The 57,509-nt window shown below is 73.0% G+C and carries 49 protein-coding genes (1 of these 49 running past the window's edge); 33 read left to right on the forward strand and 16 right to left on the reverse strand.

Features of this window, described 5'->3' with window-relative positions; all coding sequences use genetic code 11:
• The first annotated feature begins 393 nt into the window (after nucleotides 1-393).
• Entirely contained in the window at nucleotides 394-1,416 is a 1,023-nt protein-coding gene (locus tag AB0435_RS06600) for a DMT family transporter (protein ID WP_366006493.1), read from the forward strand.
• A gap of 11 nt (nucleotides 1,417-1,427) precedes the next feature.
• Here the strand turns inward: AB0435_RS06600 and AB0435_RS06605 are convergent, their stop codons facing one another.
• Nucleotides 1,428-2,132: an endonuclease V gene (locus AB0435_RS06605; RefSeq protein WP_366006492.1), complete on the reverse strand. Its 705-nt coding sequence runs from the start codon at nucleotides 2,130-2,132 to the stop codon at nucleotides 1,428-1,430.
• Between the two features lie 68 nt (nucleotides 2,133-2,200).
• Between AB0435_RS06605 and AB0435_RS06610 the strand changes: the two genes are divergently transcribed.
• The 3 genes from AB0435_RS06610 (at nucleotide 2,201) to AB0435_RS06620 (ending at nucleotide 4,321) form a co-directional block, all read left to right on the forward strand.
• Nucleotides 2,201-2,500 (forward strand): YciI family protein, encoded by a 300-nt coding sequence (locus AB0435_RS06610; RefSeq protein WP_366006491.1) that lies wholly within the window; start codon nucleotides 2,201-2,203, stop codon nucleotides 2,498-2,500.
• An 85-nt stretch (nucleotides 2,501-2,585) separates the two neighbouring features.
• Nucleotides 2,586-3,767 (forward strand): histidine kinase, encoded by a 1,182-nt coding sequence (locus tag AB0435_RS06615; protein WP_366426362.1) that lies wholly within the window; start codon nucleotides 2,586-2,588, stop codon nucleotides 3,765-3,767.
• Nucleotides 3,768-3,907: 140 nt separating this feature from the next.
• On the forward strand, nucleotides 3,908-4,321 hold the full coding sequence (locus AB0435_RS06620) for an SsgA family sporulation/cell division regulator (RefSeq protein ID WP_366006489.1): 414 nt from the start codon (nucleotides 3,908-3,910) through the stop codon (nucleotides 4,319-4,321).
• A 28-nt stretch (nucleotides 4,322-4,349) separates the two neighbouring features.
• On the opposite strand, the gene AB0435_RS06625 is transcribed toward AB0435_RS06620, so the two are convergent.
• Nucleotides 4,350-5,870, reverse strand: a complete 1,521-nt coding sequence (locus AB0435_RS06625; protein WP_366426363.1) for a hypothetical protein — start codon at nucleotides 5,868-5,870, stop codon at nucleotides 4,350-4,352.
• A gap of 17 nt (nucleotides 5,871-5,887) precedes the next feature.
• Nucleotides 5,888-6,394: an inorganic diphosphatase gene (locus tag AB0435_RS06630; RefSeq protein ID WP_366426364.1), complete on the reverse strand. Its 507-nt coding sequence runs from the start codon at nucleotides 6,392-6,394 to the stop codon at nucleotides 5,888-5,890.
• A gap of 162 nt (nucleotides 6,395-6,556) precedes the next feature.
• Between AB0435_RS06630 and AB0435_RS06635 the strand changes: the two genes are divergently transcribed.
• Nucleotides 6,557-7,492, forward strand: coding sequence for a dihydrodipicolinate synthase family protein (locus AB0435_RS06635; RefSeq protein WP_366006486.1), 936 nt, complete (start codon nucleotides 6,557-6,559; stop codon nucleotides 7,490-7,492).
• Between the two features lie 318 nt (nucleotides 7,493-7,810).
• Complete coding sequence (locus AB0435_RS06640; RefSeq protein ID WP_366426365.1) at nucleotides 7,811-8,191, forward strand: MmcQ/YjbR family DNA-binding protein; 381 nt, start codon at nucleotides 7,811-7,813, stop codon at nucleotides 8,189-8,191.
• Nucleotides 8,192-8,222: 31 nt separating this feature from the next.
• Here AB0435_RS06640 and AB0435_RS06645 read toward each other — a convergent pair whose 3' ends face one another.
• From AB0435_RS06645 to AB0435_RS06655, 3 genes are all read right to left on the reverse strand, one after another.
• Nucleotides 8,223-9,035 (reverse strand): TIGR03619 family F420-dependent LLM class oxidoreductase, encoded by an 813-nt coding sequence (locus AB0435_RS06645; RefSeq protein ID WP_366006484.1) that lies wholly within the window; start codon nucleotides 9,033-9,035, stop codon nucleotides 8,223-8,225.
• Between the two features lie 492 nt (nucleotides 9,036-9,527).
• Nucleotides 9,528-10,082, reverse strand: coding sequence for a thioesterase family protein (locus AB0435_RS06650; RefSeq protein ID WP_366006479.1), 555 nt, complete (start codon nucleotides 10,080-10,082; stop codon nucleotides 9,528-9,530).
• A gap of 11 nt (nucleotides 10,083-10,093) precedes the next feature.
• Nucleotides 10,094-11,191: an aminotransferase class III-fold pyridoxal phosphate-dependent enzyme gene (locus tag AB0435_RS06655; RefSeq protein ID WP_366426366.1), complete on the reverse strand. Its 1,098-nt coding sequence runs from the start codon at nucleotides 11,189-11,191 to the stop codon at nucleotides 10,094-10,096.
• On the opposite strand from AB0435_RS06655, the gene AB0435_RS06660 reads away from it, so the two are divergent.
• The 8 genes from AB0435_RS06660 (at nucleotide 11,117) to AB0435_RS06695 (ending at nucleotide 21,242) form a co-directional block, all read left to right on the forward strand.
• A complete protein-coding gene (locus AB0435_RS06660; protein WP_366426367.1) occupies nucleotides 11,117-11,629 on the forward strand; it encodes a creatininase family protein in 513 nt (170 codons plus the stop codon). The genes AB0435_RS06655 and AB0435_RS06660 overlap by 75 nt on opposite strands.
• The gene (locus tag AB0435_RS06665) at nucleotides 11,626-12,921 is read left to right on the forward strand and encodes an ATP-grasp domain-containing protein (protein WP_366426368.1); all 1,296 of its coding nucleotides are present in this window, start codon (nucleotides 11,626-11,628) and stop codon (nucleotides 12,919-12,921) included. Before AB0435_RS06660 ends, AB0435_RS06665 begins: the two co-directional genes overlap by 4 nt.
• Nucleotides 12,918-14,339: an MFS transporter gene (locus tag AB0435_RS06670; protein ID WP_366426369.1), complete on the forward strand. Its 1,422-nt coding sequence runs from the start codon at nucleotides 12,918-12,920 to the stop codon at nucleotides 14,337-14,339. Before AB0435_RS06665 ends, AB0435_RS06670 begins: the two co-directional genes overlap by 4 nt.
• Before the next feature lie 197 nt (nucleotides 14,340-14,536).
• Complete coding sequence (locus AB0435_RS06675; RefSeq protein ID WP_366426370.1) at nucleotides 14,537-15,259, forward strand: alpha/beta hydrolase; 723 nt, start codon at nucleotides 14,537-14,539, stop codon at nucleotides 15,257-15,259.
• Nucleotides 15,260-15,485: 226 nt separating this feature from the next.
• Nucleotides 15,486-16,625, forward strand: coding sequence for a CaiB/BaiF CoA-transferase family protein (locus AB0435_RS06680; protein ID WP_366426371.1), 1,140 nt, complete (start codon nucleotides 15,486-15,488; stop codon nucleotides 16,623-16,625).
• Complete coding sequence (locus AB0435_RS06685) at nucleotides 16,622-17,764, forward strand: acyl-CoA dehydrogenase family protein (protein WP_366006470.1); 1,143 nt, start codon at nucleotides 16,622-16,624, stop codon at nucleotides 17,762-17,764. The genes AB0435_RS06680 and AB0435_RS06685 overlap by 4 nt, the downstream gene beginning before the upstream one ends.
• A 32-nt stretch (nucleotides 17,765-17,796) precedes the next feature.
• The gene (locus tag AB0435_RS06690) at nucleotides 17,797-19,011 is read left to right on the forward strand and encodes an acetyl-CoA C-acetyltransferase (protein WP_366006469.1); all 1,215 of its coding nucleotides are present in this window, start codon (nucleotides 17,797-17,799) and stop codon (nucleotides 19,009-19,011) included.
• A gap of 65 nt (nucleotides 19,012-19,076) precedes the next feature.
• Nucleotides 19,077-21,242 carry a 3-hydroxyacyl-CoA dehydrogenase NAD-binding domain-containing protein gene (locus tag AB0435_RS06695; RefSeq protein ID WP_366006468.1) on the forward strand — a complete coding sequence of 722 codons (2,166 nt, stop codon included), beginning with the start codon at nucleotides 19,077-19,079 and terminating at the stop codon, nucleotides 21,240-21,242.
• A 208-nt stretch (nucleotides 21,243-21,450) separates the two neighbouring features.
• On the opposite strand, the gene AB0435_RS06700 is transcribed toward AB0435_RS06695, so the two are convergent.
• Nucleotides 21,451-22,164, reverse strand: coding sequence for a MerR family transcriptional regulator (locus tag AB0435_RS06700; protein WP_366426372.1), 714 nt, complete (start codon nucleotides 22,162-22,164; stop codon nucleotides 21,451-21,453).
• Nucleotides 22,165-22,235: 71 nt separating this feature from the next.
• On the reverse strand, nucleotides 22,236-23,201 hold the full coding sequence (locus tag AB0435_RS06705) for an Lrp/AsnC family transcriptional regulator (RefSeq protein ID WP_366426373.1): 966 nt from the start codon (nucleotides 23,199-23,201) through the stop codon (nucleotides 22,236-22,238).
• A gap of 113 nt (nucleotides 23,202-23,314) precedes the next feature.
• Here AB0435_RS06705 and AB0435_RS06710 point away from each other — a divergent pair, with 113 nt between their 5' ends.
• Nucleotides 23,315-24,751: an FAD-dependent monooxygenase gene (locus tag AB0435_RS06710; RefSeq protein WP_366426374.1), complete on the forward strand. Its 1,437-nt coding sequence runs from the start codon at nucleotides 23,315-23,317 to the stop codon at nucleotides 24,749-24,751.
• An 84-nt stretch (nucleotides 24,752-24,835) separates the two neighbouring features.
• On the opposite strand, the gene AB0435_RS06715 is transcribed toward AB0435_RS06710, so the two are convergent.
• Entirely contained in the window at nucleotides 24,836-26,341 is a 1,506-nt protein-coding gene (locus AB0435_RS06715; RefSeq protein WP_366003878.1) for a M1 family metallopeptidase, read from the reverse strand.
• Between the two features lie 186 nt (nucleotides 26,342-26,527).
• On the opposite strand from AB0435_RS06715, the gene AB0435_RS06720 reads away from it, so the two are divergent.
• From AB0435_RS06720 to AB0435_RS06735, 4 genes are all read left to right on the forward strand, one after another.
• A complete protein-coding gene (locus AB0435_RS06720) occupies nucleotides 26,528-28,507 on the forward strand; it encodes a Xaa-Pro dipeptidyl-peptidase (protein WP_366426375.1) in 1,980 nt (659 codons plus the stop codon).
• Nucleotides 28,508-28,616: 109 nt separating this feature from the next.
• A complete protein-coding gene (locus AB0435_RS06725) occupies nucleotides 28,617-30,254 on the forward strand; it encodes an ABC-F family ATP-binding cassette domain-containing protein (protein WP_366426376.1) in 1,638 nt (545 codons plus the stop codon).
• Between the two features lie 398 nt (nucleotides 30,255-30,652).
• Nucleotides 30,653-34,825 (forward strand): Pls/PosA family non-ribosomal peptide synthetase, encoded by a 4,173-nt coding sequence (locus AB0435_RS06730; RefSeq protein ID WP_366426377.1) that lies wholly within the window; start codon nucleotides 30,653-30,655, stop codon nucleotides 34,823-34,825.
• Nucleotides 34,826-34,841: 16 nt separating this feature from the next.
• Nucleotides 34,842-36,290 (forward strand): M1 family metallopeptidase, encoded by a 1,449-nt coding sequence (locus tag AB0435_RS06735; RefSeq protein WP_366003873.1) that lies wholly within the window; start codon nucleotides 34,842-34,844, stop codon nucleotides 36,288-36,290.
• A gap of 25 nt (nucleotides 36,291-36,315) precedes the next feature.
• Here AB0435_RS06735 and AB0435_RS06740 read toward each other — a convergent pair whose 3' ends face one another.
• The 3 genes from AB0435_RS06740 to AB0435_RS06750 form a co-directional block, all read right to left on the reverse strand.
• Nucleotides 36,316-37,137, reverse strand: a complete 822-nt coding sequence (locus AB0435_RS06740; RefSeq protein ID WP_366426378.1) for a pentapeptide repeat-containing protein — start codon at nucleotides 37,135-37,137, stop codon at nucleotides 36,316-36,318.
• A gap of 301 nt (nucleotides 37,138-37,438) precedes the next feature.
• A complete protein-coding gene (locus AB0435_RS06745; RefSeq protein WP_366426379.1) occupies nucleotides 37,439-39,814 on the reverse strand; it encodes a Tex family protein in 2,376 nt (791 codons plus the stop codon).
• An 89-nt stretch (nucleotides 39,815-39,903) separates the two neighbouring features.
• Nucleotides 39,904-40,776: a hypothetical protein gene (locus AB0435_RS06750; RefSeq protein WP_366003870.1), complete on the reverse strand. Its 873-nt coding sequence runs from the start codon at nucleotides 40,774-40,776 to the stop codon at nucleotides 39,904-39,906.
• Nucleotides 40,777-40,896: 120 nt separating this feature from the next.
• On the opposite strand from AB0435_RS06750, the gene AB0435_RS06755 reads away from it, so the two are divergent.
• Complete coding sequence (locus AB0435_RS06755; protein ID WP_366003869.1) at nucleotides 40,897-41,865, forward strand: GlxA family transcriptional regulator; 969 nt, start codon at nucleotides 40,897-40,899, stop codon at nucleotides 41,863-41,865.
• 30 nt (nucleotides 41,866-41,895) lie between these two features.
• Nucleotides 41,896-42,519 (forward strand): DJ-1/PfpI family protein, encoded by a 624-nt coding sequence (locus tag AB0435_RS06760; RefSeq protein WP_366003868.1) that lies wholly within the window; start codon nucleotides 41,896-41,898, stop codon nucleotides 42,517-42,519.
• Between the two features lie 271 nt (nucleotides 42,520-42,790).
• Here AB0435_RS06760 and AB0435_RS06765 read toward each other — a convergent pair whose 3' ends face one another.
• Nucleotides 42,791-43,549, reverse strand: coding sequence for an enoyl-CoA hydratase/isomerase family protein (locus tag AB0435_RS06765; protein WP_366426380.1), 759 nt, complete (start codon nucleotides 43,547-43,549; stop codon nucleotides 42,791-42,793).
• Nucleotides 43,550-43,626: 77 nt separating this feature from the next.
• On the opposite strand from AB0435_RS06765, the gene AB0435_RS06770 reads away from it, so the two are divergent.
• Together AB0435_RS06770 and AB0435_RS06775 are read left to right on the forward strand one after the other, a co-directional pair.
• A complete protein-coding gene (locus tag AB0435_RS06770; protein ID WP_366003866.1) occupies nucleotides 43,627-44,271 on the forward strand; it encodes a DUF308 domain-containing protein in 645 nt (214 codons plus the stop codon).
• Between the two features lie 126 nt (nucleotides 44,272-44,397).
• Complete coding sequence (locus tag AB0435_RS06775) at nucleotides 44,398-44,901, forward strand: ATP-binding protein (RefSeq protein WP_366003865.1); 504 nt, start codon at nucleotides 44,398-44,400, stop codon at nucleotides 44,899-44,901.
• Here the strand turns inward: AB0435_RS06775 and idi are convergent.
• The 3 genes from idi to galE form a co-directional block, all read right to left on the reverse strand.
• Nucleotides 44,876-45,487, reverse strand: coding sequence for an isopentenyl-diphosphate Delta-isomerase (gene idi / locus AB0435_RS06780; protein ID WP_366003864.1), 612 nt, complete (start codon nucleotides 45,485-45,487; stop codon nucleotides 44,876-44,878). The genes AB0435_RS06775 and idi overlap by 26 nt on opposite strands.
• A 56-nt stretch (nucleotides 45,488-45,543) precedes the next feature.
• Nucleotides 45,544-46,488: a cation diffusion facilitator family transporter gene (locus AB0435_RS06785; protein WP_366003863.1), complete on the reverse strand. Its 945-nt coding sequence runs from the start codon at nucleotides 46,486-46,488 to the stop codon at nucleotides 45,544-45,546.
• Nucleotides 46,489-46,659: 171 nt separating this feature from the next.
• Complete coding sequence (gene galE, locus AB0435_RS06790; protein ID WP_366003861.1) at nucleotides 46,660-47,643, reverse strand: UDP-glucose 4-epimerase GalE; 984 nt, start codon at nucleotides 47,641-47,643, stop codon at nucleotides 46,660-46,662.
• A gap of 290 nt (nucleotides 47,644-47,933) precedes the next feature.
• Between galE and AB0435_RS06795 the strand changes: the two genes are divergently transcribed.
• From AB0435_RS06795 to hpnE, 10 genes are all read left to right on the forward strand, one after another.
• Complete coding sequence (locus tag AB0435_RS06795; protein WP_366003886.1) at nucleotides 47,934-49,742, forward strand: DUF5941 domain-containing protein; 1,809 nt, start codon at nucleotides 47,934-47,936, stop codon at nucleotides 49,740-49,742.
• The gene (locus AB0435_RS06800; protein ID WP_366426381.1) at nucleotides 49,739-50,476 is read left to right on the forward strand and encodes a phosphocholine cytidylyltransferase family protein; all 738 of its coding nucleotides are present in this window, start codon (nucleotides 49,739-49,741) and stop codon (nucleotides 50,474-50,476) included. Before AB0435_RS06795 ends, AB0435_RS06800 begins: the two co-directional genes overlap by 4 nt.
• A complete protein-coding gene (locus AB0435_RS06805; protein WP_366003859.1) occupies nucleotides 50,464-51,525 on the forward strand; it encodes an iron-containing alcohol dehydrogenase family protein in 1,062 nt (353 codons plus the stop codon). Before AB0435_RS06800 ends, AB0435_RS06805 begins: the two co-directional genes overlap by 13 nt.
• Nucleotides 51,503-52,288, forward strand: a complete 786-nt coding sequence (locus AB0435_RS06810; protein WP_366003858.1) for a CDP-alcohol phosphatidyltransferase family protein — start codon at nucleotides 51,503-51,505, stop codon at nucleotides 52,286-52,288. The genes AB0435_RS06805 and AB0435_RS06810 overlap by 23 nt, the downstream gene beginning before the upstream one ends.
• Entirely contained in the window at nucleotides 52,285-53,181 is an 897-nt protein-coding gene (locus tag AB0435_RS06815) for a glycosyltransferase (RefSeq protein WP_366003857.1), read from the forward strand. Before AB0435_RS06810 ends, AB0435_RS06815 begins: the two co-directional genes overlap by 4 nt.
• A gap of 78 nt (nucleotides 53,182-53,259) precedes the next feature.
• Entirely contained in the window at nucleotides 53,260-54,204 is a 945-nt protein-coding gene (locus tag AB0435_RS06820; protein WP_366003856.1) for an ABC transporter permease, read from the forward strand.
• A gap of 25 nt (nucleotides 54,205-54,229) precedes the next feature.
• Complete coding sequence (locus AB0435_RS06825; RefSeq protein ID WP_301894260.1) at nucleotides 54,230-54,997, forward strand: ABC transporter ATP-binding protein; 768 nt, start codon at nucleotides 54,230-54,232, stop codon at nucleotides 54,995-54,997.
• 445 nt (nucleotides 54,998-55,442) lie between these two features.
• Nucleotides 55,443-56,309: a squalene synthase HpnC gene (gene hpnC / locus AB0435_RS06830; RefSeq protein WP_366003885.1), complete on the forward strand. Its 867-nt coding sequence runs from the start codon at nucleotides 55,443-55,445 to the stop codon at nucleotides 56,307-56,309.
• Nucleotides 56,306-57,256: a presqualene diphosphate synthase HpnD gene (gene hpnD / locus AB0435_RS06835; protein WP_366003854.1), complete on the forward strand. Its 951-nt coding sequence runs from the start codon at nucleotides 56,306-56,308 to the stop codon at nucleotides 57,254-57,256. Before hpnC ends, hpnD begins: the two co-directional genes overlap by 4 nt.
• An 82-nt stretch (nucleotides 57,257-57,338) precedes the next feature.
• On the forward strand, nucleotides 57,339-57,509 hold the beginning of the coding sequence (hpnE, locus tag AB0435_RS06840; protein ID WP_366003853.1) for a hydroxysqualene dehydroxylase HpnE. Its footprint extends 1,290 nt past the window's final position; the window shows 171 of its 1,461 coding nt (coding positions 1-171); its start codon is at nucleotides 57,339-57,341; the stop codon falls past the right edge of the window.

Raw genomic sequence — 57,509 nt, forward strand, 5'->3', positions numbered from 1 at the left:
CCTCCACCTCACCGCCCTCAACAGCTGAGTGCGAGCACGCCTACAAGCAGCACCGAAGTCAACCCCCGAAGGATTTACGACGCAGACCACTAAGCAGGCAGGCGGCATGCAGCCACGCTCCCGGCCGCATAGGGAATCCATTGCTCCGTAATCGCGGATTCCCGCCGCCCGCGCCGGAATTCCATGGATTCCGGCGCCCATTCCGCGCGGAAAGAAAAAGGAAAGGGCATTCAGGGGTGTCGGGGGCGCCTCGGGGTGGCCCCTACGTGTGCCTGTGGACCCGTACTCCATCTGTAGTACCCGGCAGTCCGTTCTCAGGTACGACGACGTGCACGGCCCGCCGAGGCATGGTGGAGGTATGAAGGGCTTCGGGACGGACCGGCGAGGGGTGACGTGAGCTCGCTGGTGATGTCGGTGCTGCTGTGTCTGGTGTCCGCTCTCTGCTACGCGGGCGCCGCCATCGTGCAGGAGCGTGTCGCCACCACCAGCGCGGGTGGGGCCTGCGGTCCGCTGCGCCACCCGAGCTGGTGGGGTGCCGTGGGGCTGACCGGAGTGGGTGCCGGGCTGCACGTGCTGGCCCTGGCCTACGGCCCGCTCAGCCTCGTGCAGCCGCTGGGCGCGCTCACGATCGTCTTCGCCCTGCCGATGGCCGCGGTGTTCGCCCGCAGGCCTGTCGGCGCCGTCGGCTGGCGCGGCGCGCTGCTTGCCACCGGAGGGCTGGTCGCGCTGCTGACGCTGACCGGGCCCCCGCGCACCGAGTTCCTCGACGACGGGGCGAGACCCGTGCTCGCCGCCGCGGGGCTCGGCGCCGTCGTCGTCCTCATGGTCGCCGCGCGCTGGGTGCACCGCCCGGCCGCGCGGGGCGTGGTGCTGGCCTCCGCGGCCGGTGTCGCGTTCGGCCTGGGCTCCGTCTTCACCAAGGCCGCCGCCGAGGACTGGACCTCGCACGAGACCGGCTCCCTGCCGCTGGTGCTGGTCGGCGTCGTGGTCTTCGCCTCGGCCGGACTGCTGCTCTCCCAGACCTCCTACCGCGGCGCCGGCCTCGCCGCCCCGCTCGCCACGCTCACCGTCGTCAACCCCGCGGTCGCCGCCGCGATAGGGATAGCGGTGCTCGGCGAGGGCTTCCGCTACGGACCGGCCGGCGGGGTGCTGGCCGCGGTGGCCGGCGCGGTGGCCGCGAGTGGTGTGATCACGCTGACGGCGCGAGACGCGGAGCGCGCGCCCTCCGGCCCGGCCTCCCTGCCCGCGGCGCGCGGTCCCGTCCCGGAAGGGCCGGGACGCGCGGGCCACGGGCCTTCGGGTGCGACCCCGTCGCGGCTGTGGCGGGCCGCCCCGGGCTCCGGCCGGGCCGGCTTCGCCGCGTGCGGCCGCGACCGGCGGCCCGCGGCGCATTCGAGCTCGTCCGCGGGGGACTGAGCCCCGCCGGTCTACAGATCCGCGGACGCCGTGCGCAGAGCCGTACGGCACAGCGCGTCCGCCGCCCGCGTCGTCTCCGGCAGCCGGAAGTCACGTGCCAGCCGCAGGGTGAACCCGCAGGCGTGGTCGAGGCTCACCCGGTGGCCGACCGACACGAAGACCGGCTTCACACCGGCCCGGGTGCGCACGGCGCGGCCCACCTCCTCGTCGCCGTCCAGCAGCGGCGAGGTGTCACCGCGCAGCGGCCCCGGTTCGGCGTGGCGGAAGGTGAAGGGGTTCTTGGCGACGCCGATCGTCGGCAGGTCCGTCAGGACGCCGAGGTGGCTCGCCAGGCCGAAGCGGCGCGGGTGCGCGAGCCCGTAGCCGTCGCAGACCACCAGCCCGGGGGTGACCGGCAGCCGGTCCAGCACGGCCAGGACGGTGGGGATCTCACGGAAGGCGAGCAGCCCGGGGACGTACGGGAAGGCGACGCGGCCGACCGCCGTGGCCTCGGCCACGACCTCCAGGGTGCCGCTGTCGAGCGCGACGGCCGCCGCGGCGACGAGGTCCCGCTCGTCGTCGTAGGCGACGTCCACGCCGACGGCGATCAGAGGCGAGTCGGGGGAGGGGCCCGGCTCGTCCCGCACCACCCGGCCCCGCAACTCGTCCTGGACGGCGGCCGCTTCCGCCTCGGTCGTGGGCCAGCCCGCGGGCGGCTCGTCAGGTGTGTCGCTCATGGTGGGCCTCACGCTACCGGCCGGGTGTGCCGAGGCGTCGGCGGGGCCGCGAGCGTAGCCTGTGGATCATGTTCGTACTTGAGCTGACCTACATCGCGCCGATCGAGCGTATCGACGCCGCCCTCGCCGAGCACGTCGCCTGGCTCGACGCGCACTACGCCTCGGGCGTCTTCATCGCCTCCGGGCGCAAGGTCCCGCGCGACGGCGGGGTCATCATCGCCCTCGGCGACGACCGGGCGAAGATCGAGGAGATCACGCAGAGCGACCCGTTCACCGTCGCGGGGGTGTGCGAATACTCGATCACGGAGTTCATCGCGACGAAGACGGCGCCGCCGCTGGAGACCTACCGCCAGGAGCTGCCGTCCTGAACAGTCAAAGATTCATCCTTTTGGCCCATGGCGGGTGGCTGTAAGGGCGATCCCCCGGCCCGGGGGCCGCTCATAACGTGAATGCATGACCCCCATAACCCTGCCTTCGCCCCCCGACCGCCCTCCCGCCCTCCGGCGGGGCCGCCGCCACGGGTGGCTGCTGGCCGGGCTCTGCGGGCTGTGGATGGCCGAGGGGCGGCTGCTGAGCCGGGGTGCCTCGTACTCCGGCCCGGCAGGGGGGCACCACGCGCATCTGGTGGTCTGGTGCGCCGGTCTGCTGGTCGCCGCGTGCGTCCTGCCCTGGGCCCCGCTCGCCGTCCGCGCGGTGGCGGCCGCCACCGTCTCCTGGTCGGCGACCGGCTATCTGCTGACCGTCGGGGCGCACATGCCCGTGTGGGGGCTGACCGAGGGCGCGGCGCTGCTCGTCCTGCTGGCGCTGGTCGCCTGGCGGACGCCCGTGCGGGCCGGCGTGCCGCTGGGGATCGCCCTGTCCGCCGGCGTGCTCGCGGCGCCCGTACGGGACGCCGACGCGCTGAGCACCACCGTGGTCGCCTACTCCCTCGTCGTGGCCGGGGTCGCCGCGCTGGGGCTGTGCCTGCGCTACCGCGACGTCGAGCGCGCCAGGGCCGTGGCCGCCGCCCGGGAGGCCGAACGGCTGGAGCTGGCGGGAGAGTTGCACGACTTCGTCTCGCACCACGTCGCCGCGATGACCCTGCTGGCGAAGGCCACCGGCTCGCTGGCCAGGGACGAACGGGTCGCGGCCTCGCTGCGGGACATCGAGGAGGCGGGCGGCGAGGCGATGACCACCGCCAGGCGGCTGCTGCGCGTGCTCCACCAGGACGAGGCCCACCGGGAGCCGCTGCCCGGCCTGGACCGGATCGCGGAGCTGGTCGACGACTTCTCCCGCGCGAGCGGCGCCCCGCGCGCCTCCCTGCACGTCGACCCCTGTTTCGACGCCGGGCTGGCACCCGAACTGGCCGCCTCCGTCCACCGCATCGTCACCGAGGCCCTGGCCAACGTCACCAAGCACAGCCCCGGCGCCTCGTCCGTGGAGGTGGAGCTCCGGGACGCGGGCCCACGCCTGTTCGTCTCCGTGCGCGACGACGGCCGCGGCCCGCAGCACACCCGCCGCACGCCCGAGGACAGCGGCGGGCTGGGGCTGGTGAGCCTCACCGAGCGGGCCGACGCGATCGGCGGCTCGCTGACCGCGGGGCCGGTGCCGGGCGGGGGCTGGGAAGTGCTCGCCGTGCTGCCGGTCCAGCACTGACCACAAGGGGGCCGCAAGAGGGGGTGACGCAGGTCACATCGGATTCGTGCGGCTGACGTATTCGATCCGCCGTCTCTCCAGAAGAAGCAGAGAGAGGCACGGACCCGCACCACCCCATACCGACCGCAAGGGAGCACGCGTTGTCCACCGTCATCGACCAGGCTGTCCAGGCACGGCTGATCGCATCGGCCCCGAAGGACCGCGCCGTTCCCGCGCAGCTCCGTTACGTGCCCTCCGACCCCTTCGCGGTGCATATCGCGTTTCCTCCCGTGGCGTCCCTCGACGGGGCGGACGTGGCATGGGCCTTCGCGCGCGAACTCCTGGCGTGCGGGCTCATCTCCCCGGCGGGCGGAGGCGACGTGCACATCTGGCCGTGCGGCCCGGACCGCACCGTGCTGGAGTTCCACGCCCCCGAGGGGATCGCGATGGTCCAGATCGCCACGGCCGAACTCCGCCGCTTCCTGGCCCGCTCCTACGCCCTCGTCCCTGCCGGCGCGGAAGCCGCGCGCCTCGATCTGGACGCGGACCTGACGGCACTCCTGCGGGAGGCGTAGCCCGCCCGCCCGCGCGGTCCGGGCCCGGCTACGGCGCTACGTAGGCCACCCAGTCCGTGCCGCGCAGCGGGTGGGGCCGCCAGCCGCGCGCGTACGGCGGCAGATAGCCGTCGCCCGGGTCGTAGAGCACGGCCATCGGCTCCCGCGCGGCGGCGCGCTCCAGCGCCGCCGTCGTGGTCGACCGGTTGTTGCCCATCGTCTGCGCGGACGCGCACCCCGCCTCGTACGCGATCGGCTGCGCCCGTGGCCCGCTGACCAGGCACGGCGCCCGCAGGCCCAGTCGCTCCAGGCCGTCCGCGGCGCGGCGGTAGCGCACGGTGGTGTCCCGCGCGTCCGCCGTGTTCGCCCGCAACTCCCCGAGCTGGACGGCGAGGTGCGCCGCCAGCACCGCGCACAGCAGCGCGGCCGCGCCGGTACGGGCCCGGCCGCCGCGCACGGACCGGAGCGCCTGGGCCGCGAGACCGGCCACCGGCAGCGCGGCCAGCGCGTACGTGGGCAGCAGGAAGCGCGGTGCGGAGTAGTCCAGCAGGAGCAGATAGGGCACGGCGAGCGACAGCGCGCAGGCGACGGGCAGCAGGGTCACGGCCCTGTGGTGGCGGGCCCGCAGCGCCAGTGCGCAGGCCGCGGCGAGGAGGACGGGGAGCAGCAGCCACCACAGCGAGTGGGTGAGCGGCGGCGCGGCGATGCGGCAGGGGCGGCAGAGCAGCGGCCCGCCGAGCCCGCGGTACGCCGCGGACAGCCCGCCGCCGAGGTGGGCGCCCATGCCGCCCTCGGTGTCGCTGGAGATGTCGAGCCGCCGGGTGATCCCGCCGAAGCGGACGTACGCCTCGACCGCCCACTGCGCCCCGCCCAGCGCGAGCCCGCCGAGGACGGCCGCCACGGTGCCGGGGCGCCGCCGGGCGGGCACGGCGGCGCAGACCGCGAGCAGCGGCAGGGCGAGCCAGACACCGTCCGGCGCGCGGAAGAGGGTGGCCGCGGCCAGCGAGAGGGCGAGGCCGGTGAGGGCCCGGCGGCGGCCGCCGTCACGGGCGCGCAGGAACCAGCCGACGGCCGCGACGGCCGTCAGCGCGACCCAGAGGTTCGGCATGACCTGCGGGCCGCTGAGCACGGTGATCCACAGGCTGCCGAAGAGCGCGGCCGCGAGCGCGGGCCGCAGCCGCCCGAGCAGCGGCTCCCACACCTTGAACGCCCCGTACAGCGCCGCCGACGACAGCAGCACGAGCACCACGCGCAGGGCGAGCGGGGAGGACGTCGCGGCGACGAAGGGGGCGACGAGGAAGGTGATGCCCCGGGAGCGGGGGGCGCTGAAGAACGCGGCGGGGTGTCGGGGGTCGACCTGGGAGAGATAGACGGTCTCGTCCCAGCCGAGGTTCATGTGCGCGACGGCGAAGCAGAGTTGGGCGAGGCCGTAGAGAAGCGCGACGGCGGCGAGCGGCGGGATCCGCGCGGGCGCCCGGCCCTCGGGTGCCGGCCGGGCCGGAAGGAGGGGGCCGGGCAGCCGAGGGGGCGCCGTCGGCGCGCGGTCGGAGTGCCGTTCCGTGGGGGCCATGCCCCCTTCTACCGTATCTACGGCCGCTGTTGCCCCGCCTTCGCGGCGGCCGCCCGCCCGGCCGACGCGGCGATCTCCGCCTCCGCCGCCGCGCGGTCGGCCCAGCGCGCTCCACTGTCGACGGATTTGCCGGGTTCGAGCTCTTTGTAGACCTCGAAGAAGTGCTGGATCTCCAGCCGGTCGTACTCGGGCAAGTGCCGCAGATCTCTCATGTGTTCATGGCGTGGATCGTTCGCGGGCACGCACAGCACCTTGTCGTCCTCGCCCTGCTCGTCCCTCATCCGGTACATCCCGATCGCGCGGCACCGGATGACCACCCCGGGGAAGGTCGGCTCACCGGCGAGCACCAGGGCGTCGAGGGGCTCGCCGTCCGCGCCGAGGGTCTCCTCGATGAAGCCGTAGTCCGCGGGGTAGCGGGTGGAGGTGAACAGCAGCCGGTCCAGCCGGATCCGGCCGCGCTCGTGGTCCATCTCGTATTTGTTGCGGCTGCCTTGCGGGATCTCCACGACGACGTCGAAGTCCACGGGTGCCCTTCCCTTTGGCGGTCGGCTGCCTTCCATGGTGGCGCGGTACGGGTGCGCCGGGAAGGTGTCCGCCTTGCCGGGGGACGGGCAGGACGGGCTTGATCCGGCCGACGGCGGGTACAGATCCCCCGCCTGCCGTGAAGACGGTGAAAGGGGATCCGCATGCCGCTGCCCGTGCCCCTTCGCGGGGTCGTGCCTCCGCTCTGCACGCCGCTCACACCCGGCGGCGACGTGGACGTCCGCTCGCTCGGCGCGCTCGTGGAGCACGTGCTGGGGGCCGGCGTCGACGCCGTGTTCGCGCTGGGTTCCAGCGGGGAGGCCGCCTTCCTCGCCGACGACCGGCGCGGCACGGCGCTGCGGGCCGTCGTCGAGGCGGTCGGCGGACGGGTGCCCGTGCTCGCGGGGGCCATCGACATGACGACGGCCCGCGTCCAGGCGCACGCCCGCGTCGCGGCGGCCCTCGGCGCGGACGCGCTCGTCGTCACCGCCCCCTTCTACGCGGGCGCCCACCCCGCCGAGACCGCCGACCACTTCCGCCGGGTCCGGGCCGCCACGGACCTGCCGCTGATCGCGTACGACATCCCGCCCGCCGTCCACAACAAGCTCACCCCCGCCGTGCTCCTCCCGCTCGTGGAGGACGGCACGATCGCCGGGCTGAAGGACAGCAGCGGCGACCTCGTCGCCCTGCGCGGGCTGCTCGTCGCCCTGCGCGGGCGCGGCCTCGACCGGAGCTTCGGCGTGCTGACCGGATCCGAACTCGCCGCCGATGCCGCCCTGCTGGCGGGGGCCCACGGCGTCGTGCCGGGGCTGGGCAACGTGGACCCCGCGGGGTACGTACGGCTGTACGCGCACGCGCGAGCGGGCCGCTGGCGCGAGGCGGCGGCCGAGCAGGACCGGCTGGCGGCGCTGTTCGCGCTCGCGGAGACGGGCGATCCGGCGGCGATGAGCGGCGGCTCGTCCGCGCTCGCCGGCTTCAAGACGGCGCTCCACCTGCTCGGCGTCGTCGCCTGCCCGGCGACGGCCGCGCACCCGGACCCCCTGCCGGAGCCGTCCGTGCGGACAGTGCGCCGACTCCTCGAAGAGGCCGGCCTGCTGTGACCGGTCCGCGGGTTAGGCCGTGTCCGGCGGATCTTGGTCAGTCTGCGGGCCGTCTGCCGCCTGCGGCGGGAACGCCCTTGGGGGTCCCCCCGGACGGAGTCTGGGGGAGTGTCCTCAAACTCCCCCGGCTAACGCTGGGAGGTGCCCCCACGGGCTGAATTGCTCACCCGCATCAGCCACATCCAGCCTGTCCGGCGCTTGAGGACACCGCCGCGCAGCGGTGGTGCACAGACGACGCCACCCGCAGCACCGACCACAAGATCCGCCGGACAGGCCCTAGCGTGGGGCACACCCGACCCACCCTTCCCGGAGGCACCCATGGCCACGACTCCAGCACCCCTCAAGGCGCGGGCGAAGGTCCGTGCGTTCGCGCTCGGGCTCCCGGGGACCGTGGAGGAGTTCCCCTGGGAGGAGGATGCCGTGATCAAGGTCAACAAGAAGATCTTCGTCTTCCTGGGATCCGAGGGGAACACCGAGACGCCCGGCATCGGCGTCAAGCTCAAGGACGAGGAGGCGCACGGCCACGCCCTCGCCGTGCCCGGCGCCGCGCCCATGGGCTACGGACTGGGGCGGTCGGGCTGGGTGTCGGTCCCGCTGACCGGCGGGGACGTACCGGTCGATCTGCTCTGCGACTGGGTCGAGGAGAGCTACCGGACGATCGCCCCCAAGAAGCTCGTCGCCCAGCTCGACGCGGGCTGAGCCGAGGCCCTCGGCGGACTCCCTGCGGGACTCACCCGGTCAGTGCCGCGTGCAGGGGGGCCAGCAGGGAGACGTCGTCGGTCGTGACGGTGAGGTGGGTGGCACCGGCGGACCGCCAGGCGTCGGCGAGGGAGCGCCAGGTCGCCGTCCGGCCGGGGTCGGGGCGGAGGCGGGCCTCGATGCCGAAGGCGGTTGCATCGCGGCCCGCTTCGGTGACCGCCGTACGCAGCTCGGTGATGAGACCGGCGGCGCGGTTGACCCGGTTGGCGAGCAGGGCGGACATGGTGAAGCCGTCGGCGAGGGCGGCGATCCGGCGCAGCGAACGGGGTCTGCCGCCGGTGCGCAGGGTGCCGCCGCCCATCCAGAGGGGAACGGGGCGCGGCCGCGGGGTGAGGGTGACTCCGGAGAACGCGACGTGTTCGCCGGCGTAGTGCGCTTCCGGTTCCGTCCACAGCAGGCGCAGCGCGCGGACCTGTTCCTCGAAGAGGGCTCCGCGGGTCTCCCGGGCGACGCCGAGGGCGGCGGACTCCGCGGGGTCGGACCCGATGGCGACGCCCAGCCGTAGCCGGTCCCCGCTGAGGAAGGCCAGTTGCGCGGCCTGCTTGGCGGCGAGCACCACCGGGCGGTGCGGCAGGATCGTCATCGCGGTGGCCAGCTCGATCCGGGTCGTCACCGCTGCCAGGAACGCCACCAGCGTCAGGCTCTCGTAGGCGGGTTCGGTGGACACCAGGTGTTCCGGGACGGACAGGTGGTCGTACCCCAGCCCTTCCGCGGTCACCGCGAACTCGCGGAGAGCGGCGGGGGAGAGGGACGTCGGGACGGTGCAGCCGAGGCGCAGGGTCATTTACGGAAGGTCCCGGGGTCGGCGGCGGAGATGAAGACCGCGCGCGGGCGTTCGGCGGGCAGGAGCCGGGAGTTGAGGATGTGCCGCACGGCCTTCTCCCCGCCGGGCACGGGGTCGGTGACCGACAGGTGCACGTCGAGCACCTGCGTACCGCCTTCGTCCACCACCTTGGGCACGCAGTGCACCACCCCCGGGATGGCGTGCGCGGCCTGCCTGACCGTGTTCAGCGAGACCTTCTCACCGCGCAGCACCACGAAGTCCGACAGCCGCCCGTGGAAGGTCAGATAGCCGTCGTCGATCGAGAAGGCGTCCCCCGTGGCGACGGTCCGCGGTCCCACCAGGACCCGCCTGCTGCGCTGCCCGACCCGCCGCAGCAGCACGGTGTCCGACTCGACGAGCAGTTCGCCCACCCCGTCGCGCGCCTCGCGCAGCGACGGGGTGGGCGAACTGCTCGCCGAGACGGCGAACATGCTGCGCAGGAACACGCCGGGCTCATGGTCGAGCACCCGGTCGATGAACAGCCGGGGGTGGCGTCCGCGCACCAGGGCGGCGATCGCCGAGGTGCCCAGCGGACGGGGTGCGCGGTCCGCCGCGGGTGCGGGAGCGGAGGGTGCTGCTTTCGTCTGCTGCATCGGGGACGATTCCTCTCAAGGCGTGTCGCAGCGGTGTCGGCAGCGGCACCGGGCGACGGGTGTCGGGGTCGACGGCGGCGTAGACGAGGTGGCCGGACACCAGCGGGGTACGGGCGCCGTCCCCCTCCTCGCGCAGCAGGCTCACCGCGAGCGTGAACCAGGCCGCGCCGACGTGCTCGACCCGGGTGTCTCCCACGACCACGTCGCGGTGCACGGCGCTGTTGAGGTAGGTCACCTGGAGTTCGGCGGCGACCAGGTCGACGCCCGCCGCGGTGAAGGCGGTCAGGCCGGCGCCGTACGCCTCCAGATGCTCCGTGCCCGCGGTCTCGATCAGCGAGGTGTAGCGGGAGAAGTGCACGATCCCGGTCGCGTCGGTGTCGACGTGCTCGACCCGGGTACGGAACGCCGTGCTCACCGCCGGGGAGTTCACCGCAGGGCCCGGGCGCCCGCCGCCACCCGCTCCACGACCTCGTCGGCCAGCGCCTGTTCGGTGTTGAGCGGCAGCACGATCCGCAGGGTGGGGTGGACGTAGCGCCGTCCGCCGGACCGCTTTCCCGCGCCCGCCATGAACTCCGCGTACACCTCGGCCTCGATCAGCGCCGTGCGCAGCGCGCCGATCCGGGCCGCCGCGGCGGCGGTCAGCTCCACGCCGAGCATGAACCCGGTCCCGCGGACCTCCGTGAACACGTCCGGGAGGCCGCCCACCAGGATGGTGTCGAGCTGCTTGGCCAGGTGCGCGCCGACCTCGGCCGACCGGCGCAGCAGCCCTTCGGCCTCGATGTGCTCGATCCCGTCACGGATCACCGCGCAGGCCGAAGGCCGCAGGTCGGAGGTGGAGACGGCACCGGACGCGCGGACGGTCAGCGCCCGCCGGGCGATCACCATCGACGTGGACACCGCGCCCATGCCCAGGTACTTGCCGATGACGGTGATGTCGGTGGGCACCGGCCCGTCCGCGTCCCGCATGGCGAAGTACCTGCCGGTCTTGGCGAAGGTCAGCACCTCGTCGGCGACGAGCAGGACGCCGTCGGCCGCGCACCTCTGAGACAGCCCGCGCAGATAGCCGGGCGGGGGCTCGATGATGCCCGCGTCGCCCTGGACCGGCTCGACCACCACGGCCAGGAGCCGGGCACCGAGCGCGGTGAAGGCCTCCTCCAGGGCGGCGGGGTCACCGAACGGGATGTGCTCGACCCGGACGCCGTACGGGCCGGTGGTCTCCGGCGCCGGCAGCCCGGCCTGGTAGTGCCTGCGGTTGAGCAGCTGCACCAGTCCGCCGGTCCAGCCGTGCCAGGCGCCCTGGAAGGCCAGGACGGTGTCGCGCCGCTCCTTGCCCGGGCGGTGCTTCAGCCGCCGGGCGTCGAACCGGGACTCCAGCACGAGCCGCAGCGCCAGCTCGTTGCCCTCCGAGCCCGAGTTGCGCCCGCTGACGTGGTACTGCCCGTCGGGGAAATGGTCGGTCCACAGTCCGCCGGGGCCGAAGAGCCGGTCGAGCCCTGGAACCGGCTGCTGGTCGTCAACGGGCACTTCGAGAACGAGCCCTTCCTCTTCGAGGCCCTCGACGAGGTGAGCGGGCGGCCGGCGGCCGCGGGCAAGGAGTTCATCGCGCTGAGCTGGTGGAGCCTGGTCGACATGGACTGGCTGGCCGCGCGGGTGCCGTACTTCCCGGGGTGGCACGCCGAGCACGCGGGGCTCACCGAGACCAGCCTGATGCTCTACCTCCGTCCGGACCTGGTCTCGCCCGAGCGGCCCGACCACACCGAACCGCCGCGCCCGGGGATCTACCTGCACCCCGTCGACGTGGACGTCACGACCAACCAGGGTGTCCTGTCCAGCACTTCGGGGGCCACCGCCGCCCTGGGCGAGGAACTGTTCTGGCACGTGGTCGCGGCCGCGGTCGAGCTGGTGTCCAAGGGCAACGGACTGCTGCGGGAAGACCGAGGGGACCGAGGAGAGGGGCCATGACCGTACCCACCGTCTGCGTGAGCAACGCCGTCGACACCCTGCGGGACTTCGCCGTCCGCGCCGACGGCGTCGACGAGTTGCTGTCGGAGTGCTGGGCCCAGCAGGACCAGGCGCTGTTCTGGGGACCGCTGCCCAAGATGATCATCACCTACGAGCCGATCGCCGACCTGGCATGGCAACGGGAGTTCCTGGAGCTCGACGGCGTGGTGAACCTCAGCCCGGCCGGGAGGACCGGCTCGCTGTTCGCCGACGCGCTCGCCGACCCGGAGCTGATGGCCGCCGTGGTCGCCTACGCGGGGCCGGAGCGCAGGATCCGGCTGGTCCCGCACACCACCACCGCCGGCCTGTGGCGGTTCGCCGAGGCACTGCGGACCGGACACGGCATCGAGGTCGAGCTGCCGGAGAGCACACCGCGACAGGACCTGCGCGACCGGTTCGACACCAAGACCGGCCTGCGCGACCTGGCCACCGACCTCGGCATGACCGACGGGCCCTGCCGCGTCCCGGGCGGCGTGCACTGCGCCGGGAGCGAAGAGATCCCGGCGGCGGTGCGGAAGATGCTCGCGACGGGAAAGCCCTGCATCGTCAAGGCGGACCGGGGCGAGGCGAGCATCGGCCTGCTCATCTTCCGGCCCGGCGACGACGACATCGACGAGCGCCTGGCCGCCAGCCCGTTCTACGGCGAGGACCCGGTGGTGGTCGAGGAGTTCATCGAGGGGGACATCGCGTTCCCGTCGGTGGAGTACATGGTGCCCGAGCACGGCGCGCCCCACCTGTGCTACACGACCGACATGCTCTTCGAGGGGGAGACCCACCTGCGCGGCAACGTCACCGCGCGGGAGCTGCGGGGCGAGTGGTGGTACGAGCCGCTGACCGAGGGCGGGCGGCGGCTGGCCGAGGAGATGCAACGGCGCGGCTACCGCGGGCACTTCGGCATCGACGCGATCGCCCGCGACGGCATCGTCCACATGCACGACCTCAACGCCCGCCGCACCGGGTCGACCCACGTGCACGAGTTCGGCGACCAGCTCATCGGTCCCGGTTACCTCGCCACGCACGCGGTCGGCAACTACGACTTCTACGGGCTCCCGGCCGGACTGGAGCTGGGGGAAGTGCTGCGGCTGCTCGGGCAGCTCGTGGCCTCGCCGCGGCACGCCGACCGGGGGGTGGTCCCGACCGAACTGACCGATCTGCACACTGGAAGACTGAGTTGCATGTTCTTCGCACCGAGCCTGGCAGAGCTCCATGATCTGATCGTCAAGGCCAGAGCGGCTCTGGGCCCCGGCCTGTGACCAGCACGCTGTCCGGTGTCGCGACGGCCCGGCGCTGGGTGGTGCTGGCCGTGGTGCTGCTGTGCTTCCTGCCCGCCGCCCTGGACGTCACCATCCTGACCATCGCCGTGCCCACCCTGGCCGACGAACTGCACGCCTCCCCGGCCCAGTTGCTGTGGATCGTGGACGTGTACTCGCTCCTCATGGTCGGACTGGTGCTGGTCACCGGGCCGTTGGGCGACCGCATCGGGCACAAGCGGCTGCTGATGGCCGGGCTGGTGGTGTTCGGCGCGGCCCCGGCCCTGTGCGCGACGGCATCGGGACCGCTGGCCCTGGTCGGGTCCCGGGCCGTGCTGGCGGCCGGCTCGGCGATGATCATCCCGGCCACGCTGGCGCTCATCCGGCAGACCTTCGACAGCGGCCGCGACCACGCGGTGGCCATCGGGGCGTGGAGTGCGGTGGCGGCCGGCGCGTCGGCGCTGGGACCGGTGGCGGGCGGCTTCCTGCTCCACCACTTCTGGTGGGGCTCGACGTTCCTGGTCAACCTGCCGGTGGTGGCGGTGGCCCTGCCCGCCGTGGCCCTGCTGCTGAACAACGAGGTCGAGTCCGAGCGGCAGCCCTGGGAGGCCACGTCGCCGGTCCTCTCGGTCGTGGGACTGCTGGGCAGCGCCTACGCCATCATCGCCGTCACCCACGACGGCGTCGGACCGGCGGAGATCCTGCTGCCGGGCGCGCTCGGGCTGACCGCCCTGGTCCTGTTCGTACGGCGGCAGCGGCGGGCGAAGCACCCGATGCTGGACCTCTCCCTGTTCCGGCTGCCCCTGCTGCGCGCGGGCGTGGTGGCCTCGGTGCTGCCGGTACTGGTGATGGTCGGGTTCGAGTTGCAGCTGGTGCAGTACCTCCAGTTCGCCAAGGGGCTGTCGGCCGCGGACGCCGCGCTGTATCTGCTGCCGATGCCGGTGGCCGCGGTGGTGGCGGGGCTGGCGGGCGGGCCGATCGTCGACCGCACGGGACCGCGTGCCGGCGTGCCCGCGGGCCTGCTGCTCGCGGCGGTGGGGTACGCCCTGGTCGCGTCCGGCACGGCGGTCCCGTGCGGCCTGGCGCTGATCGGCCTCGGTCAGGGGCTGGTTCAGACGGTCGCCTCGAACCTGATCATGGTCACCGCGCCCCCCGAGCAGGCGGGCGCGGCGGCGGGGATCGAATCCGTCTCCTACGAGGTCGGCGCCGGGCTCGGCATCGCCGTCTTCGGCACGGTCACCACGGTGGCCTACCGCCTGCTCCTCCCCGAGGGCACGTCGTCGACGCCGCTGACGGCGGGCGACTCCCCGGAGACGGCCCAGGTGCTCACGGACGCGTTCCACACGATCACATGGCTCGCGGCCGCTCTCACCCTGGTCACGGTCTTCCTGGCCACCCCGAGGCGCGGAACGCACGCGTGAGGGCCGGGGCGGTGCTCGCCGCGATAACCCGTTGGCGGACCACGGTGGCCACTGCTACTTTTCCGGAGGCCGTGCGAGAGAACGAGGAGGTGGTACCCGTGAACGCAGTATCGACATGGGTGCTCCCCTCCGGGGTCACGGTCGGGCGACAGGTCGTCCGGGAGCGCCGTCTTTGAGCACTCCCGAAAGGCACGACCATGCAATTCACTTCCGAACAGCGTCTCGACGACGGCGTCCTCGAGCGCGAATTCACCCTCGGCGAGATCCCCGGCACCCTGTGGACGCCTGACTCCGCCGCCCCGGCGCCGCTGATCCTGATGGCCCACAACAACGGCCTGCCCAGGCGGGAACCGCGGCTGGTGGCCCGGGCCCGGCTGTCCGCGGCGTACGGCTACGCGGTGGCCACCATCGACGCCGCCGGGTGCGGCGACCGGCCCCGTTCCACCGCCGACGAACAGGCCCGCGCCGACCTCCGCCGGGCGATGCGGACAGGCGAGCCGGTCGACGAGATCTTCGAGTCCCTCGTCGGCCCGCTGGTCGAAAAGGCGGTCCCGGAATGGCGGGCCACCCTGGACGCCCTCCTCGCGCTGCCCGGGATCGGCGGCCCGGTCGGGTACTCGGGGTGGACCGCCCTCGGCATCCGCCTCGCGGCGGTCGAGCCGCGCATCGCGGCCGCCGGTCTCTTCGCCGGGGGTTACGTCCCCCGCGCCCGGCGCGAGGAGGCCCGGCAGGTCACCATTCCGCTGCTGTTCCTGCTGCAGTGGGACGACGAGGGGAACCCCCGGCAGCGGGCCCTGGACCTGTTCGACGCCTTCGGCAGCAAGGAGAAGACGCTGCACGCCAATCCGGGCGGGCACCTCGGCACCCCGTGGTTCGAGAGGGAGGACGGGGACCGGTTCTTCGGCCGGCACCTGAAGTAGAGGCCGGGCCGTCGGGCCGGCAGCAGCCGACAGGCGCTGCCGACCCGACGGTCGGGGCAGGAACAGCATGAGAACCGTCAAGTGTTGGCGGACGAACGGCGGTTCGTCTCATCACGCTGTTCTCCGGGCCGGACAGAGGCCGCCATCGGCCGGGGCTTGTGGAAACTGGAACCCGTTCTTAACATCACGAGTGTTACAGCACTTGTGTCATAGGACTGGGGTCTGGATGGCAGAGACAGCGAACGGTCCGCTCACCGGCGTCCGTGTGGTCGAGCTCGCGGGGATCGGGCCCGCCCCCTTCGCCGCCATGCTGCTGGCCGACCTCGGCGCCGACGTCGTCCGCGTCGACCGTCCCGACGGCCCCGGGCTGCACATCGACCCCCGCCACGACCTCACCAACCGCAACAAGCGCTCGGTGATCGTGGACCTCAAGTCCGCGGCCGGCCCCCCGGCCGTCCTCGATCTCGTCGAGCGCGCCGACGTCCTCCTGGAGGGCTTCCGGCCCGGCGTCGCCGAGCGGCTCGGCATCGGCCCCGAGGTCTGCCACGCCCGCAACCCCCGCCTCGTCTACGGCCGGATGACCGGCTGGGGCCAGGAGGGGCCGCTCGCCGACACCGCCGGGCACGACATCGCGTACATCGCCGTCACCGGCGCCCTCGGCCTGGCCGGGCCCGCGGGCGGCCCGCCGTACGCCCCCGCCAACCTCCTCGGCGACTTCGCCGGCGGCTCCCTCTATCTCGTCATCGGCGTCCTCGCCGCCCTCCAGCACGCCCGCGCCACCAGCACCGGCCAGGTCGTCGACGCCGCCATCGTCGACGGCACCGCCCACCTGACCGCCCTCGTGCACGGCATGCTCGCCGCGGGCGCCTGGCAGGACCGGCGCGGCGCCAACCTCCTCGACGGGGGCGCGCCCTTCTACGGCACGTACGAGACGGCCGACGGCGGCCACATGGCGGTGGGGGCGCTGGAGAAGCGCTTCTACGCGGAGTTCCTCGACCGCCTCGGCCTCACGGGCGAGGCGCCCGACCGCGACGACCCCGCCCGGTGGGAGGCGCTGCGCGACGCCGTCGCCGTACGCTTCAAGCAGCGCACCCGTGCCGAGTGGACGGAGGTCTTCGCGCACTCGGACGCCTGCGTCGCGCCCGTCCTCTCCCTCCGGGAGGCCCCCGCCCATCCGCACCTCGCCGCCCGCGGCACCTTCGTCGAGCACGGCGGCCTCACCCAGCCCGCCCCCGCCCCGCGCTTCTCCGCCACCCCCGGCTCCGTACGCCGCCCGCCGGCCCGGCCGGGCGCGGACACCGCCGAGGTGGCGCGCGAGTGGGACGTCCCCAGCCTCGCCCCCCACCGGAAGGGCCAGCACCGATGAAGCGTCAGATCTTCACCGCCGACCACGAGGCGTTCCGTCAGGTGGTGCGGACCTTCCTCGCCAAGGAGGTCGTGCCGCACCACGCGCGGTGGGAGCGGGACGGCATCGTCCCGCGCGAGGCGTGGCTGGCGGCCGGGCGGCAGGGGCTGCTCGGCCTGGCCGTGCCCGAGGAGTACGGCGGCGGGGGCACCACCGACTTCCGCCACAGCGCCGTGCTCACCGAGGAGTTCGCCCGCGCGGGCGCCGCCGGACTCGCGGTCGGGCTGCACAACGACGTCATCGGGCCCTACCTCACCTCGCTCGCCACCGACGGGCAGAAGCGGCGCTGGCTGCCGGGCTTCTGCTCCGGCGAGATCATCACGGCCGTCGCGATGACCGAACCGGGCGCGGGCTCGGACCTCCAGGGCATCCGCACCACGGCCGAGGACCGCGGCGACCACTGGCTGCTCAACGGCTCCAAGACCTTCATCTCCAACGGGATCCTCGCCGACCTCGTCATCGTCGTCGCGCGGACGACCCCGCAGGGCGGGGCGAAGGGCCTCAGCCTCCTCGTGGCCGAGCGGGGCATGCCCGGCTTCGAGCGCGGCCGCAACCTCGACAAGATCGGCCAGAAGGCCCAGGACACCGCGGAACTCTTCTTCCAGGACGTGCGGATCCCCAAGGAGAACCTCCTGGGCGACCTGCACGGCGCCTTCGGCCACCTGATGACCAACCTCGCCCAGGAGCGCATGACCATCGCCGTCGCAGGGATCGCGGCCGCCGAGCACCTCCTGGAGCTCACCACCCGCTACGTCAAGGAGCGCGAGGCGTTCGGCCGGCCGCTCGCCAGGCTCCAGCACGTCCGCTTCGAGATTGCCGAGATGGCCACCGAATGCGCCGTCACCCGCGCGTTCGTGGACCGCTGCATCACCGACCACACCGCCGGCGAGCTCGACGCCGTCCACGCCTCCATGGCCAAATGGTGGGCGACCGAGCTCCAGAAGCGCGTCGCCGACCGCTGTCTGCAACTGCACGGCGGATACGGCTATATGACCGAGTACCCCGTCGCCAAGGCGTTCACCGACGGCCGGATCCAGACGATCTACGGTGGGACGACCGAGATCATGAAGGAGATCATCGGCCGCTCCCTGCTCGCCTGACCGCCGACGCCCCCTTTGAAAGGCATACGACCGTGACCACCGAAGCGTACGTGTACGACGCGATCCGCACCCCGCGCGGCCGCGGGAAGGCCAACGGAGCCCTGCACGGCACCAAGCCCGTCGACCTCGTCGTCGGCCTCATCCACGAACTGCGGCGGCGGTTCCCCGGCCTCGACCCGGCCGCCGTCGACGACATCGTGCTCGGCGTCGTCAGCCCCCTCGGTGACCAGGGCTCCGACATCGCCAAGGTCGCCGCCATCGCCGCCGGGCTCCCCGACACCGTCGCGGGCGTCCAGGAGAACCGCTTCTGTGCCTCGGGCCTGGAAGCCGTCAACCTCGCCGCCGCCAAGGTCCGCTCCGGCTGGGAGGACCTCGTGCTCGCCGGTGGTGTCGAGTCGATGTCGCGGGTGCCCATGGGCTCGGACGGCGGTGCCTGGTTCGCCGACCCGATGACCAACTTCGAGGTCAATTTCGTGCCGCAGGGCATCGGCGCCGACCTCATCGCGACCCTGGGCGGCTTCTCCCGCCACGACGTCGACGTCTTCGCCTCCCGCTCGCAGGAGCGCGCGGCCCAGGCGTGGAAGGAGGGCCGCTTCGACCGCTCCGTGGTGCCCGTACGCGACCGCAACGGCCTCGTCGTCCTCGACCGCGACGAGCACGTCCGCCCCGGCACCACCCCCGAGACCCTCGCGGGCCTCAAGCCCTCCTTCGCCACGATCGGCGAGCAGGGCGGCTTCGACGCCGTGGCGCTGCAGAAGTACCACTGGGTGGAGAAGATCGACCACGTGCACCACGCGGGCAACTCCTCCGGGATCGTCGACGGCGCCGCGCTCGTGGCCATCGGCAACCGCGAGACCGGCGAGCGGTACGGGCTCACGCCCCGCGCCCGCATCGTCTCCGCGGCAGTGTCCGGCGCCGACCCCACCATCATGCTCACCGGCCCCGCGCCCGCCTGCCGCAAGGCCCTCGCCAAGGCCGGGCTGACCGTGGACGACATCGACCTGGTCGAGATGAACGAGGCGTTCGCCGCGGTCGTGCTGCGCTTCGCCCAGGACATGGACGTCAGCCTGGACAAGATCAATGTCAACGGCGGGGCGATCGCGCTCGGGCACCCGCTGGGGGCGACCGGGGCGATGCTGCTCGGGACGGTCGTCGACGAGCTGGAGCGGACCGGCGGGCGGTACGGACTGGTGACGCTCTGCGTGGGGGGTGGCATGGGGATCGCCACGGTCGTCGAGCGGCTGTAGGCGGGCCGGCCGAGCCGCTCCGCACCCACCGCGTCAACCACCCGAGCCTTATGGAGAACACCCAGATGAGCCTGCCCGACACCATCCGCTGGGAGCGCGGCGACGACGGCATCGTCACCCTGGTCCTCGACGACCCCGCGCAGTCCGCCAACACCATGAACGCCGCCTTCAAGGCGTCCCTCACCGCGGCCGCCGACCGGCTGGAGGCCGAGAAGGAGTCCGTGCGGGGCGTCGTCATCACCTCCGCGAAGAAGACCTTCTTCGCGGGCGGCGACCTCAAGGACATGATCAAGGTCGGGCCCGAGGACGCCCAGCAGGTCTTCGAGACGTCCATGGCCATCAAGCGCGACCTCCGCCGGATCGAGACCCTCGGCGTGCCCGTCGTCGCGGCCGTCAACGGCGCGGCCCTCGGCGGCGGTTACGAGATCGCCCTCGCCTGCCACCACCGCGTCGCCCTCGACGCCCCGCACGTGAAGATCGGCCTGCCCGAGGTCACCCTCGGCCTCCTCCCGGCGGCCGGTGGCGTCACCCGCACCGTACGGCTCCTCGGCATCACCGACGCCCTGCTCAAGGTGCTGCTCCAGGGCACCCGCCACAGCGCGCGGCGCGCCCTCGACGCGGGCCTGGTCCACGAGGTCGCCGCCACCGGCGAGGAACTGCTGGCCAAGGCCCGCGCCTTCATCGACGCGCACCCCGAGTCCCGGCAGCCCTGGGACGAGAAGGGCTACCGCGTCCCGGGCGGCACCCCGGCCAGCCCGCGCTTCGCCGCCAATCTCCCGGCCTTCCCGGCCACCCTCAAGAAGCAGCTCGGCGGCGCCCCTTACCCCGCGCCGCGCAACATCCTCGCGGCCGCCGTCGAGGGCTCACAGGTCGACTTCGAGAACGCGCAGGTCATCGAGGCCCGCTACTTCACGGAGCTGGTCACGGGACAGACCGCCAAGAACATGATCCAGGCGTTCTTCTTCGACCTCCAGGCCGTCAACTCCGGCGCCAGCCGCCCGGCGGACGTCGCACCCCGCAAGGTCACGAAGGCCGCCGTCCTCGGCGCCGGCATGATGGGCGCGGGCATCGCCTACGCCTGCGCCAAGGCGGGCATCGAGGTCGTGCTCAAGGACGTCTCCCGGGAAGCGGCGGAGAAGGGCAAGGCCTACTCCGCGGGCCTGCTGGCGAAGGCGCTGGCCAAGGGGCGGACGACCGAGGCCGAACGGGACGCGCTGCTCGCCCGGATCACCCCCACCGCCGACCCGCGGGACCTCGCGGGCTGTGACGCCGTCATCGAGGCGGTGTTCGAGGACCCGTCCCTCAAGCACAAGGTCTTCCAGGAGGTCCAGCACGTCGTCGCGCCCGACGCGCTGCTGTGCTCCAACACCTCCACCCTGCCGATCACCCTGCTGGCCGGAGGCGTCGAGCGGCCCGCAGACTTCGTCGGCCTGCACTTCTTCTCGCCCGTCGACAAGATGCCGCTGGTGGAGATCATCAAGGGGGAGCGGACCGGGGACGAGGCGCTGGCCCGCGCGTTCGATCTCGTCCAGCAGATCCGCAAGACGCCGATCGTCGTCAACGACTCGCGCGGCTTCTTCACCTCACGGGTGATCGGCCGGTTCATCAACGAGGGTGTGGCGATGGTCGGCGAGGGCATCGACCCTGCCTCCGTCGAACAGGCCGCGGCCCAGGCCGGCTACCCCGCCAAGGTGCTCACCTTGATGGACGAGCTCACCTTCACGCTCCCGCGCAGGATCCGGGAGGAGACCCGGCGCGCGGTCGAGGAGGCGGGCGGCACCTGGACCCCGCACCCGGCGGACGCCGTGCTCGACCGGATGCTGGACGAGTTCGGCCGCACCGGGCGCAGCGGCGGCGCGGGCTTCTACGACTACGTGGACGGCAAGCGGGCCGGCCTGTGGCCGGGGGTGCGCGAGCACTTCACGCGGGCGGACGCATCGATTCCGTTCGAGGACATGAAGGAGCGGATGCTTTTCGCCGAGGCGCTGGACACGGTGCGCTGCCTGGAGGAGGGCGTCCTGACGTCGGTGGCCGACGCGAACATCGGGTCGATCCTGGGGATCGGTTTCCCTGGGTGGACGGGGGGTGCGCTCCAGTACATCAACGGGTATGAGGGCGGGCCCGCCGGGTTTGTGCGCAGGGCGCGGGTCTTGCAGGCGGCGTACGGGGAGCGGTTCGCGCCGTCGCGCTTGCTTCTGGAGAAGGCGGAGCGGGGGGAGCGGTTCGTTTAGGGGGTTCCTTTTCCCCAGCCCCGCCCCTTCCCGAAACTGGGGGCAAGCCCCCAGACCCCCTATTCAGCCTGTCCGGCGTTTGAGGACAACGCGGCGAAGCCGTGTTGCGGGGTCTGGGGCGTAGCCCCAGTTTCGGGAAGGGGCGGGGTAGGGGAACAAAGCGCCGCAGGCGCCAACCGACCCGCACCCTGGGGGAACAAGCCGCCAACTAGCCCGGCGAGTCCCCCGGTTCGTCAAGCCCCCGCAGTTCCGACCGCAGCGATCGCTGAAACGCCGTCACCAACGCCTGCACCACCAGCGGCTGCATATGCGCCGACAGAGACTTCATCGCCGCCACATCCGCCGGGTCCACCTCGTCCTGGAAGAGCCGCGTCAGCTCGCGCGCCGTCGCGCGGGCGTGGTCGAGCAGGATCGTGCGGGCGGCGACGAGTGCCTCGGGCGAGATCGGGACGTCCAGCAGTCGCATGCCGAGGGGCAGCAGGGCCACGTCGGCCCGGAAGGTGTCCTCGGTGGTGAGTGGTTCCAGGACGCCCATCGCGGTGAGCCGGTCGATGTCCTCCTCGGTGAAGGACCGGCCCGCCCGCCGCTCCAGCCGCGCGCGCGTCGTCTCCTGCGGCTTGTCCGGCGTCCACGAGGCCACCAGGGCGCGGTGGATGGCGAGGTCGTGCGGGCTGATCCCGTCGGGGAGCTGCCGCAGATAGCGTTCGATGGCGGCGAGGGTGAGGCCCTGGTGCTGGAGTTCCTCGATCAGGGCCAGCCGCGCGAGGTGCCCGGGGCCGTAGCGCCCGACCCGGCGGGGCCCGATCTCGGGCGGCGGCAGCAGGCCGCGGGTGCTGTAGAAGCGCACGGTGCGTACGGTCACGCCGGCGCGGGCGGCCAACTCGTCGACGGTGAGGCCGGTTTCCTCGGTGTCCGTGGCCATCGGCGGCGCCTCGCTCTCTGTTCCGCACCTCTGGGGTTCAACAGTATTGCTGTACCACCATTACTGTGAAGCTACGTCCGGTTCGCCGCCTGCTTGACGGTCTTGATCACCGGTGCCGTTTCGAGGTGGGTGATGGCCGGGAGTGCGGCGATCCGGGTGGTCAGGTACCGGTACAGCTCCCGTTGGTCCGCGCACACCACGCTCGCGTACAGGTTGGTCGGGCCGGTCGTGGCGGCGGCGAACGCGATCTCCGGGTGGCCGGCCAGCGCCCGGCCGGTCTCCTCCAGGTGCGCGGGGGCGACCGAGAGCCAGATCAGGGTCCGGGCGTGCACGCCGAACATGCGCCAGTCGACGTCGATGTCCAGATAGAGCAGGCCGTGTTCGCGCAGCTCCGTCATCCGGCGCCGGACCGTCGTCGGTGACCGGCCGGTCGCCGCGGCCAACTGCTCGAACCCGGTCCGGCCGTCGGTGGCGAGCAGGGCGAGGAGCTTGCGGTCACCGTCGTCGAGCCGCACCGGTCCCCGTCGGTGCGGCACCGGAGGCGGGCGCAGACGCTCGACCGCCTCCGCTTCCAGCGACCCGAGTTTTCCGGCCATGTTGTCCGGGCCGCCGTAGAAGACGTGCAGCACGGAGTGCGCGGTCACGCCCTCCACCCGCGGGGTGCGGGGGAGTTTGGCCAGCAGCAGTGCCTCGCTGTCCGCCTCGCTCTCCGTACGGACCACGCAGGTGATCTCGGTGCCGCCGGAGTTGAGGCTCACCCAGGACGTGTCGGGGCGTCCGGCCAGCGCCTCGGCGACCGGGAGCGACGCGGCCGGCGCACACCGCACCCGCAGGAACCACAGGACCGCGCCCAGCGCGGTCGGGTCGACCCCGCCCAGCACCCGTACGGCCCCGGCCGACCGCAACCGGGCGTACCGGCGGGCGACGGTGCGATCCGACACGCCGAGTACCCCGGCGATGGTGCTGAACGGGGCCCGGCCGTCGATCTGCAGGGCGTGCACGAGCCGACGGTCCAGCTCGTCGTAGTCGGATTCCACCGGTCCGAGGCTATCCGGTGTCAAGTACCAACGGAATCAGGCCGGTTTCTGGCCCGGGCGGCCCGGCCGACGGAGCGTTGCTCCTGTCCTGACCGACAGTCAGAGGAGAGTCCATGGACACCGATGTGCTCGTCGTCGGCGCCGGCCCGACCGGAATGACACTGGCCAACGAGCTGCTGCTGACAGGGGCGTCGACCGTGCTGGTCGACAAGCTGTCGCGGCGCAGCGACCTGTCCAAGGCGGGCGGCGTGCAGTCCCGCACACTGGAGGCGCTCGACCAACGAGGGCTGCTGGAGCCGCTGCTCGCCACCGGAGACCACCCCGTCACCAGCGGCCACTTCGCCGGCATCCCGCTCCCGCTGCCCTCCGCCCGGCACCGTCTGCCGTGGCGGTCCGTGCCGCAGGTGGCCATCGAGGCGTTCTTCGAGCGGCACCTCGCCGCGCACGGCCTCCACGCCCGGCGGGACCACGAACTGACCGGCCTCGCCCAGGACGGGAACGGGGTCACCGCGACCTTCGCCGACGGCTCCACCCTCCGCTCCCGTTACCTCGTCGCCGCCGACGGCGCCCACAGCACCGTACGGTCGCTGCTCCGCGCCGGGTTCCCCGGTCAGCCCGGTACGACGACGATCGTCGCCGCCGACGTGCGGCTGGGCGGCGGCGATCCGTCCGCGTCGCACACCTGGAACGAGGACGGGCACTGGGCCGCGCTGTTCCCGCTCGGCACCGATCCGCGGGGCAGGCGGCTGCGCAGGCTGGTCCTCGGCGGGCCGGGCCGGTCGCTGCCGAGGGAGACCCCGGTGACCGAGGAGGAGATCCGCCACGGGCTGAGCACCGTGTTCGGATCGCGGGTGCGCCTGCTCGAACTGCGCTACGCCCGCCGTATCACCAACGCGTCCCGGCAGGCCGAGCGGTACCGGCACGGGCGGGTGTTCCTGGCGGGCGATGCCGCCCATGTCCACCTCCCGCTCGGCGCGCAGGGCATGAACACCGGGATGCAGGACGCGTTCAACCTCGGCTGGAAGCTCGCCGCCGCCGTGCACGGCTGGGCACCGGAGGACCTGCTCGACACGTATCACGCGGAACGGCATCCGGCCGGGGCCGCCGTACTGCGCAATGTCCGGGCGCAGAGCCTGCTCATGGACTGGACCGGCACCCGCGATCCGGATGTGCTGGCCGCCCGGGAGATCTTCACCGCCATGGCCCAACTGCCGGACGTCCAGCACCATCTCGCCGACCTGATGTCCGGGATGGCCGTCCGCTACCCGATGCCGGGCACAGCAACCCATCCGCTCGTCGGCCGGCCCGCACCGGATCCGGACCTCGGCCCGGCCCGGGTGCACGAACTGCTGCGGTCCGGGCGCGGCGTCCTGCTGGACCCGGCCGACACGTTCGCCAAGGTCGTCGGCCCCTGGTCGGACCGGGTGGAGCGGGTGGGCCAGGGCGCCGGCACCGAGCCGATGCTCATCCGGCCGGACGGCTACGTGTGCTGGGCCGGCACGGAGGACCTGGAACCGGCGCTCGGCCGCTGGTTCGGCGAGCCCCGCTGACATCCGCCGGCCGGGCCGTGAACGGTCACGGCCCGTCGTACCGCGGTGATCGCGGTGCGACGGGCCCTGCCGGTCGTGCGGGGATCAGTGCTGCGGGTGCGTGGCGGCCTGCGCCTCCCGGATCTTCTTCCAGGACTTCGGCTGGGCCGGGGCCTTGAGCGACTTCGCCGCCTTGGGCGCCGTGCCCGTGGAGTTCGGCGACACGGCCGGCTTGGAGGTGGCGAACAGCCAGGTGTCGAAGAGCTGCGCGAGCGGCTTGCCGGAGACCTTCTCGGCGAACGTCGTGAAGTCCTGCACCGAGGCGTTGCCGTACTTGTTCGCGGCCGTCCACCCCTGGAGGATCTCGAAGAACGTCTTGTCGCCGACCTTGGTGCGCAGCGCCTGGAGCGCGAGCGCCCCCCGGTCGTAGACGGCGCGGTCGAACTGCTTGTCCGCGCCCGGGTCGCCCGGCTTGACCGTCCAGAAGGCGTTGTCGGCGGGCACGCCGTTGTAGATGTAGTCGGCGAGCTCCTGGGTGGTGCCCTCGCCCTCCTTCTCCGACCACAGCCACTGGGCGTAGGTGGCGAAGCCCTCGTTGATCCAGATGTTGCGCCAGTCCTTCAGCGAGACGCTGTCGCCGAACCACTGGTGGGCCAGCTCGTGCACGATCAGCGAGGTGTTGGCGCCGTTGCTGAAGCTGCTGGGGCTGTAGTACGGCCGGGTCTGGGTCTCCAGCGCGTAGCCCGTCTTCACGTTGGCCACGTAGCCGCCGACCGCGGTGAAGGGGTACGGCCCGAAGAGCGAGCTCTCCCAGTCGATGATCTCGGGAGTGCGCTCGACGCTCGCCCGGACGGCGGGGCCGTTCTCGCCGAGGTCCTTGCTGTAGGCGTTGAGGACCGGCAGCCCGTTGGCGGTGGTGTCCCGCGTGATGTCGAACTTGCCCACCGCGAGCGTGGTGAGGTACGTCGCCTGCGGCCTGGCGGAGCGCCAGTTGTAGCGCGTCCAGCCGAGCTTGGAGCTCTGCGAGGTCAGGACGCCGTTGCTGACGGTCTGGTAGCCGTCCGGCACCGACACCGAGATGTCGTACGTGGCCTTGTCCGTCGGGTGGTCGTTGCTCGGGAACCACCAGGCCGCGCCCTCCGGCTCCTGCGCCACGACCGCGCCGTCCGGGGTGCGGTTCCAGGCGGTGAAGTCGCCGACCTTCACCTTGGAGGGGACGCCGCGGTAGCGGACGACCACGCTGATGTCCTTGCCCTTGGACAGGGCGGCGGACGGGGTGATCTCCAGCTTGTGGACGCCCGACCTGGCGAACGTGGCCTTCTTCCCGTTGACCAGGACCTCGTTCACGTCGAGCAGGAAGTCCAGGTCGAAGCGGGACAGGTCCTGGGTGGTGGTGGCGAGCAGGGTCGCCGTGCCCTCCAGCTCGTCCGTCTTCGGCTGGTACTTCAGCCTCAGGTCGTAGTGGGAGACGTGGTAACCGCCGTTCCCGGCGTCGGGGTAGTAGGAGTCCCCGACGCCCGGGGCGCCCGGCGTGGGCTCGGCGGCCGACGCGGGGACCGCCAGCAGCAGGCAGGCGGCGGCCGCGCCCGGAACGATGAGTCTGTGACGCACGAGTCACTCCAACTCGTAGAGGATAACGATCACTCGAAGCCTATGAACTCACTGTGGGGGAGGGTATGTCCATGGGGCGTCCGACATGGGATCGTCATGCGCCTGTCACGAACTGAGTTTCCGGCCACCTCGTGAGACTCCTCCCATCCCCTTCTGCGCGGCAGTTCACCGCGCTACGGTCCGGCGGTGCGCACACGCCCGCGGGACACCCGCGTTCCCTGGACCTCACTCGTACTGGCGGCGGTGGCCGCCCTGTTGGCCGCGTTCCTCGCTCCGGGAGCGGCGACCGCCGCGTCCGGCGGCGGCGCGGCGAAGCCGAAGGAGAGCAGACCCGTCTATTCGTACGACCGTGCCGTGCGCGAGTCCGTATGGGTGGACATCAGGACCGACGGTGACGGCGACGGCCGGTCCGACCGCGTCGCCGTCGACATCATCCGCCCCCGCGAGCCCGCCGAACAGGGCAGACGGATACCGGTGATCATGGATGCCAGCCCGTACTACTCCTGCTGCGGGCGGGGCAACGAGAGCCAGAAGAAGACCTATGACGCACAGGGCCGGCCCGTGCAGTTCCCCCTCTATTACGACAACTACTTCGTCCCGCGCGGCTATGCCGTCGCCCTGGTCGACCTGGCCGGAACCAATCGCTCCGACGGCTGTGTCGACATCGGCGGCCGCTCCGACATCCAGTCCGCGAAGGCCGTCGTCGATTGGCTGAACGGCCGCGCCCGCGGCTACAGCAGCCGTACGGGCGGATCGGCCGTCAAGGCCGACTGGACCACCGGCGCCGTCGGCATGATCGGCAAGAGCTACGACGGCACCGTCGCCAACGGCGTCGCCGCCACCGGTGTCGAGGGGCTGCGGACCATCGTCCCGATCGGGGGGATCAGCTCCTGGTACGACTACTACTTCGCCAAGGGCGCCGCCCTCTACGACGGCGGCCCCGACGGGCTCTCGGACGGCATCGAGAGCCCGGAGGCGCGCGGCCACTGCCAGGACGTGCAGCGCCGACTGGTCGAAGGCGCGCCGCGCAACGGCGACTGGACCTCCCTGTGGGAGGCGCGCGACTACGTCAAGGACGCCGGCAAGGTGCGCGCCAGTGTCTTCGCCGTCCACGGCGCGCAGGACCTCAACGTCCGCACCAAGCACCTCGGCCAGTGGTGGGACGCGCTCGCGCAGCACGGTGTGGAGCGCAAGATCTGGCTGTCGACGGCCGGGCACGTCGACCCCTTCGACTTCCGCCGCGACGCCTGGGTGCCCACGCTGCACCGCTGGTTCGACCACTACCTCCTCGGCTACGACAACGGCATCGAGCGCGAGCCCATGGCCGACATCGAGCGTGCCCCCGACCAGTGGTCCACCGACCGCGTCTGGCCGCCGGCCGGCACCCGGGCCACCACGCTCCGCCCGGCCGCCGGTCCCGTCGCCGGCGTCGGCACCCTGGGCCTGGAGCCCGCCCCGTCCGGCACCACCGCGGCCTTCACCGACGACCCGAAGCTCAACGAGGGCGACTGGTCGGCCCACATCGACGAGGCGACCCCGGGCAAGGCCGGGTTCACCACCGGTCCGCTCACCCACGACCTGCGGCTCTCCGGCTCCTCCACGGTCCGCCTCACCGTCACCCCGTCCACCGGCTCCGCGCACCTCTCCGCCGTCCTGGTGGACCTCGGCCCGGCGGCCATCCGCAACTACGCGGGCGACGGCGAGGGCATCCGCACCCTGCCCGGCAGCAGCTGCTGGGGGAGCGGAACCCCCGGCGACACCGGCTGCTTCAAGGACACCGCGGCGGACACCGAGCAGGTCGGCTACACCGTCTTCAGCCGCGGCTGGGCCGACCTCGGCCATTACGCCGGAGGCAAGGCCCGGCCGCTGACCCCCGGCAAGCCGTACTCCCTCACCCTCGACCTCGCCGCCACCGACCACGTCGTGCCGGCCGGGCACCGCCTCGCCCTGATCGTCGCGGGCACCGACGCCGGGCTCATCGAGCCCGCCGCCACCAGCCCGCGGCTGACGGTGGACCTCGGCCGCACCTCCGCCCGGCTGCCGCTCGTCGGAGGGTGGGCCGCCTTCGCCCGCGCGACGGCGGGCGGCCACAGCCCCGCGCCGCACCAGGGCACCCCGCCGCGGGGCGTCCGCCCGGTGGCGCCGTCCCACATCCCCGCCGCCTGACCCGGCCGCGCGGTCCCGCCCCGGTGGCGGGATCGCGCGGGTGCCACAGGTGGCCCACAGAAAAAACTGTTATGGCACCGGGCCCTCCAGCGGTTAGAGTCGGCGCATCATGAGCGCCACCCTCGTCGCCAAGGACCTCGCCGCCGGACATGGCGACCGCACCCTCTTCACCGGACTCGACCTCGTCGTCGCGCCCGGCGACGTCATCGGCCTGGTCGGTGCCAACGGCGCCGGCAAGTCGACGCTGCTGAGGATGCTCGCGGGCCTGGCCGCCCCCGAGGAGGGCGCCGTCCGGCTCAGCCCGCCCACCGCGACCGTCGGCCACCTGCCCCAGGAGCCCGAGCGCCGCCCGGGGGAGACCGTGCGGGCCTTCCTCGCCCGCCGCACCGGCGTGACCGCGGCCCAGACCGCCCTCGACGCCGCGACCCAGGCACTGGTGGACGGCGCTCCCGGCGCCGACGACGCCTACGCCCTCAGCCTCGACCGCTGGCTCGACCTCGGCGGCGCCGACCTGGAGGAGCGCGCCGAGGAGGTCACCGGATCCCTCGGCCTCACCGTCGGCCTGGACCGGCCCATGACCGCCCTCTCCGGCGGCCAGGCCGCCCGCGCCGGCCTCGCCTCGCTGCTGCTCAGCCGCTACGACGTCTTCCTCCTCGACGAGCCCACCAACGACCTCGACCTGGACGGCCTGGCCCGCCTGGAGTCCTTCGTCACCGGGCTGCGCGCGGGCACCGTCCTCGTCAGCCACGACCGCGAGTTCCTCGCCCGCACCGTCGACAAGGTCCTCGAACTCGACCTCGCCCAGCAGCGGATCTCCCTCTACGGCGGTGGCTACGCCGCCTATCTGGAGGAGCGCGAGACCGCCCGCCGGCACGCCCGCGAGGCGTACGACGAGTACGCCGACACCCGCGCCGGCCTGGAGGCCCGTGCCCGCACCCAGCGGAACTGGATGGAGAAGGGCGTCAGGAACGCCCGCCGCAAGGCCACCGACAACGACAAGATCGGCCGCAAGCTCCGCGCCGAGTCCACCGAGAAGCAGGCCGCCAAGGCCCGGCAGACCGAGCGGCTCATCGAGCGCCTCGACGTGGTCGAGGAGCCCCGCAAGGAGTGGGAGCTGCGCATGGAGATCGCCGCGGCGCCCCGCTCCGGCGCGGTCGTGGCCACCCTGCGCGGTGCCGAGGTCCGCCGCGGTTCCTTCACCTTCGGCCCCGCCGACCTCCAGATCGACTGGGCCGACCGGGTCGCGATCACGGGCGCCAACGGCTCCGGCAAGTCCACGCTCCTGGCCGCGCTGCTGGGCAGGCTCCCGCTCGACGCGGGCGCCGCCGCGCTCGGCCCCGGCGTCGTCGTCGGCGAGGTCGACCAGGCGCGCGCCCTCTTCTTCGGGACCGAGGCGCTGCTGGCGGCCTTCGGGGCGGCCGTGCCCGAGCTGGAGCCCGCCGACGTCCGCACGCTGCTCGCGAAGTTCGGGCTGAAGGCCGCCCACGTGCTGCGCCCGGCCGCCACCCTCTCCCCGGGCGAGCGCACCCGCGCCGCCCTCGCGCTGCTCCAGGCCCGCGGCGTCAACCTGCTCGTCCTGGACGAGCCCACCAACCACCTCGACCTTCCGGCCATCGAGCAGCTGGAGTCCGCGCTCGCGTCGTACGAGGGCACGCTGCTGCTCGTCACCCACGACCGCCGGATGCTCGACGCCGTGCACACCACCCGCCGCATCGAGGTCGCGGACGGCCGTCTCACAGAGAACTGACAGGTCAGACGCACAGAGAATCGACAGGGTCGGACAGCGGACTGACAGAGTGGGAATCCGTAACGGCTCATCCGGGTGAAGCTGTGCCCGAAAACAAAACCAGGCTCAGGCCAATATTTGGCCAAGCGCTCGCCATGGCGGGCAGGGCGACGCGCCGGGAACGGTCGCCCCTCGGCCCCGCACGGTGGCGGATTTGAACTCCTGATGGGGATGCTCCAGCAGGTGTTCGATTTGCGGAATTCTGGCTTCGCCATGCGAACCCTGCGCCGGGGGTCGGCGTCTGTGGTGGCGGACGTCCCGAGGGCGTCCGTTCCACCCGCCGTCGAATTAAGGCGAATAGAGGCGTACCGATGTCCCCGTCCCTTTCCGGCCCACAACCCGGCACACAGGACCCCCCTGTGGGGCAGGCCCGCTACCGCAGTGCCCCGGCACCGCACCCGCGTACCCTGCTCGACGTACTCGACACCACGATCGCCGCACATCCCGAGGCCCTCGCCCTCGACACCGGCACCGAGGCCCTCACCTACCGGGCGCTGCGGGACGAGATCACCGTCCGCGCCGACCGGCTGCGCCGCGTCGGTATCGGGCCGGGCGACCGCGTCGGCATCCGCGTCCCGTCGGGCACCGCGGAGCTGTACCTGTCCATCCTCGCCGTGCTGGCCTGCGGTGCCGCCTATGTGCCGGTCGACGCGGACGACCCCGACGAGCGTGCCGCCACCGTCTTCGGCGAGGCCGGCGTCTGCGCCGTCCTCGGCGCCGACGGCCTCCACGCGGCCGGGCCCGTCGATCCCCTGCGGACGCAGCGGCCGGAGCCGCTCCCCGAGGACGACGCCTGGATCATCTTCACCTCCGGCTCCACCGGTGCCCCCAAGGGCGTCGCCGTCACCCACCGCAGCGCCGCCGCGTTCGTCGACGCCGAGGCCGCGCTGTTCCTCCAGGGCAGCCCGCTGGGCCCCGGCGACCGGGTGCTGGCCGGGCTCTCCGTGGCCTTCGACGCCTCCTGCGAGGAGATGTGGCTGGCGTGGCGCTACGGCGCCTGCCTGGTGCCCGCGCCCCGCGCTCTGGTCCGGGCCGGCCACGAGCTCGGCCCCTGGCTGGTCGAACGCGGCATCACCGTCGTGTCCACCGTGCCCACCCTCGCGGCGCTGTGGCCCCCGGAGTGCCTGGACCGCGTACGCCTGCTGATCGTCGGCGGCGAGGCGTGCCCCGCCGCGCTCGTCGACCGCTTCGCCGTGGCCGGCCGCGAGATGTGGAACACCTACGGCCCCACCGAGACCACCGTCGTCGCCTGCGCCGCCCGGATGCAGCCCGGCGAGCCCGTCCGTATCGGCCTGCCGCTGAACGGCTGGGAACTGGCCGTCGTGGACGGGAGCGGCGAGCTCGTGCCGTTCGGCGCCGAGGGCGAGCTCGTCATCGCGGGCGCGGGCAACGCCCGCTACCTCGACCCGGTCAAGGACGCCGACCGCTACCGGCGTTCGGACGCCCTGGAGACCGACCGCGCCTACCGCACCGGCGACCTCGTCCGCGCCGAGCCCGAGGGCCTGGTCTTCGCGGGCCGCGCCGACGACCAGATCAAGATCGGCGGACGCCGCCTCGAACTGGGCGAGATCGACGCCGCGTTGAGCTCCCTCCCCGGCGTGCACGGCGCCGCCGCGGCCGTGCGCACCACCCCGGCGGGCGGCAAGATCCTCGTGGGCTACGTCCTGCCCGACAGCGGCTACGACCGCCACAAGGCGAGAGAGCTGCTGGCCGAGCGGCTGCCCGCCGCGCTGGTCCCCGTACTCGCCGAGGTCGGCGAGCTGCCCACCCGCACCTCCGGCAAGGTCGACCGCGACGCCCTGCCGTGGCCGCTGCCGCAGTCCGCCGAAGACGGCGAGGAACTGCACGGCACCGCCGCCCGGTTGGCCCACCTCTGGGAGCAGCTCCTCGGCACCCGGCCCACCGCCGACTCCGACTTCGTCGCCCTGGGCGGCACCAGCCTCACCGCCGCCCGCATGGCCTCCGCGCTGCGCGAGCACCACCCCGGCGTCTCCGTCGCGGGCCTCTACCGGCACACCGTCCTGCGCGACATGGCCGGCCACATCGACTCCCTCGCCCCCGCGCGGGCCAACGGCCCCGCGCCCGAGGTCCGCCCCGTGCGGCCCCTGCGGCGGCGCACCGGCGTGGCCCAGGTCCTCGTGCAGTGCGCGCTCTTCGGCGTCGCCGGACTCCGCGGGCTGGTCGGCCTCGCCGCCGCCGACAACGTCCTCGGACTGCTGGCCCCCCAGGCATGGGCGCCCCACACCTCCTGGTGGCTGGTGCTGATCGGCTGGGTGGTGCTCTTCAGCGCACCCGCCCGCTTCGCGATCGGCGCCTGCGCCGCCCGCACCCTGACCCGCGGCATCAAGCCGGGCGCCTACCCGCGCGGCGGCCGCGTCCACCTGCGGCTGTGGGCCGCCGAGCGCACGGTGGCCTCCTTCGGCGTCCCGACCCTCCTGGGCACGCCCTGGGCCGCCCTCTACGCCCGTGCCCTCGGCTGCCAGGCCGGCCGCGGCGTGGCCCTGCACGCGATGCCGCCCGTGACCGGCCTCGCCGAATTCGGCGACGGCTGCGGCGTCGAACCCGAGGCCGACATCTCCGGCTGGTGGCTCGACGGCGGACTCCTGCACGTCGGCGCCGTGAAGATCGGCGCGGGCGCCCGGGTGGCCCACCGCAGCATGATGATGCCCGGATCCTCCCTCGGCGCGAACGCCGAACTCACCTCCGGCGCCTGCCTCGACGGCCACATCCCCGCGGGCGAGACCTGGGAAGGGTCGCCGGCGCGCCCCCGCCCCCGCGCGGCCGCTCCCCGCACCGCGGTGCCCCGCCCCGCGAGCGCGACGTCCGCCGAACGGAACGACGGCCTCGGGCGAGGTGCCGCACACGGCGCCGCCGTCCCGGCCTCCCGCACGGACAGCGCCCTCGCCGCCGCCGCGCTCGCCGTGGACGAGGCCTTCGACGGCCTCGGCCACACGGTGGACGCGGGCGACCGCACCGCCACCCGCTCCTCCCTGAGGAACCGCCGTGGCTCGCGCGGCGGCACCGTCCGCCCGCAGCCGACCGGCCGCCCCGAGCCGTACGCGGGCCGCGGCAAGGACTCCCTCCGCCCCGGCGGCCGCGCCCGGCGCGCCCGCCGCACCCCGCCCGCCGCACCGCGGATGACACCGCGCTGGCGACTCGCCTACGCGCTGTCCCTCGCGGTCGTGCCCCTGCTGCCGCTCGTCTCGGCGCTCCCCTCGCTGGTCGGCACGTACTACCTGGTCAAGGGCTGCTCCACGCTGCTGTCCGTGACGCTGCTGCTGCTCGCCGCCGCGCCCGTGCTCACCGTCGCCACCACCCTGTGCTGGGCGCTGCTCGTCGCCGGTGTCGTCCGGCTCCTCGGGCGCGGGATCACCCCCGGCGACCACCCCGCCACCGGCGGGGTCGCCTGGCGGGCCTGGCTCGTCACCCGGCTGCTCGACTCCACGCGCTCCAGCCTCTTCCCGCTCTACGCGGGCCTGGCCACCCCCGTCTGGATGCGCCTGCTCGGCGCCCGCGTCGGCAAGAGCGCCGAGATCTCCACGGTGCTCCCGCTCCCGTCGCTGCTCACGGTCGACGACGGCGCGTTCCTCGCCGACGACACCCTGGTCGCCCCGTACGAACTGCACGGCGGCCGGATGCGGCTGGGCACCGCGCACGTCGGGCGGCGCGCCTTCGTCGGCAACTCCGGCATCGTGGGCCCCGGCCGGAGCGTGCCCGACAACGGTCTGATCGGTGTCCTCTCCGACACCCCCGAACACAGCGAGCCGGGCTCCTCCTGGCTGGGCCGCCCCGCGATGCCGCTGCCCCGCGTCGCGACCGTCGCCGAGGCGGGCCGCACCTTCGCGCCGCCGCGCCGTCTCGTCCTCGCCCGCGCGGCCGTCGAGATGTGCCGCGTCCTGCCGCTGATCATCGGCTTCGCGTTCGCCGAACTGGTCCTGCTCGGCGAGCAGGACGCCCTCGACACCGGAGGCCCCGGCCTCGCAGCGGCCGTCGGCGCCCCCCTGCTGCTGGCCGCCGCGGCCGCCGCCGGACTGACCGCGACCGCCGCGAAGTGGCTGCTCATGGGCCGCTTCAAGGTGGGCGAGCACCCGCTGTGGAGCTCCTTCGTCTGGCGCAACGAGCTCTACGACACCTTCGTCGAATCCCTCGCCGTGCCGTGGATGGCGGGCCCCTTCACCGGCACCCCGGTCCTCAACTGGTGGCTGCGCAGCCTGGGCGCCCGGATCGGCCGCGGCGTGTGGTGCGACACGCACTGGCTGCCCGAGACCGACCTGATCTCCCTCGGTGACGGCGTCAGCGTCAACCGCGGCTGTGTCCTGCAGACCCACCTCTTCCACGACCGGATCATGCGGATGGACACCGTGCACCTCGCCGACGGCGCCTCGCTCGGCCCGCACGGCATTGTCCTGCCCGGCACCAGCATCGGCGAGCACGCGGCCATCGCGCCGTCCTCGCTGGTCATGCGCGGCGAGTCGGTGCCCGCCGGGACCCGCTGGGCGGGCAATCCGATCGCAGGGGAGAGCGTGGCGTGAGGGGCGACGACGCATCATGACCCTCCGGGACCGCTTCCCGTGCAGCCGCCGCGCCGTTCTCACGGCCGCGGCGGCGGCTCTCCCGCTGGCCGCGACCGCGGCCAGCACCGCGGACCGGGCCGCCCGCGAGGGCGGCCCGGCGGCGCGCTACTTCCCGCGCCACGGCTCGTACGGCCACCGCACCCTCGCCTACGACCTGCGGCTCGCCTACGACCCCGGGTCCGCGTGGCTGGACGGCCACGCCACGATCAAGGCCGTCGCCAACGAGAACACCCGCCGGGTCGAACTCGACCTGGCACGGCTGACGGTGCACGCCGCGGAGATCGACGGCGAACCGGCGACCGTGCAGCGGCGGGACGGCAAGGCCGTGCTCACCGCCGCCCGGCCGCTCGCCCCGGGCCAGCCGTTCACCGCGGACGTCCGCTACAGCGGCAGCCCGGCGCCTGTACGCACCCCGTTCGGTGCGATCGGCTGGGACCGTACCGGCGACGGTCACGACGGCACCCTCGTCGCCTCCCAGCCGCTCGGCGCGCCCTCGTGGTTCCCGTGCAACGACCGGCCGGACGACAAGGCCGCCTACACCGTCACCGTGCGGGTGCCCGCGGGCCACCACGCGCTCGCCAACGGCACCCTGCGCGAGCGCCGGGACCTCGACGACGGGTCGGTGAGCTGGACCTACCACCACCCCGGGCCGATGGCGTCCTACCTCGCGGCCGTCTACACCGGCCGGTTCGCGCACGACACGTACGACACCGAGAGCAGCGGCTCACCCGTACCGCTGCGCAACGCCTACCCCGCCCACCTCGCCGACCGGGCCCGGCACGACCTGGCCCGCCAGCCGCAGATGCTGCGCGCCTTCACGGACATGTTCGGCCCGTACCCCTTCGAGACGTACGGCGCGGTCGTCGTCGACGCCGAGCTCGCGGCACCCGTGGAGAACCAGACGCTCTCCGTCTTCGGCAGCAACCACATGGACGGCAAGCGCGGCTGGGAGACGCTCGTGGCCCACGAGATCGCGCACCAGTGGTACGGGAACAGCGTCAGCCTCACCGACTGGCGGCACATCTGGCTCAACGAGGGGTTCGCCACCTACGCGGAGTGGCTGTGGTCCGAGCACATCGACGAGGACGACGCCCACACCCTCGCCGTGCAGGCCCGGCGGGAGCTGTCCGGCCACCGGCAGAACCTCCGCATCGGCGACCCCGGGCGCAGCCGCATCTTCGACGACCGGGTCTACGTCCGGGGAGCCTGCACTCTGCACGCGCTCCGGCTGGCCCTCGGCGACGAGCGGTTCTTCACGGTGCTGCGCACCTGGCACGCCGCGCACCGCGGCGGCAGCGCGGACACCGACGCGTTCGTCGCCCACGCGGAGCGGACGGCGGGCCGGCCGCTGACCGGGCTGCTCCGCCCCTGGCTCTTCGACAGGACGCTGCCGGAATTCCCGGCCCGGACCGCCGGGGCGTGACGCCGGACCGGACCGCCCGGCGCGCCTACCAGTGCGCCGGGCGGTTCAGCGACGGCGGCAGCACGGTGGCGGCGTCGCCCTTCGCGGCGTCGAGCTGCGACTGGACGAGGAAGAGGCTGCCGGTGAGGTCGGCACCCCTGAGGTCCGCCCCGCGCAGGTCGGCCCCGATGAGGTCGGCCAGCCGCAGGTCGGCGCCGCGCAGGTCGGCGCCTATGAGACAGGCGCCCCGCAGACTGGCGCCGCGCAGGTCCGCGCCCTTGAGCTTCGCCCCGACGAGGTCGGCTCCGCGGCGGTCCTTCTTCTTCCCGTTCTTCCCGCAGAACCCGGCGCGCGCGAGCTCGCTCGCACGCAGCAGCAGAGGGTTGACCTCCTGCCGGACCGCCATGACGTCCACGGCCGCGAGGGCCTCGGCGTCCAGGGCGGTGAGCCGCTCGGTCTCCTCCAGCGCGCGGGTGAGCTCACCGCGCACCGGCCGGGCGGCGGGCAGCGCCCGCGCCTCGGTCAGGTAATACAGCAGCTCGTGCAGGTCCCGCATGACGGGGAACACGTCGAACATCCGCTGCCCGCCGTCCGGCGCCCGCCGCCAGTCCACCCCGCCGAACGTCACCTGCGAGACCTTCTGCCCGGCGCCGAAACAGTCGTAGACCGTGCAGCCCCGGAAGCCGCGCGGGCGCAGCTCGGTGTGGATACCGCAGCGGAAGTCCGCCCGCAGGTTGGGACAGGGCGTCCGGGCGGGCTTGTCGATCGCGAAGTCCGACGAGGCGGAGAAGGCGGGGACGGTGCAGCAGAGGGCGAAGCAGTTGCCGCAGTCTGCGGCGAGGTCGAGGCCGGTGGTTATGTGGGACAAGGGGTGGATCTCCTGGCTCGATGGTTCGTTTTCTTTCCCCAGCCCCGCCCCTTCCCGAACTGGGGGAGACCCCCAGACCCCCAGCGCCCTTCGGGCGCGTCCTCAAACGCCGGACGGGCTGGATGTGCTGGCTACGGGGTCTGGGGCGGAGCCCCGGTTTCGGGAAGGGGCGGGGTAGGGGAACAAGCCCGCCGCAGGCGCAAGCGGGCCCGGGGCGGAGCCCCCACGCGGCGGAGCCGCACATCAGACGCAGCCGGGAAGGGGCGGGGCTGGGGAAGAATCCCGCGGCGCGGGACCGGTGTCAGCGTCGCTTCGGGTCCAGGAGCCCCGCCCGCCGCAGCGCGTCCGCCATCGCGTCATTGCCCGGAGCCGCCTCCCGGGGCCCCCGCGGCGCGCCCTCACCGCGCCGCGGCCTCGGCGTACCGCCCTGGCGGGAGCCACCGCGCGCCCCCTTCCGCGGCGCCGCCCCCTCGGCGGGAGCCGTCCCGTCCTCCAGGCGCAGCGTCAGCGACACCCGCTTGCGCGGGATGTCGACCTCCATGACCTTCACCCGCACGATGTCACCGGGCTTCACGACGTCCCGCGGGTCCTTCACGAAGTTCTTCGACATCGCGGAGACGTGCACGAGGCCGTCCTGGTGCACACCGATGTCCACGAAGGCGCCGAAGGCCGCCACGTTGGTGACGACACCTTCGAGGATCATGCCCGGCACGAGGTCGCCGAGCTTCTCGACGCCGTCCTTGAACGTGGCCGTCCGGAACGCCGGGCGCGGGTCGCGACCCGGCTTCTCCAGCTCGCGCAGGATGTCGGTGACCGTCGGCAGGCCGAAGGAGTCGTCGACGAAGCTCTCCGGGCGCAGCGAGCGCAGCACGCTGGTGTTGCCGATGAGCGCGGCGACCGCGCCGCCCGTGGACTTCACCATCGCCCGCACCACGGGATAGGCCTCGGGGTGCACGCTGGACGCGTCGAGCGGGTCGTCGCCGCCCCGGATCCGCAGGAAGCCCGCGCACTGCTCGTACGCCTTCGGGCCGAGCCGGGCCACGTCCTTGAGGCCCTTGCGGGACCGGAAGGGGCCGTTGGTGTCGCGGTGGGCCACGATGTTCTCCGCGAGGCCCGAGCTGATGCCGGAGACCCGGGAGAGCAGCGGCGCGGACGCGGTGTTCACGTCGACGCCGACGCCGTTCACACAGTCCTCCACGACCGCGTCGAGCGAGCGGGAGAGCTTCACCTCGGACAGGTCGTGCTGGTACTGCCCGACGCCGATGGACTTGGGGTCGATCTTCACCAGCTCGGCGAGCGGGTCCTGGAGCCGGCGGGCGATGGAGACCGCGCCGCGCAGCGACACGTCCAGCTCCGGCAGCTCCTGCGAGGCGAACGCGGACGCGGAATACACCGAGGCGCCCGCCTCCGAGACCATCACCTTGGTGAGCCCCAGCTCCGGGTGGCGCGCTGTCAGGTCGGCCGCGAGCTTGTCGGTCTCGCGCGACGCCGTGCCGTTGCCGATCGCGATCAGCTCCACGCCGTGCTCGCGAGCGAGCCGGGCGAGCGTCGCGAGCGAGGCGTCCCACTTCTGCTGCGGGACGTGCGGATAGATCGTCTCGGTCGCGGCGACCTTGCCGGTCGCGTCCACGACGGCGACCTTCACGCCCGTGCGGAAGCCGGGGTCGAGGCCCATCGTGGCGCGCGTGCCCGCGGGGGCGGCCAGCAGCAGGTCGCGGAGGTTCGCGGCGAAGACCCGGACCGCCTCGTCCTCGGCGGCCTGGCGCAGCCGCAGGCGCAGGTCGATGCCGAGGTGGACGAGGACGCGGGTGCGCCAGGCCCAGCGCACGGTGTCGCCCAGCCACTTGTCGGCCGGGCGGCCGCGCTGGACGATGCCGAACCGCTGGGCGATGGCCTGCTCGTACGCGGTGGGGCCCTCGGGGGCCGACGGCTCCTCCGGCTCCAGGGCGAGGTCGAGGACCTCCTCCTTCTCGCCCCGCAGCATGGCGAGCACCCGGTGCGAGGGCAGCGCGGTGAAGGGCTCGGCGAAGGCGAAGTAGTCGGCGAACTTCGCGCCCGCCTCCTCCTTGCCCGCCCGCACCTTCGCCGCGACGCGCCCGCGCGTCCACATGCGCTCGCGCAGCTCGCCGATCAGGTCGGCGTCCTCGCTGAAGCGCTCGGTCAGGATGGCGCGGGCGCCCTCCAGCGCGGCCGCGGCGTCGCCGACACCGCGCTCGGCGGAGACGAAGGCGGCCGCCGCGGCGAGCGGCTCGACGCCCGGGTCGCCCAGCAGCCCGTCCGCCAGCGGCTCAAGACCGGCCTCCCGGGCGATCTGCGCCTTGGTGCGCCGCTTGGGCTTGAAGGGCAGATAGATGTCCTCCAGCCGGGCCTTGGAGTCGGCGGTGAGGATCCGCGCCTCCAGTGCCGCGTCCAGCTTGCCCTGCGCGCGCACGGAGTCCAGGACCGCCGTGCGGCGGTCCTCCAGCTCCCGCAGATAGCGCAGCCGCTCGTCGAGGGCGCGCAGCTGCACGTCGTCGAGCATCTCGGTCGCTTCCTTGCGGTAGCGGGCGATGAAGGGCACGGTCGAGCCGCCGTCGAGCAAGTCGACGGCGGCCTTCACCTGCCGCTCCCGGACGCCGAGCTCCTCGGCGATCCTGCCTGCGATCCTGTCCTCGGTCGACGCACCCACTGCCGTCACGATCACGCTCCGCTTTCTCTTCGAGCTGCGATCTGCATTGTGGCAGGTGCCACCGACAACGCCCGCGCGAGCCTCGCGGCCCCCGGTGCTCAGCCCTTGCCGAGCAGGTCCGTGGGGAAGCCGCCCGCGTTGAACGCCGTCGTGGTGAAGGCGGTGGCCAGCTCGGTGAGGCGCTCGGCGCCCGCCGCGCCCAGGTGCTCGTACGGGGCCGCGTCCAGGCGGTCCGTGGCGTTCTCCAGCTCCTCGCGCAGTGTGCTGCCGGCCTCCGTCAACTCACCCTCGGAGTCGAGCAGTCCGCGCTTCCGCAGCCGGTCGCGGCCCGCGTCCAGCTCCTCCTCGCTCCAGCCGCGCGTGGCCAGCAGCCACTTGCGGGTCATGCCGCGGCCGGTCGCGCCATGGCTGACGAGGGCCTCCACCGGGTCGAGCCCGGCCTGGACGAGTGACATCACGTGCCCGTCGCCGCGGTGCTCGCGCAGCAGCGTCGCGGCGTACCAGAGGACGAGGTGCGGCGCGTCCGGCACCGGCAGGTCCGCGTGGGCGGCGTAGAGCGGGCGGCCGCCCCGCGTGCAGCCCTCGGTCGCGCGCAGCGCGAGGCGGGCGGCCTCGGCCATCTCCGGGGAGGCGACGGTGTCGTCGCCGAGGAGGCGGCGCAGGGTCGCGTCGGCGGCGCGCAGCCGGGCGGCGACCGCGTCCTCGGGCGAGACGGTGTCCCAGACGGCCGGGACGTGCCGGGCCACCAGCTCGTACTTGTAGTTGTAGAACGAGGCGGCCACCACACCGGCGCCCACCCGCCCGAACGCGGCGGCGCGCGCTGCCATGTTGACGGCCGGGCGGTCCTCGACGCCCAGTGCCGTGAACTCCCGGTGGGTGTCCGGGGAGAAGTAGACGAGGGAATGCAGGGGGTTCACGACGTTGTGACAGCGGCGCGCGGCGCCCTCGGGCAGACGCTGGGAAGTGGTCATGGCTGCACGTTACCGACTGGTCGGTACGGCGGGAAGGCCCGGGGGAGGAGCCGAGCCGATGGCGGGAAAGGTGGGATCTTCGTCATTGCGGACGCGCCGGGCCCCGGCGAGCATGGGTGCATGACCCCTCGCCGCACCGTGCTCTTCCCTCTCTTCGAGGAGGTGCAGAGCCTCGATGTCACAGGCCCCCTCGAAGTGTTCGACTGCGTGGGCCTCGTGACCGGCGACCGGGATCTCTACGAGCTCCGTACCGCCACCGTCGACGGCGAGCCGGTCCGCAGCAGCAGCGGCCTGCGGCTGATGCCCGACATGGCACTCCACGAGGCGGAGGTCCCGCACACCCTGGTCGTCCCCGGCGGGGACGGCACCCGCGCCCCCGATCCCCGGCTCGTCGACTGGCTGCGCGAGACGGCCCCGCGCGCCGAACGGATCGTGTCGGTGTGCACGGGCGCGTTCCTGCTCGCCGCGGCCGGGCTGCTCGACGGGCGGCGCGTGACGACCCATTGGGCCTACTGCGCGACCCTCGCCGAGCGGTACCCCGCGATCCGCGTGGAGCCCGACCCCATCTACATCCGCGACGGGAAGGTCGCCACCGCCGCCGGCGTCACCGCGGGCATCGACCTCGCGCTCGCCCTGGTGGAGGAGGACCTGGGCCGGGAGCCGGCGCTCGCCGTCGCCCGCGGGCTCATCGTCTTCCTGCGCCGCCCGGGCAACCAGACGCAGTTCAGCGCCCAACTCGCCGTGCAGACCGCCCGGCGGGCACCGCTGCGCGACATCCAGCACTGGGTCGTGGAGAACCCGGAGGCCGACCTCTCCGTCGACGCGCTCGCCGCCCGCGCCGGCCTGTCGCCCCGTCACTTCGCCCGCGCCTTCCGCGGCGAGGTCGGGATGACACCCGGCCGCTACGTCGACCGGGTCCGGCTGGAGGCCGCGCGCAGACTTCTGGAGGACACCGCCGACGGCGTCGAGACCGTCGCGCGGGCGTGCGGCTACGGCACGCCCGAGGCGATGCGCCGCGCCTTCGTCCGGTCCCTGGGGGCGTCGCCGGCCGAATACCGGCGCCGCTTCCGCCCGCTGACCCCGGCCTGAACCGGCCCCGTACCGTACGAAAGGACGATCGTGCAGATCGCCATCCTGCTCTACCCCGGCTTCACCGCCCTGGACGCCGTCGGCCCGTTCGAGGTGCTCGGCAACCTCCCGGGCGCCGAGGCCGTCTTCGTCGCCGAGGAACCCGGCGCGCTGCGCAACGACAACGGCAGGCTCGCCATGGTCGCCGACGCCTCGCTCGCCGAGGTCACGCGCCCCGACATCGTCGTGGTGCCCGGCGCGCCCGACACGAGCGGGCCGCGGGGGTCCGAGGCCGTGCGGGAGTGGCTGCGGGCCGTCGACCGGACCACGGCCTGGACGACGTCCGTGTGCACCGGCTCCCTGGTCCTCGCCGCCGCCGGACTGCTGACGGGCCGCCGGGCCACCTCGCACTGGCTGCACCTGGACGAACTGGCGTCGTACGGCGTCGAGTCCACCGGCGAACGGGTCGTCACCGACGGCAAGTACGTGACCGCGGCGGGCGTCTCCTCCGGCATCGACATGGGCCTCACGCTCGCCGGCCGGATCGCGGGCGACCGCACGGCCCAGGCGATACAGCTCCTCATCGAGTACGACCCGCAGCCGCCGTACGACGCGGGCTCGCCGGAGAAGGCCCCCGCGGACCTCGTGGCGGAGTGGCGGGAACGGGGGGTCTGACGGCGCAGTCGGCGCCGCGGAGGACCGCTCCCACGGACATGGCGGCCGGGGAGGACCGGGACGGGGGTCCGGCCCTCCCCGGCCGCCAGGCCGTACCGAGACCTGTCGTCAGGCCGTACAGGGCCCTGTACGGCCGTACAGGGACCCGTCAGGCCGTGCCGGGACCCGTCAGGCCGTAACCCGGACCCGTCAGGCCGTGCCGGGACCCGTCAGGCCGTAACCCGGACCCGTCAGGCCGTGCCGGGAACCTGCCAGGCCGTACCCGGACCCGTCAGGCCGTGCCCGGAACCCGCCAGGCGAACCGCGGGGCCCGCCGCTCCAGGAACGCCGCCGCCCCTTCCGCCGCCTCACCGCTGCCGCGGGCCTCCTGGGCCCAGTGCTCCCACCGCGCGCTCCCTTCCGCCGCGGTGAACTCCTTCGCCGCCACCTGCGTGAGCAGCGACCGCGACGCCAGCACCCGCGCGAACTCCGTCACCCGCTCGCCGAGCGCCTCCGCCGGCCACACCTCGTCCACGAGGCCGGTGCGCAGCGCCCGTTCCGTGTCGATCAACTCGGCGGAGAACAGCAGGTACTTGGCCGTCGACGGGCCCACCAGCTCGGCCAGCCGCCGGGTCGACGACGCCGCGTAGACGATCCCCAGCCGTGCCGGGGTCACCCCGAAGGACGCGCCCTCCGCCGCGAAGCGCAGGTCGCAGGCGGCCGCGAGCTGGACGCCACCGCCCACGCAGTAGCCGCGGACGGCCGCGAGCGTCGGCTTGGGGAAGGCGGCCAGCGCCTCCTCGGCCGCGACGGCCAGATCGCGGGAGCCCTCGCCGCCGTCGGTGAGCGAGGAGATGTCGGCGCCCGCGCAGAAGGTGCCGCCCTCGCCGGTGAGCACCAGGACGCGTACCGCCGGGTCGGCGGCGCAGCGCTCCAGCAGGCCGGGCAGGGCCCGCCACATGCCGTTCGTCATGGCGTTCCGCTTGGCGGGGTTGGCGATGCGGACCGTCGCGGTGCCGTCGGCGATGTCCAGATGCAGTGCGGGCTCCATGGTCCGGATGCTATCCGGGGCGCGATTCCATGATCCGTCCTATGATCAAAAAAAGGGGGCGCTACGAGGAGGCGCTCATGACCAGGGGCACGAGGCGGGCGCGGTCACCGGGCCACAGGCTCAGCCGCAATTTCGGGGTGCTGGCGCTGCTGGGCGGGATCCTGGTGCTCGCCGGTCTGGTGGGGCTGGCCTACGTGGGTTTCGCGACCCTCACCACGATGATCCTCTTCGGCTGGCTGCTGCTGATCGGCGGGATCGTCGGCCTGGTGCACGCCGTCCAGTCGCGGGACAGCAGCTTCTTCTGGCTCGGCGTGGTGGTCGCGGCGCTGAACATCGCCGCGGGCGCGGTGGTGATCCGGCGGCCCGAGGTCGCGGCCGTGGGGCTGACGATGTTCGCCGCGCTGCTCTTCCTGACCGGCGGTGTCTTCCGGCTGGTGGGCAGCCTGGTGGTGCGCGGGCCGCAGATGGGCTGGACGCTCGTGCAGGGTGCCTTCGGGCTGCTGCTGGGCATCCTGGTGCTGGGTGACTGGCCGCACAGCAGCCGCTATGTGATCGGCACCTTCTTCTCCCTCGCCCTGCTCTTCGACGGGCTCGGCCTGATCGCCCTCGGGGTCGGGGGCCGCCGGGTCGTCGGCATGGTCTCGGAGGCGGTCTCGGAAGAAGGTGCTCCGGATCGTTCAGCCAACAGCGACCAGGGCGGCCAGGAACAGTCGCGTGGGTGACCCTGGCATACGCACGCGATCAAATCCCGTCGATAGGCGCTGACTTGTGTTCAGAATGCCGGTGCGGACCCTTACGTTCCCAACACTCGATGTGCGGTCGACCACGGTGAGGGGTTGGTATCGGACATGGAGATCCTCGGGAGCGTTCCGCCCGAACCGGGACAGGCCCCGCGGCCGCGCAGGCCGATCGAGTTCGACGGCGCCTGGCGGTTCACCGCTCCCGCACAGGACTCCTCCGTGCCCCGCGCCAGACACGCCGTCCGCGACCTGCTGGGCCGGCAGCGGGTGCCGCTGCGCGACGACCTCCTGCACGGCCTGCTGCTGATCGTCTCCGAGCTGGTCACCAACGCCGTGCAGCACGCCGCGCTGCTCTCGCCCGAGGTCGCCGTGGAGGTCGCCATCGGCCCGCACTGGGTACGGGTGGCCGTCGAGGACGACCACCCGTACCGGCCCAAGCCCCTGGAGGCGGACGACGACCGCATCGGCGGCCGGGGCCTGCTGCTGGTCAAGACGATCTCGGACGAGGCCGGCGGCCTGTGCGACGTCGAGCACACCGCGAGCGGCGGCAAGGTGGTCTGGGCCGCCCTGCCGCTCGGCACGCCGGCTACCAGCCCGCTGCGTCCCCGGTGATCTCGCGCACCACAGGGCGCGCGGTGTCCAGCACGTCCATGAACCACGCCGAGAACGTGAACTTCTCCCGCAGCTCGTCGAGCTCGGCCGGGGTCACGAAGGCCGTCTCCTCGACCTCCTCGGGGTCCGGGCGTAGCGCGGCGCTCACGGTGCCCACGAAGAGGTGATTGAACTCCTGCTCGACCAGGCCCGACGCCGGGTCGGGGTGGTTGTAGCGCACGGTGCCGGCCTCGCGCAGCAGCGAGGGGGCGACGCCCAGCTCCTCGCCCGTGCGGCGGGCCGCCGCGACGAACGGCGGCTCGTCCGGATAGGGGTGGCCGCAGCAGGTGTTGGACCAGACGCCGGGGGAGTGGTACTTCCCCAGCGCCCGGCGCTGGAGCAGCAGCCGGCCCTGCTCGTCGAAGAGGAAGACCGAGAAGGCGCGGTGCAGCCGCCCGGGGGCGAGGTGCGCCGAGAGCTTCTCGGCCGTGCCGATGGTTCTGCCGGACTCGTCGACCAGTTCCAGCATGATCGGCTCAGCTGCGCCGTCGGAGGTGGGAACCGTCGAGTCGTCGGCGGACAGGCCCTTGGCAGGTGTGATCGGCATTGACCATCCTCGTAGTCGGTCTTCGACCCTCAAGTCTGCCGTACGCCGCTGTGGCGTCAATGACAGAGTCGCGCCTCGTGCTCCGCGTGGCCACCGGGCTCCAGCTGGAAGGTGCAGTGCTCGACGTCGAAGTGCTCGCCGAGACACCCCTGCAGGTCGTGGAGCATTTTCTCGTGTCCGGCCGAGTCCAGCGCCGCGTGGTCGACGACCACGTGCGCCGACAGCACCGGCATCCCGGATGTGATCGTCCACACATGCAGATCGTGCAGGTCCGCCACACCGGGCAGCGCCATGATGTGTGACCGGATCTCGTCCATGTCGACGTTCTTGGGAGCCGCCTCCAGCAGGACGTCCAGCGCCTCCCGCAGCAGCTTGAGTGTGCGCGGCACGATCATCAGGCCGATCAGCAGGGACGCCACGGGGTCCGCCTGCTTCCAGCCCGTGGTCATGATGACCAGGGCGGAGATCACCACGGCCAGGGAGCCCAGGGCGTCCGAGAGGACCTCCAGGAACGCCCCGCGCACGTTCAGGCTCTCCTTCTGGCCGCGCATCAGCAGGGCCAGCGAGATCAGGTTGGCCACCACGCCGACCAGGCCGAAGACCACCGTCGTGCCGCCGGGCACCTCGGTGGGGCTGGCCAGCCGCTTGATCGCCTCGAAGAGGATGAAGCCGCCCACGCCCAGCAGCAGCAGACAGTTCAGCAGCGCGGCCAGGATCTCCGCACGGGCGTAGCCGTAGGTGCGGCGGCCGCCGGGCGGCCGGTTGGCGAAGTGGATCGCCACCAGCGCCATGCTCACCCCGACCGCGTCGGTCGCCATGTGCCCGGCGTCCGCGAGCAGTGCCAGCGAACCGGTCAGCGCGCTGCCGACGATCTCCGCGACGAGCACCGTCAGCGTGATGCCAAGCGCGATCCGCAGCCGGCCCCGGTAGGCCGCCGCCGCCGTGCCGGTCGTCCCGGGCGGAGGCCCGTGCGAATGGCCGTGGTCGTGCCCTGCGCCCATGGAAGCCGCCTTCTGAAAACGATGCCCGCACGGCCGGCGGACGCCGGCCGAGCACCCAGTGAACTACGGGTGGGGGGTATCGGGCAACGCGGCACTGAACACCGTTGTCATGTGCTCTGACCTGCGGCGATGCCTATGGCGGCGGCTACGGGTCCGACCTGCGGCGACCGGTCAGGAGCGGGCCTGCGGATGGTGGTGGCACCAGCCTTCCCAGGCCGAGGTGACCATGCTCCGCACCCCGTGCACCGGGCTCCAGCCGAGCTCCTTCGCGATCAGTTCGTTCGAGGCGACGACACGCGCCGGATCACCCGGACGGCGCGGCTCGACGACGGGCGCGGGCTCCGAGCGGCCGGTCACCTCGGCGATCAGCTCCGCCATCTCCCGTACGGACACACCGCTGCCCGTGCCCACGTTCAGCGTGAGGTCGCCCGTGCCCGGCCGCTCCGCGAGCCGCCGGGCGGCCGCCAGGTGGGCGGTGGCCAGGTCCTCGATGTGGATGTAGTCACGGACACAGGTGCCGTCGGGGGTGTCGTAGTCGTCACCGAAGACGCGCGGGCTCTCGCCCCGCGTGAGCCGGTCGAACATCATCGGGATGATGTTGTAGACCCCGGTGTCCGCCAGCTCCGGCACGGCCGCGCCCGCCACGTTGAAATAGCGCAGGCACGCGGTCGACAGGCCGTGCGCGGCCCCGGTGGCGCGAACCAGCCACTCACCGGCGAGCTTGGTCTCGCCGTACGGGTTCATCGGCAGGCACGGCGTCTCCTCCGTGACGAGGTCGACGTCCGGCATGCCGTAGACGGCGGCGGAGGAGGAGAAGACGAAGCTCCCGACGCCCGCCGCGACCACCGCCTCCAGCAGGACCGTCAGGCCGTGCAGGTTCTCCCGGTAGTACAGGAGCGGCTTCTCCACCGACTCCCCGACCTGCTTCTTCGCCGCCAGGTGCACCACTCCGGTGACATCCAGCTCGGCGAACGTGCGGTCCAGGAGCTCACGGTCCAGCACGGAGCCCCGCACCAGCGCGCACTCCGCGGGCAGCCGTCCGGCCACGCCCGTGGACAGGTCGTCCAGCACGGCGACGCGCTCCCCGGCGTCCACCATCGCCCGCGCCACGTGCGCCCCGATGTACCCGGCTCCACCTGTGATCAGCCATGTCATGTCGGCACCCTAATCCAGCCGGGATAAGGGTCCTGTTCCCTTCACCTCTGTCCGCCCCCGCCGTGCCCCTTTCCGCACGCCTCCCGGAACCCCACAGGCGGCCCGAGCGTCCAGTCAGTGTCGGGAAGCCCCGGCACACGTGCGGTGAACGGCGCCTTCCGTTGATCCGATAGCCTCTGCCGACGTGCCCGCACGCCGCCCGCCCCCGTAAGGCCGGCGCGTGCCACGCCCGCTGCCCGGACGCCCCGCGGACCGAGGCGGCCGCATCCGCTTCCAAGGAGTGAGTTCGTCTGTCGACCGCCATCGTCACCGGTTCGCCGCCCGTCGGCTCCTCCCTGGAGGACGACCTGCGGTCCCTGGGCTTCGGCGTACGAGCGGCCGCTGACGCCGCCGCCGTCACCACCGAGCTCGCCGCCGTACCCGCCGACGAGCGGGTCGCGCTCGTCGACGCCCGCTTCGTGGGCCACGTCCACGCCCTGCGGCTGGCGCTCACCGACCCCCGCTTCCCCGCCGCCGCGGTCGAGGGCGCGCTGACAGCGCGGCCCGAGGCCCGCGCCGCCCTGACGCGCGCGGTCACCGGAGCGGCCGCGCCGGACGACGGCTCCGGGGCCGTCCTGCCCGACGCCCTCGCCCACCGGCTGGAGGCCGAGGGCGTCGGCCTGCACCGCCCCGACCTCGGCGTCCTGGTCGCCACCGTGCCGGCCGACGCCGACATCCGGGCCAAGGCCGAGGCCGACGTCCGGGCCGTCGACGACGAGGCCGTACGGCTGCGCTCCGCCGTGAAGTCCCGCGACGGCTTCTTCACCACCTTCTTCATCAGCCCGTACTCCCGCTACCTCGCGCGCTGGTGCGCCCGCCGCGGTTTGACCCCCAACCAGGTCACCACCGCCTCGCTGCTCACCGCGCTGATCGCGGCGGGCTGCGCGGCCACCGGCACCCGGCCCGGCTTCGTCGCCGCGGGTGTGCTGCTCCTCTTCTCCTTCGTCCTGGACTGCACGGACGGCCAGCTCGCCCGCTACTCCCTGCAGTACTCCACGCTCGGCGCCTGGCTCGACGCGACCTTCGACCGCGCGAAGGAGTACGCCTATTACGCGGGCCTCGCCGTCGGCGCGGCCCGCGGCGGCGGCACCGACGACGTCTGGGCGCTCGCGCTGGGCGCGATGGTCCTCCAGACCTGCCGCCACGTCGTCGACTTCTCCTTCAACGAGGCCAACCACGACGCCGCGGCCAACACCAGCCCCACCGCCGCCCTCTCCGACCGGCTCGACAGCGTCGGCTGGACGGTCTGGGCCCGCCGCATGATCGTGCTGCCCATCGGCGAGCGCTGGGCGATGATCGCGGTCCTCACCGCCCTCACCACGCCCCGCGTCGTCTTCTACGCCCTGCTCATCGGCTGCGCGCTGGCCGCCTGCTACACCACCGCGGGCCGCGTGCTGCGCTCCCTGACCCGCAAGGCCCGCCGCACCGACCGCGCCGCCCAGGCGCTCGCCGACCTCGCCGACTCCGGGCCCCTCGCCCGGCTCGCGAGCCGCACGCTCGGCCGGACGATGGCCGCCGGCACCTACAGCGCCCCCTACTGGGCGCTGCTCGGCACCGCCGCGCTCTTCGTCTGGCCGCTGGTCGCGCACACGGTGGGCACCTGGCGGGCCGTGCCGCAGGCCGTCGTCTACGCGATCCTCGCCGGGGTGGCCGTCACCCACCCGCTCAAGGGCCCCCTCGACTGGCTCGTACCGCCGGTGTTCCGGGCCGCCGAGTACGGCATGATCCTCGCCCTCGCCGCCACCTCCGGCGTCCCCGGCGCCCTGCCCGCGGCTTTCGGCCTGGTGGCCGCGGTCGCCTACCATCACTACGACACGGTGTACCGCATCCGCGGTGGCACCGGGGCGCCCCCGCACTGGCTGGTGCGGGCGATCGGCGGGCACGAGGGACGGATCCTGGCGGTCTCGATCGCCGCCGCCCTGTGGCACGACCAAGGTTTCACGATCGCGCTGACGGTCCTCGCGACCGCCATCGCGCTCACGGTGCTCATCGAGAGCATCCGCTTCTGGGTGTCCTCCGGGGCGCCCGCAGTACACGACGAATCAGGAGAACCCGCATGATCGGCCTCGTGCTGGCCGCCGGCGCCGGACGGCGTCTGCGTCCCTACACCGACACTCTGCCCAAGGCCCTGGTGCCGGTGGACGGCGACACGACTATCCTCGACCTCACCCTCGGCAACTTCGCCGAGATCGGCCTGACCGAGGTCGCGATCATCGTCGGTTACCGCAAGGAAGCCGTGTACGCGCGCAAGGAGGCGCTTGAGGCCAAGTACGGCCTCAAGCTCACCCTGATCGACAACGACAAGGCCGAGGAGTGGAACAACGCCTACTCCCTGTGGTGCGGCCGTGACGCCCTCAAGCACGATGTGATCCTCGCCAACGGCGACACCGTGCACCCGGTCTCCGTCGAGAAGACCCTGCTCGCCGCCCGCGGCGACGGCCAGAAGATCATCCTCGCCCTCGACACGGTGAAGCAGCTCGCCGACGAGGAGATGAAGGTCGTCGTGGACCCCGACAAGGGCGTCCAGCGCATCACCAAGCTGATGGACCCGGCCGAGGCCACCGGTGAGTACATCGGCGTCACCCTGATCGAGGGCGAGGCCGCCGCCGACCTGGCGGACGCCCTCAAGGTCACCTTCGAGCGTGACCCCGACCTCTACTACGAGGACGGCTACCAGGAGCTCGTCAACTGCGGCTTCAAGATCGACGTGGCGCCCATCGGCGACGTCAAGTGGGTCGAGATCGACAACCACGACGACCTCGCCAAGGGCAGGGAGATCGCGTGCCAGTACTGACGAGGCTCATCCCCTCGCCGGTCGTCGTCGACATCCGCGCCGGAGCGCTGGACGACCTGGCCGGTGTCCTCGCCGACCAGCGGATCTCCAGCTCCGGCAAGCTGGCCATCGCCATCAGCGGCGGCTCCGGGGCGGTGCTGCGCGAGCGGCTCGCCCCGGCGCTGCCCGGCGCCACCTGGTACGAGGTCGGCGGCGGCACGCTGGACGACGCGATCAAGCTCGGCGACGCCATGAAGAAGGGGCACTACGACGCGGTCGTGGGCCTCGGCGGCGGCAAGATCATCGACTGCGCGAAGTACGCCGCCGCGCGGGTCGGCCTGCCGCTGGTGGCCGTCGCGACCAACCTGTCGCACGACGGCCTCTGCTCGCCGGTCGCCACCCTCGACAACGACGCGGGCCGCGGCTCCTACGGGGTGCCCAACCCCATCGCCGTCGTCATCGACCTCGACGTCATCCGCGAGGCCCCGGCCCGGTTCGTCCGGTCCGGCATCGGCGACGCGATCTCCAACATCTCGTCCGTCGCGGACTGGGAGCTCTCCCACCGCGAGACGGGCGAGTCGATCGACGGCCTGGCCGCCGCCATGGCCCGGCAGGCCGGCGAGGCCGTGCTGCGCCACCCCGGCGGCGTCGGCGACGACGGCTTCCTCCAGGTGCTGGCCGAGGGCCTGGTCCTCACCGGCATCTCGATGTCGGTGGCCGGCGACAGCCGCCCCGCCTCGGGCGCCTGCCACGAGATCAACCACGCCTTCGACCTGCTCTACCCCAAGCGGGCCGCCAGCCACGGCGAGCAGTGCGGCCTCGGCGCCGCCTTCGCGATGTACCTGCGCGGAGCCCGCGCGGAGTCCGCGCTGATGGTCGAGGTGCTGCGCCGCCACGGGCTGCCGGTGCTGCCGCAGGAGATCGGCTTCAGCACCGAGGAGTTCGTCAAGGCCGTGGAGTTCGCCCCGCAGACCCGCCCCGGGCGCTACACGATCCTGGAGCACCTCGACCTCTCCACCGACCAGATCAGGGACGCTTACGCCGACTATGCCAAAACCGTCACTAGCTGAACTCCGTCCGGTCGTTCACCCCGGCGGCCTCAAGGACCGGCGCAGCGGTGAGCACTGGGCCGGGCGCCTGTACATGCGCGAGGTCTCGCTGCGCTGCACCCGGGTGCTGCTGAACAGCAGGCTCACGCCGAACCAGTACACCGGCCTGATGATCCTCGCCGGGGTGGCGGCGGGCGCGGCCCTGCTGGTGCCGGGCCTCACCGGCGCGGTCCTGGGCATGCTGCTCATCCAGCTGTACCTGCTGCTGGACTGCGTCGACGGCGAGCTCGCGCGCTGGCGCAAGGTCACCTCGACGACCGGCGTCTACCTCGACCGGGTGGGTCACTACCTCTCCGAGGCCGCTCTTCTGGTGGGTTTCGGCATCCGCGCGGCGGACGTCTTCCACAAGGACGGCGCCGCCACCCAGTGGCAGTGGGCGTTCCTCGGCACGGTGGCTGCGCTCGGCGCGATCCTGATCAAGGCCGAGACGGACCTGGTCGACGTGGCCCGCGCCCGCAGCGGCATGACGGCCGTGGAGGACTCCGCGGCCACGCCCCGCTCGTCCGGCATGGCGCTGGCCCGCAAGGCCGCGGCCGCGCTGAAGTTCCACCGGCTCGTCGGCGGCGTCGAGGCGTCGCTGCTGATCCTGGTCGCCGGCATCGCGGACTTCTTCCATCACGACCTGTTGTTCACCCGGATCGCGGTCGTCCTGCTCGCGGCCGTCGCCGTCCTGCAGACTGTGCTGCACCTCGTGTCCATCCTCGCTTCGAGCAGGCTCAAATGAGTGCCCCCTCACTGAAGGTCGGGGCGGTCGTCCTCACCATGGGCAACCGCCCCGCCGAGCTGCGCGCGCTGCTGGAGTCCGTGGCCAAGCAGGACGGCGACCCGATCGAGGTCGTCGTCGTCGGCAACGGCTCCCCGCTGCCCCCGCTCGCCGTGCCCGGACTCACCGTGCGGACGGTGGAGCTGTCCGAGAACGTCGGCATCCCGGCCGGGCGCAACGTCGGCATCGAGGCGTTCGGCCCCGCCGGGCGCGACGTCGACGTGCTGCTCTTCCTGGACGACGACGGACTGCTCCCCGGCCAGGACACCGCCGAGCTGTGCCGGCGGGCCTTCACCGACGACCCGCGGCTGGGCATCATCAGCTTCCGCATCGCCGACCCCGACACCGGGGTCACCCAGCGCCGCCACGTACCCCGGCTGCGCGCCTCGGACCCCTTGCGGTCCTCGCGGGTGACGACCTTCCTCGGGGGCGCCAACGCCGCCCGTACCCGGGTCTTCGCCGAGGTCGGCGGGCTGCCCGACGACTTCTTCTACGCGCACGAGGAGACCGACCTCGCCTGGCGGGCCCTCGACGCGGGCTGGATGATCGACTACCGCGCGGACATGGTGCTCCACCACCCGACGACGGCCCCGAGCCGGCACGCGGTCTACCACCGGATGGTCGCCCGCAACCGGGTGTGGCTGGCGCGGCGCAATCTGCCCGCGCCCCTCGTCCCGGTCTACGTCGGGGTGTGGCTGCTGCTGACGCTGGCGCGGCGGCCCTCGCCGCCCGCGCTGCGCGCCTGGTTCGGCGGCTTCCGGGAGGGCTGGTCGACGCCGTGCGGTCCACGCCGTCCCATGAAGTGGCGTACCGTGTGGCGCCTGACCCGACTGGGTCGCCCTCCCGTGATCTGACAAGCTCTTGTCGATGAGCATCAGGCGCGACCCGGGGCCCGGCCCCGGGAGCGCACCTTGAGGACGAAAGTGTCAACTGTGAGCGAGACAACGCACGACGGTGCGGTCGCCATGAGTGCCCCGCCATCACCCGACGACGGACTCTCCGCCGCCGAGCTGGCCCAGAAGTACGGCCTCGCGGTGAGCGGTGCCCGGCCCGGGCTGGTGGAGTACGCGCGGCAGCTGTGGGACCGACGGCACTTCGTCGTCGCCTTCTCCCGCGCCAAGCTGACCGCTCAGTACAGCCAGGCCAAGCTGGGTCAGGTGTGGCAGGTGGCGACCCCGCTGCTGAACGCCACGGTGTACTTCCTGATCTTCGGCCTGTTGATGGGCCAGAGCAAGGGCATGGGCATCAAGACGTACATCCCGTTCCTCGTGACGGGCATCTTCGTCTTCACCTTCACCCAGAGCTCGGCGATGTCGGGCGTCCGGTCGATCTCCGGCAATCTGGGGCTGGTGCGGGCCCTGCACTTCCCGCGGGCGGCGCTGCCCATCTCCTTCGCGCTCCAGCAGCTCCAGCAGCTGATGTTCTCGATGGTGGTGCTCTTCGCCTTCCTGCTCGGGTTCGGGCACACCCCGCAGCTGTCCTGGCTGCTGATCGTCCCGATCCTGGCGCTGCAGTTCGTCTTCAACACCGGCCTGGCGATGGTCCTGGCCCGCCTGGGCAGCAAGACCCCCGACCTGGCACAGCTGCTGCCGTTCATCCTGCGTACGTGGATGTACGCGTCCGGCGTGATGTACAACCTGGTCGAGGCGCTCAAGAAGCAGCACTCCCCGGGGTGGCTCATCGACGTGCTGAGCGCGAACCCGGCGGCCGTCTTCATCAACCTGATGCGTTCCTCCCTGATCAGCGGCCACGCCGCGCACAAGCACATCGACCTGCCGCCGCACGTGTGGGCGCTGGCCGTCGGCTGGTCGCTGCTGATCGGCATCGGGGGCTTCGTGTTCTTCTGGAAGGCTGAGGAGCAGTACGGCCGTGGCTGAGCAGAACAGCGTCGCGAAGGCGCCCATGTCGACCTCCCAGGTGCCGACCGTGATCGCGGACGACGTGCACATCGTCTACCGCGTCTACGGCGGCAACACGGGCCGGGGCAGCGCCACCGCGGCCCTCAACCGGCTCGTCCGGCGCAAGCCCAACGCGGGCGTGCGCGAGGTGCACGCCGTCAAGGGTGTGAGCTTCACCGCCTACCGCGGGGAGGCGATCGGCCTGATCGGGTCCAACGGCTCCGGCAAGTCGACCCTCCTGAAGGCGATCGCCGGACTGCTGCCCACCGAGCGCGGCAAGGTCTACACCGACGGCCAGCCCTCGCTGCTGGGCGTCAACGCGGCCATGATGAACGACCTCACCGGCGAGAAGAACGTGATGCTCGGCGGCCTGGCGATGGGCATGAGCCGGGAGCAGATCCGCGAGCGCTACCAGGAGATCGTCGACTTCTCGGGCATCAACGAGAAGGGCGACTTCATCACCCTGCCCATGCGCACCTACTCCTCCGGCATGGCGGCCCGCCTGCGGTTCTCCATCGCGGCGGCCAAGGACCACGACGTGCTGATGATCGACGAGGCGCTGGCCACCGGCGACCGGTCCTTCCAGAAGCGCTCCGAGGCCCGCGTCCGCGAGCTGCGCAAGGACGCCGGCACCGTCTTCCTCGTGAGCCACAACAACCGGTCCATCCGCGACACCTGCGACCGCGTGCTCTGGCTCGAACACGGCCAGCTGCTCATGGACGGACCCACGGAGGAAGTCGTACGGGCCTACGAGAAGGAGACGGCCCGCTAGTCCGGCGGGACCGGCAACGCCCCCGAGGCCCCCGCTGTGACGCGTTCGGCGGGGGCCTTGACCTTTCCGTAACGATCAACTCACTTATTGACAGGGTTGATTCGTTCGCCACGTGGCATTGTATGGATCAAGCACCTACCCGGGCGCGCGTCGGACACCTGTACGGCGTACGCTGTACCGTGCTGATTTGCGGAGAAGCAGGGCGATACCGGTGTATCTCCGTCCGCGGAGATGGCTCCGCGGGTGGTCAGCGGGAGGTGCCGAGGGGGAGCAGGGGGAGGGCCTGCCCTGCGGCGTGTCCGAAATGGGATGTTCTGGGTCGGCAGTGTAGAACGGGAGATGTGACGGCAATGGCTACGGGAACTCTCCAGCTCCGAGGCGTGTCCGCCGTCCCCGGTCCGGGCAGCCCGCGGTGACGGCGGGGACGGACGCGCACGAGCGCGCCGTGCTCGACAAGGCCGCGCACGAGAACTTCCCCGTGGCGCCCTTCTTCGTGCCGCGCGCCTGGCGGGACGATCTCATGGCCGTCTACGGTTTCGCCAGACTCGTGGACGACATCGGTGACGGCGATCTCGCCCCCGGCGGCCGCGACGCCGAACTGCTCGGCCTCCACCGCGAGCAGTCCGACGACCGTCCCGCCATGCTCGACGCCTTCGAGGCCGACCTGCACCGGGTCTTCGACCGCTCCGGCACGGGACCGCGCCACCCCCTGCTGCTCCGTCTGCGGCCCACCGTCCGCCGGTGCGGCCTGACCCCGGAGCCCTTCCTGGGCCTGATCGAGGCGAACCGCCAGGACCAGCGCGTCCGCCGCTACGCCACCTACCAGGACCTGCTCGCCTACTGCGAGCTGTCCGCCAATCCCGTCGGTCGCCTGGTCCTGGGCATCACCGGCACCGCAAGCCCCGAGCGGATCCGCCGCTCGGACGCGGTCTGCACAGCTCTGCAGATCGTCGAACACCTGCAGGACGTCGCCGAGGATCTCGGGCGCGACCGCGTCTATCTCCCGGCCGAGGACATGAAACGCTTCCGCGTCGGCGAGGCCGACCTCGCCCGTCCCACCAGCGGCGCGTCGTTGCGCGCCCTGGTCGCGTACGAGGCGGAACGCGCCGGGGAACTGCTGAATGAAGGCACCCCCCTGGTGGGTAGCGTCCACGGCAGGTTGAAGCTGTTGCTCGCGGGGTTCGTGGGCGGGGGGAGGGCCGCGCTCAGAGCGGTTTCCGCCGCGGGATACGACGTACTGCCGGGACCGCCCAAGCCCACCAAGCTCAGCCTGCTGCGCGAGGTGGGAGCGACACTGCGAAGAGAGGGGTGAGCGGGACCGTGAACGGATCGCCAGACGCGTCCGCGCCGGTACTCGCCGCGTACAGCTACTGCGAGGCAGTCACCGGACAGCAGGCCGGTAACTTCAGCTACGGCATCAGGCTTCTGCCGACCGCCAAGCGGCGCGCCATGTCGGCGCTGTACGCCTTCTCGCGGCGGGTCGACGACATCGGCGACGGCCCACTGGACGCGGAATCGAAGCGGCACCGGCTCGAGGAGACCCGGGCCCTGCTCGCCCGCATCAGGGAGGGCAAGGTCGAGGAGGACGACACCGACCCGGTGGCCGTCGCGCTCACCCATGCCGCGCGGCGCTTCCCGATCCCGCTCGGCGGGCTCGACGAGCTCATCGACGGCGTGCAGATGGATGTGCGCGGGGAGACCTATGAGACGTGGGACGACCTCGCGGCGTACTGCCGCTGTGTCGCGGGCGCCATCGGACGGCTCTCGCTCGGGGTGTTCGGCACCGTGCCCGGCGCACGGGACGCCGCGCGCGCCGCGGAGTATGCGGACACGCTCGGGCTCGCGCTCCAGCTGACCAACATCCTGCGCGACGTCCGCGAGGACGCGGCCAACGGCCGCACCTATCTGCCCTCCGACGACCTCGCCAAGTTCGGCTGCTCCGCGGGCTTCCACTCCGTGCGGCCGCCCGCCGGATCCGACTTCACGGGGCTGGTGCACTTCGAAGTGCGGCGCGCCCGCGCGCTGTTCGCCGAGGGCACCAAGCTGCTGCCCATGCTCGACCGGCGCAGCGGCGCCTGCGTCGCCGCCATGTCGGGTATCTACCGCAGACTCCTGGACCGCATCGCCCAGGACCCCGAGGCGGTGCTGCGCGGCCGGGTCTCGCTCCCGGGGCGCGAGAAGGTCTATGTCGCCGTGCGCGGCCTGTCCGGCCTCGACGCCCGTGGCGTCGACCGGCGGACCGCCGGGGGGCGCACTTGATGCGCCCTACTCCCACCGGTGGGCGGTGTGCAACCCTCCGGCGATCGCACACGTCACTGACAGCAGCCGAGGGGGTGGGCGCATGACGGCTCCACGGACGACGACGAGATCCGAGCGGCAGCGCTCGGACGCGGAGGGCCGCCCCGTGGGCGCGGCCGCGGTGGTCGTCGGCGGCGGCCTCGCCGGCGTCACCGCCGCGCTCGGACTCGCCGACGCCGGGCTGCGGGTCACCCTCGTCGAGGGCCGCCCCCGG

Origin of the sequence: Streptomyces sp. NPDC051173 (assembly GCF_040689515.1) — a bacterium.
Lineage (GTDB): Bacteria > Actinomycetota > Actinomycetes > Streptomycetales > Streptomycetaceae > Streptomyces.

What these genes read in the sequence shown, in the direction of transcription:
- AB0435_RS06605 (WP_366006492.1), bottom strand. Translation starts at nt 2,132, where the DNA reads ATGAGCGACACACCTGACGAGCCGCCCGCGGGCTGGCCCACGACCGAG.
- AB0435_RS06610 (WP_366006491.1), top strand. Translation starts at nt 2,201, where the DNA reads ATGTTCGTACTTGAGCTGACCTACATCGCGCCGATCGAGCGTATCGAC.
- AB0435_RS06615 (WP_366426362.1), top strand. Translation starts at nt 2,586, where the DNA reads ATGACCCCCATAACCCTGCCTTCGCCCCCCGACCGCCCTCCCGCCCTC.
- AB0435_RS06625 (WP_366426363.1), bottom strand. Translation starts at nt 5,870, where the DNA reads ATGGCCCCCACGGAACGGCACTCCGACCGCGCGCCGACGGCGCCCCCT.
- AB0435_RS06635 (WP_366006486.1), top strand. Translation starts at nt 6,557, where the DNA reads ATGCCGCTGCCCGTGCCCCTTCGCGGGGTCGTGCCTCCGCTCTGCACG.
- AB0435_RS06640 (WP_366426365.1), top strand. Translation starts at nt 7,811, where the DNA reads ATGGCCACGACTCCAGCACCCCTCAAGGCGCGGGCGAAGGTCCGTGCG.
- AB0435_RS06645 (WP_366006484.1), bottom strand. Translation starts at nt 9,035, where the DNA reads ATGACCCTGCGCCTCGGCTGCACCGTCCCGACGTCCCTCTCCCCCGCC.
- AB0435_RS06660 (WP_366426367.1), top strand. Translation starts at nt 11,117, where the DNA reads ATGGTCGGTCCACAGTCCGCCGGGGCCGAAGAGCCGGTCGAGCCCTGG.
- AB0435_RS06665 (WP_366426368.1), top strand. Translation starts at nt 11,626, where the DNA reads ATGACCGTACCCACCGTCTGCGTGAGCAACGCCGTCGACACCCTGCGG.
- AB0435_RS06675 (WP_366426370.1), top strand. Translation starts at nt 14,537, where the DNA reads ATGCAATTCACTTCCGAACAGCGTCTCGACGACGGCGTCCTCGAGCGC.
- AB0435_RS06680 (WP_366426371.1), top strand. Translation starts at nt 15,486, where the DNA reads ATGGCAGAGACAGCGAACGGTCCGCTCACCGGCGTCCGTGTGGTCGAG.
- AB0435_RS06685 (WP_366006470.1), top strand. Translation starts at nt 16,622, where the DNA reads ATGAAGCGTCAGATCTTCACCGCCGACCACGAGGCGTTCCGTCAGGTG.
- AB0435_RS06695 (WP_366006468.1), top strand. Translation starts at nt 19,077, where the DNA reads ATGAGCCTGCCCGACACCATCCGCTGGGAGCGCGGCGACGACGGCATC.
- AB0435_RS06700 (WP_366426372.1), bottom strand. Translation starts at nt 22,164, where the DNA reads ATGGCCACGGACACCGAGGAAACCGGCCTCACCGTCGACGAGTTGGCC.
- AB0435_RS06710 (WP_366426374.1), top strand. Translation starts at nt 23,315, where the DNA reads ATGGACACCGATGTGCTCGTCGTCGGCGCCGGCCCGACCGGAATGACA.
- AB0435_RS06725 (WP_366426376.1), top strand. Translation starts at nt 28,617, where the DNA reads ATGAGCGCCACCCTCGTCGCCAAGGACCTCGCCGCCGGACATGGCGAC.
- AB0435_RS06735 (WP_366003873.1), top strand. Translation starts at nt 34,842, where the DNA reads ATGACCCTCCGGGACCGCTTCCCGTGCAGCCGCCGCGCCGTTCTCACG.
- AB0435_RS06750 (WP_366003870.1), bottom strand. Translation starts at nt 40,776, where the DNA reads ATGACCACTTCCCAGCGTCTGCCCGAGGGCGCCGCGCGCCGCTGTCAC.
- AB0435_RS06755 (WP_366003869.1), top strand. Translation starts at nt 40,897, where the DNA reads ATGACCCCTCGCCGCACCGTGCTCTTCCCTCTCTTCGAGGAGGTGCAG.
- AB0435_RS06765 (WP_366426380.1), bottom strand. Translation starts at nt 43,549, where the DNA reads ATGGAGCCCGCACTGCATCTGGACATCGCCGACGGCACCGCGACGGTC.
- AB0435_RS06770 (WP_366003866.1), top strand. Translation starts at nt 43,627, where the DNA reads ATGACCAGGGGCACGAGGCGGGCGCGGTCACCGGGCCACAGGCTCAGC.
- AB0435_RS06775 (WP_366003865.1), top strand. Translation starts at nt 44,398, where the DNA reads ATGGAGATCCTCGGGAGCGTTCCGCCCGAACCGGGACAGGCCCCGCGG.
- idi (WP_366003864.1), bottom strand. Translation starts at nt 45,487, where the DNA reads ATGCCGATCACACCTGCCAAGGGCCTGTCCGCCGACGACTCGACGGTT.
- AB0435_RS06785 (WP_366003863.1), bottom strand. Translation starts at nt 46,488, where the DNA reads ATGGGCGCAGGGCACGACCACGGCCATTCGCACGGGCCTCCGCCCGGG.
- galE (WP_366003861.1), bottom strand. Translation starts at nt 47,643, where the DNA reads ATGACATGGCTGATCACAGGTGGAGCCGGGTACATCGGGGCGCACGTG.
- AB0435_RS06800 (WP_366426381.1), top strand. Translation starts at nt 49,739, where the DNA reads ATGATCGGCCTCGTGCTGGCCGCCGGCGCCGGACGGCGTCTGCGTCCC.
- AB0435_RS06810 (WP_366003858.1), top strand. Translation starts at nt 51,503, where the DNA reads ATGCCAAAACCGTCACTAGCTGAACTCCGTCCGGTCGTTCACCCCGGC.
- AB0435_RS06815 (WP_366003857.1), top strand. Translation starts at nt 52,285, where the DNA reads ATGAGTGCCCCCTCACTGAAGGTCGGGGCGGTCGTCCTCACCATGGGC.
- AB0435_RS06825 (WP_301894260.1), top strand. Translation starts at nt 54,230, where the DNA reads ATGTCGACCTCCCAGGTGCCGACCGTGATCGCGGACGACGTGCACATC.